Consider the following 57305-nt stretch of genomic DNA (forward strand, 5'->3'; position numbering starts at 1 on the left):
TGGATGGAGGGGGGGAGCCGCAAGATCTGTGTCGAGATGGGCTCGATCGCCTCGACCAGCAAGGCGCCGCGCACCGGGCGCGAGGTCAAGGACTGGGGCATCCACTTCACCACCACCAAGGCGATCCGAATCGGCCGCGCCGTGCAGGAGGCCAACCGTCGTCACGAGGATCCGATCACGGCGCTGCTCGAAACCGAAGGCGGCAAAAAACTGTTCACCGGCAAGATCGTCGACGTCGCCCGGCGCACCACCGAAGGCTTCCTGCGCGGCACGGCGATGGTCGACGGCAGCGATGCCGATCGCGGCGCCCGGCTCAAGCTCTCGTTCCAGAACGAATGGATCGTGGCCTGGCGCGGCGAAGAGGCCATCGCGACCTCACCCGACCTGATCTGCGTGCTCGACAGCGTCAACGGCCATGGTATCGGCACCGAGACCATCCGCTACGGCCAGCGCGTCACCGTCGTCGCCCTGCCCGCGCCTGCCGTGCTGACGAGCCCCCGCGGTCTCGACTTCGTCGGCCCGCGCGCCTTCGGCTACGACCTCGACTTCCGTTCCCTCTTCGCGCCCGCAGCAGTCGGAGCTTAAGCTATCATGAAGCGTATTGGCATCGATGTCGGCGGCACCAACACGGACGCCGTGCTGATCGTCGACGAGAAGGTCGTTCATTCCGTCAAGCGCCCGACCACGGCCGACGTGACCTCGGGCATCCTGGACGCGCTGAAAGCGCTGCGCGCCGAACCGGCCGCTGCGGTGAAGGTCGATGCGGTCGTGATCGGCACCACCCATTTCATCAACGCGGTGGTGCAGCGCCGCCACGTGCAGAAGATCGGCGCGATCCGCATCGGCATGCCCGCGAGCGCCTCGCTGCCGCCGTTCTGCGACTGGCCCATGGATCTCGCATCCCTCGTCAATGGCGAGATTTTCATGCTGGAGGGCGGCCACGATTACGACGGCCGTCCGTTCATGCCGCTCGACACCGCCGGCCTCAAGAACGCCGCGCGAAAGATCAGGGATGCGGGCCTGCGCTCGGTCGCGGTGTGCTCGAGCTTCTCCCCGCTCGATCCCTCCTGCGAGACGACGGCGCGCGAGATTCTCGCGGAGATCTGCCCCGACGTCGCGGTGACGATGTCGCACGATCTCGGCCGCATCGGACTTCTGGAACGCGAGAATGCCGCGCTGCTCAATGCCTCCCTGCACGATCTCGCCATCACCACGGTCGCGGCCTTCCGCAAGGCGATCGCCGACAGCGGCATCGACGCGCCGCTGTTCCTGACCCAGAACGACGGCACGGTGATGCAGGCCGAGATCGCCACTGCGTTCCCGGTGATGAGCTTTGCCTCGGGCGCCACCAATTCGATGCGCGGCGCCGCGCATCTGTCCGGCCTCGACGATGCCATGGTCGTGGACGTCGGCGGCACCACCAGCGACATCGGCCAGCTCAGGCACGGTTTTCCGCGCGAGGCCAATGCCGTCGTGGAAGTCGGCGGCGTGCGCACGCTGTTCCGCATGCCCGACCTGCTCTCGATCGGTCTCGGCGGCGGCAGCCATGTCGACGAGGATCCGGTTCGCGTCGGCCCGCTCAGCGTCGGCTACCGCCTGACCTCGGACGCGCTGGTATTCGGCGGCTCGCGCCTCACGGCGACCGACGTCGCGGTCGCTGCCGGCCTGATCGACATCGGCGACCGCTCCCGCGTCGCCAGTCTGCCGAAACGCCTGATCGAGGCGGCGATGCGTGATGCCTGGCGCAAGCTGGAGGAAGACATCGACCGCATGAAGACCGAGGCCGGCGACGTGCCGCTGCTCGCGGTCGGCGGCGGCGCCTTCCTGGTGCCGGATCGCCTGCCCGGCATTTCCGAGATCGTGCGCGTGCCGCATGGCGATTGCGCCAATGCGGTGGGCGCCGCGATCGCGCAGGTCAGCGGCGAAGCCGACCAGGTGTTCCGCGATCTCAGCCGCGAGGATGCGATCGCAGCGGCGCGCGATATCGCCGCCGACCGTGCGGTGCAGGCGGGCGCGGCACGCGACAGCCTCAAGACCGTCGATGTCGAGGACATGCCGATCGCCTATCTGCCCGGCAATGCGCTGCGCGTGCGCGTCCGCGTTGCAGGCGCGATCGCCGATCCGGATCTGCCGGCGGCGGCTTGACGGGGGCGGCCAAACAAAAAGCGCGAAAACAACCCCATGCACAGTAGCCGGTGATTGGAAAATCAACGGCTTACGCCGGCAGACGCGGAGACGTCCCCGCACTCGAGTGATTCCGTCTCCAGCGGCGTCGCTGTCCACTCCGGCAAGGGGAGCGAGCGCGCACCGGCATCCCCACCGTTTGACACGTCGGGCAAAACAGGGGTATGATGCTAATATTCCGAAATCGTCGCGATCGCCTCTTCCTTCTCCCCTTGCGGGAGAAGGTGGCGCGCAGCGCCGGATGAGGGGTTCTATCCGCGAGTCCAGAACGTAGGGTGGGCAAAGCGAAGCGTGCCCACGTCTTTGCCCAATGGATGCGAAGACGTGGGCACGGCGCAAGTGCGCCTTTGCCCACCCTACGTTCTGCGTTCGCGGAGAGGTACCCCTCACCCTGGTGAGTCTGCATCGACCAGTGTCGCTGCCCTCTCCCGCAAGGGGAGAGGGCGCAGCAATGGGCTGCGCGCGCCTCGAACGCGCGCCGCCCCCTACTCCCAATACCAGGTCGAGAAATCGTTCTCGTATTGCGGCACGTCCTTCCAGACACCCTTCAGCTTCTTGGCTGTGATGGTGATCAGCTGCGGCTGGTACATGTAGGCGGAGACGGCGTCGGCGGCCAGCATGCGCTGGGCGTCGCCGAGAAGCTTGGCGCGGGCCGCCTCGTCCGGCGTCGACACGATCTGCTTGTAGAGCGCGTTGTACGCCGCGTTGTTGTAGCCGAGATAGTAGTCCGGCTCGGTGATCTTGACGAGGTCGAACGGCTCGACATGGCTGATGATGGTGAGGTCGAAATTGTGCGGGCCATTGCCGGCGAACACCTGCGACAGCCATTGCGCCCATTCGACGTTCTCGATCTTGGCGACGATGCCGATCTTGGCAAGCTGGGCCGCGACGATCTCGCCGCCCTGCCGCGCATAGGGCGGCGGCGGCAGCTTCAGGGACAGTTCGAGCGGCGTGGTGACGCCGGCCTCGGCGAGGAGCTTCTTGGCCTTCGCGGGATCGTAGGGATTGATGCCGGTGGTGTCGACGAAACCGAGGGCGCCCGGCACGTAGAAGCTGCCGATCGGCCTGCCGAACCCGTCCACCGCGCCGTCGATCATCGCCTCGCGGTCGATCGCGGCGAGGATGGCCCGGCGCACGCGGACGTCATCGAGCGGTTTCTTGCGGTGATTGATGGCGACGATGGTCTTGGCGCGGGAGCCGCCAACCAGCACGGTGAAGCGCGGATCGGCCTTGAACTGTGCGATGGTGCGCTGGGCCGACACGCGCGGGAAGGCGTCGACGTCGCCCGACAGCAGCGCCGCGGTCTGCGCGGACGGATCGGAGATGAAGCGGATCGTCACCTTCGAGAGCTTGATCGCGGCGGCGTTACGGTAGTCGGCCCATTTGGTCAGGGTCATCGAGGAACCCTTGGCCCAGGCGCCGAGCTGATACGGCCCGGTGCCGACGGGCTGCGTGACGTTTGTCGGCGCGCTCTTCGGCTCAACGATCGAGGCACTCGCCTGTCCCATCAGGAACGGCAGGTTCGGCTCGGCATTTTTCAGGGTGATCACGACAGTGTCGGCATCTGGCGCGGCAACCGACTCGAAGCTCTGGAACAGGCTCCTGTCCTTGTTGGTGCTGGTCGGCGCCGCATTGCGCTCGAACGAGAACTTCACGGCGGCAGAGTCGAACGGCTCGCCATTGTGGAATTTGACGCCCTTGCGCAGCTTGAAAGTGTAGGTCTTGAGGTCGGGCGACGCGGTCCAGCTCTCGGCCAGCAGGGGCGAAACGGAGCCGTCCTCGTTGATCTTGGTCAGCGTCTCGTAGATGTTGTAGAGCGTGACCTCGGCGATCGCGGCAGCGGCCGCGTTGGTGGGATCGAGCCCCGGCGGCTCCAGCGTCATCGCCATGACGACGCTGTCCTTCTTGCTTTGGGCAAGCACCGGCAGCGGCGCCGCGACAAGCGCGGCAGTGAGTGCGACGATGGATAGTTTCCTGAACATGCGTAACTCCCCTGCCTTCTCAATTCCCAGTCTACGCCAATCCTGCGCCTGAGACTAACCCTCCGCAGCAGGCTGCGGCAACGCCATCACCGCCTCCGCCTTGTGGCAGGCGGCGAGATGCGCCCCGCCCACCTTGCGTAGCTCAGGCAGGGCCTCGCGGCAATGCTGGTCGGCGAGCGCGCAACGCGGGGCATAGGGGCACCCCGTGGTGGCCGCCGATTGCGAGGCGATTGCCTGGGCCCCGCGCCTGCGCCGTCCGCCGCCAGCGCGCGCCCGCGGCACAGCATCCAGCAGCGCCCGCGTATAGGGATGGGCACAGTGCTCGAACAGATCCTCGGGGCGGCCCTGCTCGACGATCCGGCCAAGATACATCACCGCAACCTCGTCGCAGAGATAGTCGACGACGGCGAGGTCGTGGCTGATCAGGACGTAGCTCAGCCCGAACTGCTCCTGGAGGTCCTGCATCAAATTGAGGACCTGGGCCTGCACGGAGACGTCGAGCGCGGAGACCGGCTCGTCGGCGACGATCAGCTTCGGCTGCGTGATCAGCGCGCGCGCAATCGCGATGCGCTGGCGCTGACCGCCGGAGAATTCGTGCGGATATTTGTCCATGTCGGCATCGCGCAAGCCGACCTGGCGCAGCACCGCGGCGACGCGGTCGCGGAAGGTGGTGCGGTCGGCGCCTTCCAGCACAGTGAGCGGCTCGGCCACGATGCGCGCGATGGTCTGGCGCGGATCGAGCGAGCCGTAGGGATCCTGGAACACCATCTGGAAATCGCGCCGGGCGCGGCGCAGCTCGTCGGTGGAGAGCTGGTTCAGATCGCGGCCGAGCAGCGCGACCTGCCCCGACGTCGGCCGCTCCAGCGCCATCACCACCCGGGCAAACGTCGACTTGCCCGAGCCTGACTCGCCGACGATGCCGAGGCTCTTGCCGGCCTGAACCTGCACGCTGACGCCGTTGAGCGCGCGCACCTGCCCGGGCGGGCGGAACAGGCTTTCGCGGGGCAGCGTATAGCGCTGCTCGAGATCCCTGACGTCGAGAAGAGGCGCGGTGCTCATGCGGACAACGCCCCGACATTCGCGGCCATCGAGACATCGGTGCGCACGCAGCGCACGCCATGGCCGGCGCCGACTTCGACCATCGGCGGCAGCGCCGCGCGGCACTGATCGATCACAAGCGGACATCGTGCGGAGAAGGTGCAGCCGGCCGGAAGATCCGCGAGCTCCGGCACCGTGCCCGCGATCGTCGTCAGCCGCGTCCCCTTGCGCGCACCGAGCTTCGGCCGGGCGCGGAACAGGCCCTGCGTGTAGGGATGGCCCATGCGGCGGAACACCTCGTCGGTCGGCCCGCTCTCGACCACGGTGCCACCATACATCACCATCATGCGCTGGACGTTCTCGGCGATGACGCCGAGATCGTGCGAGATCAGGATCATCGACATGCCGCGCTCCTCGACGAGATCGGCGATGAGGTCGAGGATCTGGCCCTGGATGGTGACGTCGAGCGCCGTGGTCGGCTCATCCGCAATCAGAAGATCCGGCTCACAGGCGAGCGCCATCGCGATGGTGACACGCTGGCGCTGGCCGCCGGAGAACTGGTGTGGATAGGCATCGATGCGCTTTGCCGGATCCGGCAGCCCGACACGGTCGAGCAAGGCGATCGCCTCGCGCCGCGCCTGCGCCGCCGAATATTTCTTGTGACGCCGCAAGGGTTCTGCGACCTGATGGCCGATCGTGTGCATCGGATTGAGCGCGGTCATCGGCTCCTGGAAGATCATGCTGATGCGGTTGCCGCGCAGGCGGCAGTAATCGGCATCCGCAAGCCCGGCGAGTTCGTTGCCGTCGAGCTTGATGCTGCCGGTGACGATTGCGCTGTCCGGCAACAGGCCCATCAGCGACATCGCGGTGACCGACTTGCCGCAGCCGGATTCGCCGACGAGCCCGAGCGTTTCACCGCGCTTCAAGGCGAAGCTGACGCCGCGCACGGCCTGCGCCGGCCCGCGGCTGGTGTTGAGGCGGACGCCGAGATTGCTGACTTCGATCAGCGGCATGTCGGAGCGCTCAGCCATCGTCATCGCTCCCGCGCCAGGCGGGGATCGAGCAGGTCGCGCAATCCATCACCAAGGAGATTGAGGCCGAGCACGGCGACCGCGATGGCGGCGCCGGGATAGACCGCGAGCATCGGCGACTGGAACAGCAGCGTCTGCGCGTCGTTCAGCATCCGGCCCCAGGACGGCTGCGGCGGCTGCGTGCCGAGGCCGAGATAGGACAGAGCGGCCTCCGCGAGAATGGCGAGCGCGAACTGGGTGGTGACCTGCACGATCAGGATCGACAGGATGTTGGGCAGCACGTGCTCGATGGTGATGCGGAACTTGCCCTTCCCCGAGGCCCGCGCGGCCAGCACGAATTCGCGCGCCCAGATCGCGTTGGCCGAGCCGCGCGTCAGCCGGGTCAGCGTCGGGATCTGGAAAATGCCGATCGCGACGATCGAGGTCACCATGCCGGGTCCTACGACCGCGGCGAGCATGATGGCCGAGAGCACGGCCGGAAAGGCGAAGGTGAAGTCGGAGAAGCGCATGATGATCTCTTCGGTCCAGCCGCGCCGCGCCGAGGCGATCAGGCCGAGGCAGAGGCCGAAGGTGAGACCGATGCTGACCGCGATGATTCCGACCATGATGGTGGAACGGGCGCCGGCGAGGAGCAGCGAGACGATGTCGCGGCCGAAGGAATCGGTGCCGAGCCAGTGCGCCGCCGAGGGCGGCCGCAGTTTCGAGGCGATGTCGATCTCGTAAGGCGACCACGGCGTCCAGACCAGCGACAGCAGCGCCGAGGCGAGCACCAGCAGGCTGAGCGCGCCGCCGAGGACAAAACTGCGATGGCGCAGCGCGCGGCCCCAGAAGGTTTTGGCCGGCAGACGTCGCGTCGCGACCTGCGCATCAATCGGAGTGGTCAGGGGCGCGCTCACAGGTCGTGAACCTTGATACGGGGATCGATGAAGGCATAGAGCACGTCGACCACGAAATTGACGATGACCACCATGGTCGCGAGCAGCATCACGCAATTGCGCACCACGATCAGGTCGCGGTTGGCGATCGACTGGAAGATCAGGCGGCCGAGGCCCGGCAGGTAGAACACGTTCTCGATCACGATGGTGCCGGCGAGCAGATTGGCGAATTGCAGACCCATCACCGTCATCACGGGGATCATGGCGTTGCGCAGCACATGGCGCCACAGCACCTCGCGCTTGCCGAGGCCCTTTGCGCGCGCGGTGCGGACGAAATCCTCGCGCAGCACCTCGAGCACGGCTGAGCGCGTGACGCGGGCAAGGATCGCGGCCTGCACCACCGCAAGCGAGACCGCCGGCAACAGCAGCGATTTGACCCCGAGCCAGATGCCGTCCTCCCAACCGGCGAAGCCGCCGGCGGAGAGCCATTGCAGCCTGACCGAAAACAGGAGAACGAGAAGGATCGCGAACCAGAAATTCGGCAGCGCGATGCCCACCTGGGTCAGCGACATCACGCCGACATCGCCGAGCTTGTTATGGTTGGCGGCGGTGTAGATGCCGGCCGAGAGCGCCAGCGTCACCGTGATCGACATGGCCATGATCGCGAGCGGAATGGTCAGCACCAGCCGCTCCGCGATCAGGCTGCCGACCGGCGTGCCGTAGACATAGGAATTGCCGAGATCGCCGACCAGCAGGCCCTTGATCCATTGCAAGTAGCGAACCGCCAGCGGCTGGTCGAGCCCGAGCTTGACGGTGAGCGCGCGCACCGCGTCCGCCGAGGCGTCGGCGCCCATCAGCATCTGCGCGGCATTGCCCGGAAGCGCGTCCAGCACCAGAAAAATGATCACGGACGCGCCGACCAGCGTCGCCAGCAGGGTCAACAGACGTCGGAGGACAAATACGCTCATGCGCGACCGGTCTCGGGGCTCATCCGCGGCACGAACATCATGTCCGGACGCCCAAGGCAAGCCCTTTGCGAGCGCACCTCACCGTCACCCTGAGGTGCGCGCCCTTCGGCGCATCGCGCCGCAGGGCAAGCCTCGAAGGGCGACGGCCGGGCTGCATCTCGGCCGTTCATCCTTCGAGGCTCGCTGCACGGCGCACCGCGCCGCGCGGCTCGCACCTCAGGATGACGGGAACGACAGCGAGCTAACACATCCCTCAACAATGCGGTCTCCACAAGCTGCCCCTTAGTCCGGCCAGCGCGAGAGAAGGTCGCTTGAGGCCTCGAACAGCGCGCTCACGCGCAGCAATTCGGCATCATGCCGGAAGCGGCCGACGAGCTGAAGTCCGATCGGCAGGCCGTCGCGGCCAAAGCCCGAGGGAAGGCTGACGGCGGGATGCCCGGTCATGTTGAACGGCATGGTCCAGGGGAACCAGTGCGGCCGGACGCTGTCGAAATGCGCCCCGTCGATCTCGATGGTGCCGAACAAATCCTGCTTGATCGGCAGTGCGGTGCGCGTGAGGGTCGGCATCGCCAGGAAGTGGCCGCGCGCAAGCAGGGATTGCACCCGGCGGAACAGCGCGGTGCGCGCGAACATCGCCTCCTGGTAGTCGACGCCGCTGACCTCGGTCGCGAGCGCAAGCTGCTTGAGGAAGGCCTCGCTCAGCTCGTCCTTGTGCTCGGCTGCGAGTTTTGCAAACCGCGTGCGCCAGAGGGTGTGGTTGATGGCGCGCCAGATCGGCTCGATGTCAAAACCCTCGCCGGAGAATTCCTCGAGCTCGGCGCCAAGTCCGGCCAGCCGGTCGAGGCTGGCCTTGAAGCTGGCGGCGACTTCCGCGGACACCGGCCGGCCCGGCGGCGTCAGGCAGTACAGGATCCTCTGCCCGCGCAGATCGCCGCGCGGAGCGGCGGTGCCGACGAAATCGGGCACGCCGACGCCGATCGACCAGGGATCGCAGGCATCCTCGCCGGCCATGGCCTGCATCATCAGCGCGGTGTCGGCGACGGTGCGGGTGGTCGGGGTGACATAGGTCTGGTTGCCGAACACATCCAGCGCCTGGCTGTGCGGAATGACGCCGTTGCTCTGCTTCAGTCCCACCACGCCGTTGCAGGCGGCGGGAATCCGCGTCGAGCCGCCGCCGTCGGTGGCGATCGCGAGCGGCGCGATGCCGCTGGCCACGGCGACCGCCGCGCCGCCGCTGGAGCCGCCGGAGGAGCGGCAGGCGTCCCACGCATTGCGGGTGCGGCCGAACAGCGGCGAGTCGGTCAGGCACTTGCTGCCGAATTCCGGCGTCGTGGTCTTGCCGATCAGGATCGCGCCCTCGCTGCGCAGCCGCGCCACCGCCACCGCATCCTCGTTCGGCACATTGTCCTTGTAGGGAACGGCGCCGAAGGTCGTCTTGACGCCCTTGGTGTTGACGATGTCCTTGACGGTGACGGGGATGCCGTGCAGCAGGCCGAGCGGCTCGCCGGCCATCATTTTGCGCTCGGCCTCGCGCGCAGCCGCAAGCGCCTCGTCGCCGCAGATCGTGATGAAGCAGTTCAGCTCGGGTTGGAGCGCCTCGGCGCGGGCGAGCACGGCGCGGGTGAGCTCGACGGGCGAAATCTTCCGGGCGGCGATGAGCCCGCGCAGCTCGGTTGCGGATAGCAAGCAAGGATCGCCGTTCATCGTGACATCGCTCCGGAGCGGCCGCCGTTGGCCGATAGCATTGACAGCGAGGATGACAGTTTTGTTAACTCGCCGTCCAATACGATTTTGGACAGCAACCCATACGTTTTCGGTATGCCAATGGATCTTCGCCGGCTCCGCTATTTCGTCGCCGTGGCCGAGGCGCGCAGCGTCGGCAAGGCCGCCGAACGGCTGCGGATGGCCCAGCCGCCGCTCTCGGTCCAGATCCGCAAGCTGGAGGCCGAGGTCGGCGCGCCGCTGTTCCGCCGCGGCACGCGCGGCATGGACCTGACCGAAGCGGGCCAGGCGCTGCTGGCGCGCGCGGGCGAGGCGCTGGCGCTGGCGGCCGACGGCGTCGAAGCCGCGCGCGCGGTCGCGGCCGGCAGCCGGGGGCGGCTGTCCGTCGGCTACATGTTCGTGCTGGCGAACGCGATGCTGCCCCGTCTCATCCCCGAGCTGCGGCGATCGATTCCCGGGGTCGATCTCGACTTCGCCGAGCTCAGCGCCTCGACGCGCGAGGCGCGGCTGCTCGACCGCAGCGTCACCGTCGCGCTGTGCATGCCGCCGATCCACCATCCCGAAATCCAGGTGGCCCGGATCGGCACGCAACCGTTCATGCTGGCGATGCCGAACCGTTCGCCGCTTGCGCGCCTGAGCGCGGTGCCGATGGCACGACTCCAGGGCCGTCCGCTGATCGCGCTGCCGCCTCCGGAGCAGGATCCCTCCTCCTCCGTGGTCGCGGCCCTGCTGCGGCGGCATCAGATCGTGATGCCGATCGCCGGCCGGGTGGAGACGGTGCATTCGGCAATGAGCCTGGTTCTCGCCGGTGAAGGCCTTGCGATCCTGCCCGCCTGCGCGCAGCTCGGCGCGCCGCGCGGCGTCGTGTTCCGGCCGCTGCGGGACGCCACCGATTCCTTCGACGTCGCGGTCTGCTGGCGGCGGGACTCGCACAGCCCGCTGATCCGCACCTTCCTCAAATGCGCCGAAAAGGTCGTCGCATCGCTGTGACGCGCTACAAGGGCCAGGTGACCTCGTGGCTCCAGGGCGGATCGGCGCCCGGGCGGGTGCAGGTCAGGCCGGCGCAATTGGCGGCGAAGGACAGCGCGCGGCGCAGCTCGTCGGCACTGATGGCTTTCAGCTGCGGCCGCGCAAGGCGTCCCTGCTTGTGCAGGGCGAACAGCAGCGCCGCCTGAAAACTGTCGCCGGCGCCGATGGTGTCGGCGACCTCGACCTTGGGCGCTGCAACCTCGACCTGCCCTGCTCCCGCGTGCCAGGCGATGGCGCCGCTGTTGCCGCGGGTGATGACGACGAGGCTTGTGCCTTGCGCAAGCAGCGCGGCGGCCCGCTGCGCAAAAGGCTCCTCGCCGAAGAGGTAAGCGAAGTCGACGTCCGACATCTTGATGAGGTCGGCGGTCCCCGCGAACTCCGCCATGCGCGCGAGATAGGCCGGCTTGTCCCTGACCAGATTGGGGCGGCAGTTCGGATCGAAGGAGATCGTGGTGGACGCGCGCGCGTCCGCGATCAGCGCCTTGGTCTCGGCGGCGCCCTGGTCGTTGACCAGCGTGGTCGAGCCGACGTGGAGGGCTTCGATCGTATTGAACGGAATGGACCCGCGCCGGTAGGTCCAGCTCCGCGTCGCGGTCTCGGCGTCATAGAAGGCGTAGTGCGATTCGCCCGCGACGATGCGGACGAAAGCGAGCGTGGTCTGGTGGTCGCTACGGGTGGCAAGGCCGAGTTCGACATGCGAGGCAGCCGCGTGGTCCGCGATCATGCGGCCGAACAGGTCGGTCGAAATGCCGCCGACGAAGCCGGTCGGTGCGCCCAGGCGCGCCATGCCGATCGCGACGTTGAGACAGGAGCCGCCGACCGCCGGCATCACTGCCTCGCGGCCATCCGTGTTTCGCGTCGGCACGAAATCGATCAGCGCATCGCCGCAGGATATCAGCATTCGTTCTAACCCTCGGGAACGTCGCGCATCGCGGCCCGGCTGCCGCGGTCGACCTCGCGCAGCAGCTTGTACACCTCGCGCTTGCGGGCGTGGAAGGCCGCCATGTCGGGCGCGGTCGGCTCGCTCTTGCGCCCCAGCGCCGACATCTTGGCCATGGTCTCCCCGATCGAGGCACAGGCGCCGCCGGCCACCGCCCCGAGCATCGCGGCACCCAGCAGCACCGGCTCCTTCGTCTGCGGCAGCGCGACGGTGAGGCCGGTGGTGTCGGCCATGATCTGCCGCACCAGCGGACTGCGGCTGGCGCCGCCGCCCATGATCATGATGCTGGAACGCACGCCATGGGCTGCAAAGGCTTCGATCACCTCGGCGAGCCCGTAGGCGAGCCCGCACAGGCCGGCGACGAACAGGCGTTCCATCGACGCGACGTCGGTATCGAGATCGAGCCCCGCGATCACGGCGCGGGTGTCGGGGTCGGCATAGGGCGAGCGGTTGCCGATGAATTCAGGGAGAACGTGGATGTCGCGAGCCAGCAGCGCGGCGCGGCTGGCATCGCCGGCACGCGCGATGATGCGGCGTTCGAGCAATTCGATGAGGTCGACGCCCTCGCCCCGCGCCGCTGCGCTTGCCTCGGCATGGCCCGGATGCGACTTCAGGAGATGGTCGATCGCAGCCCCCGCGGCCGACTGGCCGCCCTCGTTGAGCCAGACATCCGGTACCATGCCGGAATAATAAGGACCCCACACGCCCGGCACGAAGCACGGCTCCTTGGTCGTCGCCATGATGCAGGCCGACGTTCCCATGATGTAGGCGAGACGGTCGCTGACATCGGTCGCCCCATCCGAGCCGTCGCGGCCGCCGATCGCGCCGATGCCACCGGCATGCGCGTCGATCAGCGCGGCGCCGACCGGTGTGCCGGCCGACAGGCCGAGCTCAGCCGCAGCGTCACGCGTGAGACCGGCGCCGAGCCGCGTGCCGGGCGCGACGATCTCGGTGCCGATGCGGACGTACTTCTCGTTGACGAAGTCCGACAGGCCGATGCGCTTGAAGAACGGCGCGCTCCAGCCGCCGCCGTCATGGGCAAGGTAGTTCCATTTGCAGGTGACGGTGCAGGTCGAGCGTTGCAGCGAGCCGGTGGCGCGCCAGGTCAGGTAGTCTGCCAGATCGAAGAAATGGCCGGCGGCGTCAAAGCTCGCGCGCAGATGCCGCTTCAGCCACAGCAGTTTCGGCATCTCCATCTCGGGCGAGATCGAGCCGCCGACATAGCGCAGCACGTCGTCCCCGGTCTCGTTGATCAGCCGCGCCTCGGCGATGGCGCGATGGTCCATCCAGACGATGACGTTGCGCTGCGCCTCGCCGGAGGCGCTGACCGTGACCGGCTCGCCTTGCTTGTCGAGGACGACTAGCGAACAGGTGGCATCGAAGCCGATGCCGCCGACTTTGTCGGGCGCGATTGCGGCTTCCGCCAACGCCGCCCGCACCGATGTCACACAGGCGTCCCAGATGTCGTCCGACGACTGCTCGACGATGTCGCCGGCCTCATGCCAGATCCTGATCGGATGCCTGGCCGTCGCCAGCAAGGTGCCGGCCTCGTCAAACACCCCCGCCCGCGTGCTCGTGGTCCCCACGTCGACGCCAATATACGCTCGCGGCATTGTCGCTCCCGGAAGCTCTCGTCAGTTTTGACGTAAGCCTACCAGCAAGTGTAGCCGCCATCCACCAGCACGATGCTGCCGGTCATCAGGCTCGCGGCGTCCGAGGCAAGGAACAGCACGACGGAGGCGATCTCCTCGACCTGCCCCATCCGCGCCATCGGGGTTCCACCGATCCAGGCGTCGTACATCTTGGCGTTGCTCTTCACGAAGGCGTTGAGCGGCGTCTCGATATAGGTCGGCGCCACCGCGTTGACGCGGATGCCGCGCGCGCCCCATTCGGCGGCCAACGATTTGGTCAGATGATGCACGCCGGCCTTGGAGGCATTGTAGAAGGACTGTTCCTGCGGCTTGTTGACGATGAAGCCGGACATCGAGCCGACATTGACGATGACGCCGCTCTTGGCCTTCAGCATGTGCTTGCCGAATTCGCGGCAGCACCAGAAGGTGCCGTTGAGATTGACGTCGATGACGTTGAGCCAGTGCTCGTCGGTGACGGTCTCCGCCGGGGTCTCGCTGCGGGCGATGCCGGCATTGTTGACGAGGATGTCGACCTTGCCGTGGCGGGCGACGAGGTCGTTGGCGACTTCCGCAACGCGCTTGGTATCGGTGACGTCCATGATCGCGGTTTCGATGTCGTAGCCCTTCGCTTTCAGCTCGGCCTTGGCGCTGTCGGCGATCTTGCTGTCGCGGTCGCCGATGATCACCTTCGCGCCGGCTTCGGCCAGCGCTTCGGCGCAGCCAAGGCCGATGCCCTGCCCGCCGCCGGTGATGAACGCGGTCTTGCCGGTGAGCTTGAATTTTTCCAGGTACATTTTTGTCTTCCGTTTCTTGCCGTTTTCTTGCCGTTTCTTGTCAGCCGCGAAGCGCGTTGCCGCGCTCGTCGAAGCGGTGGATGCGCGCGGGGTCCGGCAGCAGCGACACGTGGTCGCCGGCATGCAGGCTGAGCTCGCCGATGTAGCGCGCAGTCAGCATGCCGAGCGGGCCGGCATCGACATAAAGGAACGTATCGCTGCCGAGATGCTCGGCGACCGCGATCGTGCCCTGCCAGCCGCCGCCGTCACGCTCGATCCTGAGATGCTCCGGCCGCACGCCGATGGTGGTCGCGCCCTGCTGCGCGGCGAGTTCGCCGGTGACGAAATTCATCTTGGGCGAGCCGATGAAACCGGCGACGAAGAGATTGGCGGGCTTTTCGTAGAGCTCCAGCGGCGAGCCATATTGCTCGATCTTGCCGGCGTTGAGCACGACGATCTTGTCCGCCATGGTCATGGCCTCGACCTGGTCGTGGGTGACGTAGATCGCGGTGGTGCCGAGCTGCTTCTGCAGCCGCGTCACCTCGATCCGCATCTGCACGCGCAGCGCGGCGTCCAGGTTCGACAGCGGCTCGTCGAACAGGAACCCCTTGGGCTCGCGCACGATGGCCCGCCCGATCGCGACGCGCTGGCGCTGGCCGCCGGAAAGCTCGCGCGGCTTGCGGTCGAGATAGGGCGTCAAGTTCAGCGTCGCGGCCGCGGCCTCGACCTTGCGGTTGATCTCGTCCTTGGGCAGGCCGGCCATCTTCAGGCCGAAGCCGATATTGCCGCGCACGCTCATATGCGGATAGAGAGCGTAGGACTGGAACACCATCGACAGCCCGCGCTTCGCCGGCGGCGTATCCACCACGTTCTTGCCGTCGATCAGGATCTTGCCGCCTGAGACGTCCTCGAGCCCGGCGATCAAACGCAAGAGCGTGGTCTTGCCGCAGCCGGAGGGACCAACGAACACCACGAAGGAGCCGTCGGCGATGTCGAGGTCGGCACCCTTGATGATATGCACCGGGCCGAAGGATTTTTGCACGTCCTGAAGTGTGATCTGACCCATGGCAGCCCCTTTACTTCACCGCGCCGAAAGTGAGCCCGCGCACGAGCTGTTTCTGGCTGAACCAACCGAGGACGAGAATGGGCGCGATCGCCAGCGTCGAGGCCGCCGACAGCTTTGCCCAGAACAGCCCTTCCGGGCTGGAATAGGAGGCGATGAACGTCGTCAGCGGCGCGGCGTTCGAGGTCGACAGATTGAGCGTCCAGAACGCCTCGTTCCAGGCGAGGATGAGATTGAGCAGCATGGTCGACGCCAGGCCCGGGATCGCCATCGGCGTCAGCACATAGATGAGCTCGCGGCCGATGGTGGCGCCGTCCATGCGGGCGGCCTCCAGGATGTCGCGCGGGATCTCCTTGAAATAGGTGAACAGCATCCAGACCACGATCGGCAGATTGCCGAGGCAGAGGATGAAGACGAGGCCGATGCGGGAATCGAGCAGGCCGAACGTCTTGTAGATCAGGTAGATCGGGACCAGCACGCCGACCGGCGGCATCATCTTGGTCGAGAGCATCCAGAGCAGGATGTCCTTGGTGCGCTTGGTCGGCGAGAACGCCATCGACCAGGCCGCGGGAATGGCTATCAGGAGCGCAATGAGCGTCGAGCCGCCGGCGATGATGACCGAGTTCATGGCGTGAAGGAAATAATCGCTGCGTTCCTGCACGGTCGCGTAGTTTTCCGTCGTCCAGTGGAAGAACAGGAAGGACGGCGGGATGGCAAAAGCCTCCAGCTCGGTCTTGAAGCTCGCCAGCACCATCCACAGGATCGGGAAGAAGATCAGGAAGCCGAAGAGCCACGCCCCGATCGTCGATATCACCACCTGCTGCGTCGTTGACTTGCGCGCCATGATTCAGGCTTCCAGGTTGCGGCCGACGATGCGGACGAGGAAGAAGGCGACGACGTTGGCGATCACGACGGCGACGAGGCCGCCCGCGGAGGCGCTGCCGACGTCGAACTGGATCAGCGCCTGCGAATAGATCAGGAAGGCGATGTTGGTGGTCTGCAGGCCCGGCCCGCCGCCGGTGGTGACGAAGATCTCGGCGAACACCGTCAGCAGGAAGATGGTCTCGATCAGGATCACCACCGTGATGGGCCGCGCCAGATGCGGCAGCGTGATGTAGATGAAGGTCGACACCGCGCTGGCGCCGTCCATCTCGGCCGCCTCCTTCTGCTCCTCGTCGAGCGATTGCAGCGCGGTCAGCAGAATGAGCGTCGCGAACGGCAGCCATTGCCAGGCGACGATCAGGATCACCGCGAGCAGCGGCGCGTCGGTGAACCAGTCGATCGGCGTCAGCCCGAACACCCTGGCGAGCCAGGCGAACAGGCCGGAGACCGGGTGCATCAGCAGGTTCTTCCAGACCAGCGCGCTCACCGTCGGCATCACGAAGAACGGCGCGATCACCATCAGCCGCACGATGTTGCGGCCGATCACGGGCTGGTCCATCAGCAACGCCAGGGGAATGCCGAGCAGGATCGTCAAGGCCAGCACCGAGCCGACGAGCACCAGCGTGTTCTGGAGCGAGGCGAGGAACGCGGGATCGGTGAGGAAGTAGCGGAAGTTTTCCAGCCCGACGAAGGCTTCGGAGCCGGGATCGAGCAGGCTGTAATGCAGCGTCGAGAAGTAGATCGTCAGCGCCAGCGGGACGATCATCCAGATGAACAGCAGCCCGACGGCCGGGGTCAGGAGCGCGCGCGCAAGGAATTGCGTCTGCCGGGTTGCCATCCCTGAGGTCTCCTCTGGGGAAGAAGGCGGCCATCCGTCCGGGGCTGGTGGATGGCCGCCAGTGTGAGCTCAGGAGGGAGAGCTCGGGTTCACTTGATGTAGCCGGCGCGCTTCATCTCGCGCTCGCTGACCGATTGCGCCGCGGTGAGCGCGGCATCGACCGTCATCGAGCCCGCGAGCGCCGCCGAGAACTGCTGGCCCACTTGCGTGCCGATGCCCTGGAATTCCGGGATCGCGGCGTATTGCACGCCGACGTATGGCACCGGCTTCACGGTTGGCTTGTTCGGATCGGCCGCGTCGATCGAGGCCAGCGTCAGCTTGGCGAAGGGCGCCACCTTCAGATATTCAGGGTTCTGGTAGAGCGAGGTGCGCGTGCCCGGCGGCACGTTGGCCCAGCCGTCTTTCGCCGCCACGATCTTGGTGTAGTCCTTGCTGGTTGCCCAGGCGATGAACTTCTCGGCGGCTTCGGCTTTCTTCGAGCCGGCTGGGATCGCCAGGCTCCAGGCCCACAGCCAGTTGGCGTTCTTGCCGAGGCCGGTGTTCGGCGCCATCGCAAAGCCGACCTTGTCGGCGACCTTGGATTCCTTGGGATTGCTGACGAAGGACGCCGCGACCGTCGCGTCGATCCACATCGCGCATTTGCCGGCGTTGAACAGCGCCAGATTCTCGTTGAAGCCGTTGGAGCTCGCGCCGGGAGGGCCCGCGTCTTTCATCAGGTTGACGTAGGTCGTGAGCGTCGCCTTCCACTCCGGCGTGTTGAACTGCGGCTCCCACTTCTCGTCGAACCAGCGTGCGCCGTAGGAATTGGCCATCGCCGAGAGGAACGCCATGTTCTCGCCCCAACCGGCCTTGCCGCGCAGGCAGATGCCGTAGACGCCCCCGCTCTTGTCGGTGAGCTTCTTGGCGGCGTCGATGACGAACTCCCAGGTCGGCTTTTCCGGCATCTTCAGGCCGGCCTTCTCGAACAGGTCGGTGCGGTACATCACCATCGAGCTCTCGCCGTAGAACGGCGCCGCGTAGAGCTTGCCGTCGACGGAGACCGCGTCCTTGATCTTGGGCAGCAGGTCGGCGACGTCGTAATCGGCGCCGAGATTGGCGAGCGGCACCAGCCAGCCCTTCTTGGCCCAGATCGGCACCTCATAGGTGCCGATGGTCAGCACGTCGAACTGGCCGCCCTTGGTGGCGATGTCGGTGGTGACGCGCTGGCGCAGCACGTTCTCCTCCAGCGTCACCCATTTCACTGAAATGTCGGGGTTCTTCTTGGTGAATTCACCGGTCAGCCCCTGCATGCGGATCATGTCGCCATTGTTGACGGTGGCGATCGTCAGGGTGGTTTCGGCCATCGCGGGGACGGCCAGCAGGACAGACGCGCCGCAGACGGCGCCCAGGACGTGTTTCACAGTGACCTCCCTAAGCTCGCGCTTTTGAGCATATGCCCACGCGTTGGGCGTATGTTCAATCGGGAGAGAACGGTTGTCAAGCACGCGCAAGGGTGTTTGCGCAACTTATGAGTGCTGCGGTGCGGGAGGGGTCGCCCCGCCCACACCGTCGTGCTCCGCGAAAGCGGGGCACCCAGTACGCCGTGGACGTCTATTGGTTTGCCTCAAGCGGGGCCGCGGCGTACTGGATCATCCGCCTTCGCGGATGATGACAGTGGTGTAGGTGGCGAGACCGCCCGCCTCTACCGCTCCAGGATCGCCCTCGCCGTCGCCTCGTCCGTGATCAGGCCGTTGATCAGGCCTCCGCTCAGCGCCGCCGCGATCGCCGGCACTTTGGCCGCGCCGACGGCGGCGCCGATCGTCGTGGTCTTCGCCGGCACTTCCGGCGGGATGCTGGTGAGGCGCTTGTTGGTGCCGGCCTTGAGCAGGCGTCCCCTGGAATCATAGGCCCAGCCGGTGATCTCGCCGATGGCGCCCTGCCGCATCATCTCGAACAATTCATCACGCGTGACGAAGCCATCGACATGGACCTGCGCCTTCTGGTCCATCTGGCCGATGCCGACGAGGCGCAAGTCCGCCTTGGCCGCGACCGCCTTCACCTTGGCGATCGGCTCGATCCGCACCATCTTGTTGCGCTCGTCCTCCGACGACATCAGGAACGGCAGCGGCATCGGGTAATGCCGCGCGCCGGTGCGGTCGGCGAGCCGGCCGACAGTGTCGTAGAAGCTCGCCGAACCGTCGGCGGAGATGTTGCCGACCAGCGAGACGATCTGGTGGTTGGGCCGGTCGATCGGCGTGACGCGTTCGACTGCGGCACGCACCGCCCTTCCCGTGCCGAGCGCGACGATGACCGGCGTCTCGGAGCGTAGCGTGGCATCGAGCAGGTTGGCGCAGCGTTCGGCGATGCCGGCGGTGGCCTGCGGCGCGGCAGGATCTTCCGGCACCACCTCACAATGGACGAGATCGAACCGCTCCTTCAGGCGCGCCGCCAATTCCATGCAGGCGGCGATGGGATGTTCGAGCCGGAAGGTGATGAGCCGTTCGGCGAGACACAGCGAGACCAGCCGCTGCGCCGAGGCGCGCGAGACCTGGAGCATTTTTGCGATCTCGTCCTGGGTGTGGCCGGCAATGAAATAGAGCCAGCCGGCGCGCGCGGCATCGTCGAGCCTGGATTTGTCGTTCTCGGCGGCCATGGCGGGCGTTACGCTTCCTTCCAGAAATCGCTCATCTGCGCGAAGACCCGATCGGCCCCGGCGGCGGCCAATATAGCCTGCCCGTCACGCGCGCGGTAATGGCTACCGCCGACAAATCCCCAGACAGCCATGCCGGCGGCCTTGGCGGCCTGTACGCCGCTGACGCTGTCTTCGATCACCAGGGTGCGCGCGGGTTGCGCGCCCATCTTCAAGGCGGCATAGAGAAAGAGGTCGGGTGCGGGTTTACCGTGTTTGACCATCTGTGCGGTATAGAGCCGATCCTCGAAATGCGATGAGAGACCGGTGACATCAAGCGACAATGCGACGCGGTCGATATCGCTCGACGAGGCCACGCAGTGCGGCGCTTTCAATACGGACAAGACCGAGCCTATCCCGGGGATCGGCTGAAGCGCCCCCGCAAATGTCTCGAGCACGCGCATCTTCAGCCGCGGCAGAAATTCGTCGGGCAAGACCTCGCCGCGCTCGCGAAAATACTCTCCGATCGCAGCCGAGCTGCGCCCGAGGAAAAGTTCAAGCGCCTGCTCCACACTGAGCGCGAGGCCGAACTCTGCGAGCACCTCGGACAAGCAGCGGCAGCTCAGCAACTCGCTGTCGACGAGCACGCCGTCGCAGTCGAAGATGACGAGATCTGGCCTGTCGGGAACCATCGGGGTATTCGATCATATACTCATCTGCTGGGCAATAGCTCAGGTTCGCTGGAGGTTGGGAGGCCAACGACCGCAACACCCGTCATTGCGAGGAGCTCTTGCGACGAAGCAATCCAGAATCCCTCCGCGGAGAACTCTGGATTGCTTCGCTTCCGCCTTCGCTCTTCGAGCTACGGCGGACAAGCCGCTCGCAATGACGCGGAAAGACCGTAGCCCGCATGGAGCGCAGCGGAATGCGGGGACAGTGGTCCCGGATTGCGCTGCGCTCCATCCGGGCTACGTACCGACCGCGCGCTCCGCCGTCATCCTGAGGTGCGAGCCTTGCGATGCAATCGCATCGCAAGGTGAAGCCTCGAAGGATGGGCTACGGACTCGCGGCCCATCCTTCGAGGCGCGCGAAGGGCGCGCACCTCAGGATGACGGTTGCGATCGTGGAAGGAGAGGATCGTAGTCCGTATGCAACGCAGCGGAATGCGGGGCAGCAGCGGTCCCGGATTACGCTTCGCTCCATCCGGGCCACGCAGCATCACCGCCGCTGATTGTACACGTCGATGCACACGGCCCCCAGCAGCACCAGGCCCTTGATGACCTGCTGGTAATCGATGCCGATGCCGAGGATGGACATGCCGTTGTTCATCACGCCCATGATCATGGCGCCGACCACGGCGCCGCCGACGCGCCCCACGCCGCCATAGGCGGAGGCGCCGCCGATGAAACAGGCGGCGATGACGTCGAGCTCGAAGCCGAGGCCTGCTTTTGGCGTCGCGGTGTTCAGACGCGCGGCGAAGACGAGGCCGGCGAGCGCGGCCAGCACGCCCATGTTGACGAATGTGAGGAAGGTCAGCCGCTCGGTCTTGATGCCGGACAGGCTGGCCGCCTTGGCGTTGCCGCCGACGGCGTAGATCTGGCGGCCAATCACGGTACGGCGGGTGACGAAGCCATAAAGCGCGATCAGCGCGCCCATGATCACCAGCACGTTGGGCAGGCCGCGATGCGAGGCGATCAGATAGGTGAAATAGAGGACGGCGCAGGCGAGCAGAATGCTCTTGCCGAGGAAGAACGCGTAGGGCTCGACCTCGATGCCGTGCAACTGCTCGCGCGAGCGTCCCCTGGCGCTGGCATAGACGAGACCGAGCGCGAGCACGGCGCCGATCAGCATCGAGGTCGGATGCAGCGTGCCGGCCTCGGGCAATATTTCCGGAATGAAGCCCGACGACAGCTTCTGGAACGTCGCCGGGAACGGTCCGAGCGACTGGCCCTGCAACACCGCGAGCGCCAGGCCCTTGAACACCAGCATGCCGGCCAGCGTCACGATGAAGGACGGGATCTTGAAATAGGCCACCCAATAGCCCTGCGCAGCGCCGATGGCCGCGCCGACCACGAGGCAGGCGATGAAGGCGAGGGTGTAATCGATCTTGTAGGTGACCATCAGCACGGCGGCGACCGCGCCGACGAAGCCCGCGACCGAACCCACCGAGAGGTCGATATGCCCGGTCACGATCACCAGCAGCATGCCCAGCGCCATGATGACGATGTAGCTGTTCTGGAGCACCAGGTTCGTCAGGTTGAGCGGCTGCAGCAGCGTGCCGCCGGTCATGACCTGGAAGAACAGCATGATCGCGATCAGCGACATCAGCATGCCGTAATTGCGCAAATTGTTCTTGATGAAGCTGCCGGTCCGGCGCTCCTCGGGCAGCGATACCGTCTTGTCGGTCATGGCTGCGATCCTCCCATCTCCGCGGCCTCAGGCACGCCGTTGCTTCTTTCATTGCGCATGATCGCGCGCATGATCTTTTCCTGTGTCGCCTCCTTGCCGGAAAACTCCCCGACGAAGGCGCCGTCGTTCATCACGCAGATGCGGTCGCAGATGCCGAGCAGCTCGGGCATCTCCGAGGAGATGACCACGACGCCGCGGCCGGCCTCGGCAAGCTCGTTGATGATACAGTAAATCTCGTATTTGGCACCGACGTCGATGCCCCTTGTCGGCTCGTCCAGGATCAGGACCTTCGGGTCCGTCATCAGCCATTTCGACAGCACCACCTTCTGCTGGTTGCCGCCGGAGAGCTGGCCGGTCTCCTGGTAGACATCGGAGCAGCGGATGCGCATGCGGTTGCGATAGTCGCTGGCGACCTTCAGCTCGGCGATATCATCGATCACCCGGTTCGGCGCGACCTGGTGCAGGCTCGCCAGCGTGATGTTCTTGCGGACGTCGTCGGCGAGGATCAGGCCGAGCTGCTTGCGGTCCTCGGTGACATAGGCAAGCCCGGCGTCGATCGCGGCGGCCACGCTCGGCAGCACGATCTCGCGGCCTTCAAGGCGGATGCGGCCGCTGATATCGGTGCCCCAGGAACGGCCGAACAGGCTCATGGCGAATTCGGTGCGGCCCGCGCCCATCAGCCCGGCGATGCCGACGACCTCGCCGCGCCTGACGCCGAAATTGACATTCTTGATCACCTGCCGCTCGGGATGAATGGGGTGATAGACCGACCAGTTCTCGACGGTCAGGACGGGCTCGCCGATCTTCACGTTGCGCTCGGGAAAGCGATGGGCGAGATCGCGGTTGACCATGCTACGGATGATGCGGTCTTCCTGGATCGGCTCGGCGTGGCAGTCGATGCTGTCCACGGTGCGGCCGTCGCGCAGCACGGTGATGTGGTCGGCGACCTTGGCGACCTCGTTGAGCTTGTGCGAGATCAAGATCGAGCCGATGCCCTGCGCGCGGAAGGCCGTCAGCCGTTCCAGCAGCGCGGCGCTGTCGGCTTCGTTCAGGCTCGCAGTCGGCTCGTCCAGGATCAGCATCCGCACGCGCTTGGACAGCGCCTTGGCGATCTCGACCAGCTGTTGCTTGCCGACGCCGAGATCGGTGATCAGCGTATCCGGGGATTCCTTCAGGCCGACCTGCGCCAGCAGATCGCGCGTGCGCCGGTACACCTCGTCGCGATCGATCACGCCGAGCTTCGACGGCGGATGCGACAGGAAGATGTTCTCGGCGATCGACATCAGCGGGATCAGTGCGAGTTCCTGATGGATGATGATGATGCCGAGCGCCTCGGAATCGTTGATGTCGCGGAAGCGGCGCTCCTCGCCCTCGAAGACGATGGTGCCCTCGTAGCTGCCGGCCGGATAGACGCCGCTGAGCACCTTCATCAGCGTGGATTTGCCGGCGCCGTTCTCGCCGACGAGGGCGTGGATCTGCCCGGCGTCAACCGAGAAGTTGACGTCGCGCAGCGCCTGGACGCCTGAAAAGCTCTTGCTGACGTTGCGCATCTCCAGCATGGCGGTCATGATTTTACGTCCCTCGATGGCTGCTAGTTCACCTCTCCCCGCTTGCGGGGAGAGGTCGGATCGCATCGCAAGATGCGATCCGGATGAGGGGGAGTCTCCGCGAGTCTCACTGCCACCTCCCTCGCGGAGGCTCCCCCTCACCCCGACCCTCTCCCCGCAAGCGGGGAGAGGGAGAAGACGTTCTCCCCGCACGCGGGGACAGGCAAAAGAAAGAGTCTTACTGGAACTGCGACTTCTTGTAGTAGCCGCTGTCCACCAGGGTCTTCTCCCAGTTGTCCTTGTAGACCACGACTGGCTTCAGCAGATAGGACGGCACGGTCTTGACGCCGTTCTCGTAGGTCTTGGTGTCGTTCACCGTGACCTGCTTGCCGGCGAGCGCGGCGTCGACCATGTCGGCGGTCACCTTGGCGAGGTCGCGGGTGTCCTTGAAGATGGTCGAGTACTGATCGCCGCGCAGCATCGCCTTGATCGAAGGCACCTCGGCATCCTGGCCCGAGATGACGGGCATCGGCTGATCGGCGCTGCCGTAGCCGACACCCTTCAGCGAGGAGATGATGCCGATCGAGATGCCGTCATAGGGCGACAGCACCGCATTGATCTTCTTGTTGCCGTAGTAGGCGCTGAGCAGGTTGTCCATGCGGGCCTGCGCGGTGGCGCCGTCCCAGCGCAGGGTCGCGACCTTGTCCATGCCCATCTGGCCGGAGACGACGACGAGTTTGCCGCTGTCGATATATGGCTTCAGCACGCTCATCGCACCGTTGTAGAAGAAGTAGGCGTTGTTGTCGTCGGGCGAACCGCCGAACAGCTCGATGTTGAAGGGACCCTTGCCGTCCTTGAGGCCGAGACCCTGCACGATCGATTCCGCCTGGAGCACGCCGACCTGGAAATTGTCGAAGGTGGCATAATAGTCGACGTTCGGCGTGCCGCGGATCAGGCGGTCATAGGCGATCACGGTGATGCCTTTTGCCTTCGCCTGCTTGAGCACGTCGGACAGCGTGGTGCCGTCGATCGCCGCGATCACCAGCGCTTTCGCGCCCTTGGTCACCATGTTCTCGACCTGCGAAAGCTGGTTCGGAATGTCGTCCTCGGCATATTGCAGGTCGGTGTTGTAGCCGCGCTCCTTCAGAACCTTGACCATGTTGTTGCCGTCGTCGATCCAGCGCGCCGACGATTTGGTCGGCATGGCAATGCCGACCGTCGCCTTGTCCTGGGCGGAGGCGGAGACGCCTGCGGCCATCGTTGCAGCGCCGGCCAGCGCCAGCGCGAGGAAGGTCGTCTTCAGTTTCAGCATGCTTCACTCCCTTTGGGTGTCAGACTGTTTTTTGGTTTCGTCGAGAACAGAGGTAGAGGTCGGCTTCGTATCTCCTAAGCGAGCTTGACGTCGGGCTCGGCGCGCCCGCGCGCGGAGGCCTCGAGCAGAAAGGTGCAGCCGGCTTGCGGGTCAGCCGCGCGCGCCGCCGCGTCCATATCCTGCCACGCCGAGGTGACGAGCAGGCGCGACAGGTCGGGGCCGACGAACGCCGGGCAACTGGACTGCGTTGCCGGCACGCCGAGCGAGCGCAGGCGCTCGCCTTGCGGAGAATAGACGTCGATGCGGCTCGCGCCCCAGCACGCATTCCAGATCTGTCCGTCAGCATCGCACACCGAGCCGTCGAGGCCGCCGATGCCGCTGTGGCGCAGCAGCACCTCCGGCTCGCCGCGCGGCAGGCCCGTCGCGGGGTTGAGCGGCACCGCGTACACCACCGCGCGCGCGGTGTCGGTGAAATAGCCGGTGGCGCCGTCAGGCGAGAAGCAGATCGAATTGGGAATGCTGATGCCCGGAAACAGGGTCGATATCTTGCCGCGGTGAAGCGCGTAGATCGCGCCGGCCCCCCGCTCGGCCTTCTTGCCCATGGTGCCGATCCAGAACGTGCCCGACTGGTGCACGCGGCAATCATTCGAGCGCGTCGCGGCATTGTCCGCTTCGAGCGGACAGAACAGCGTCATCGCACCGTCGGCAAGATTGCGGATGTAGAGGCCGTCCTCGGCCACGATCAACTGCCGCTCGGCATCGATGCGCCCGAGCGCACTTGCCATCCGGCCGAGCGCGTGGACGCGGATCGCGCCGCTGCCGAGATGCGCCTCGAACAGCTTTCCCTCGCGAATGTCGAACCACCACGCCGTGTCGGTGGTCACATCATAGGTCGGTCCTTCACCGAGATGACACGGCTCGACAGACAGAACCGACGTCGGCACCTGCTCGATCATGGCGCCCTCACCCCGAAGCGATAGACGGTGTGATGCCGATAGACCTGGCCGGGATCGAGGCGCGGGCTCGGGAAATCCGGCCGGTTCGGCGCGTCGGGCCACATATGCGGCTCCAGGCACATCGCGTCCGACTGCCGGATCAGCTTGCCGCCCTTGCCCGACATCGTGCCGTCGAGATAGTTGCCGGAATAGACCTGAACGCCGGGCTGATTGGTGAAGAGCTCCATGACGCGCCCCGAGCGCGGTGCTTCCAGCCGCGCCGCAAGCGCGAGCTTGCCGTCGCGGCCGAGGCAATAGGTGTGGTCGTAACCCCTGCCGTTGCGCAATTGCTCATGGCTTTCGCGGATGCGCCCGCCGACAGCATGGGCCTCGCGGAAGTCGAATGGCGTTCCGGCCACGCTGCGCGGCGGCTCCGGGAGCGGAATGGCGGTGGGGTCGATCGCGAGGAAATGCTCGGCGGCGACTGTGAGCTTGTGGTCGAGGATCGGCGTGCCTGATGTGGCGCCTTCCAGATTGAAGAAGCTGTGGTTGGTGAGGTTGATGATGGTGGGACGATCCGTCCGCGCCTCCATCATCAGCGACAATTCGCTCGGGCCGGTGACGCGATAGGTCAGGCGGACGTCGAGTTGGCCGGGATAGTTCTCCTCGCCATGCGGGCTCGTGTAGGTCAGTGTCACCGCGGGCTCGGTGCCCTCCTCGATCGCGGCAATGTCCCAGAGCTTGCGATCGAACCCGTCGAGGCCGCCATGCAGCGCGTTCGGACCGTTGTTGACGGGGAGCTGGAAGGTCTCGCCGTCAAGCGAGAATTGTCCCCTGGCGATGCGGTTGGCGTAGCGGCCGACGGTGGCGCCCAAAAACTTGCGTTCGGCGAGGTAGCCAGCGAAGGCGTCATGGCCGAGCACGACATCGTCGCAATGTCTTTTCGCGTCCGGCGCGATCAGCGCCTGGATCACGGCGCCATGGGTGATGATCCGCGCCTCGAACCCGTCCTCCCCGCGCAGCACGATACGCTCGACTTTGCGGCCGTCGGGCAGTGTTCCGAAGACGTCTTTTTCTATTTTCTTTGAGCTGGCCATGTTCAGTCCACGAAGGGTTCGACGATGGTGCGCTTGCCGAGCAGGAAGGCGTCGGCGACGAGACGCAGCGGGACCAGATCGACATCGCTCGCGCCTGACGCCGCCAGCTTGACGAAGCGGGCGTACAATTCGCGATATTCCTGATCGGGCGCCTCGGCAATGGCCTTGCCGTCAACAGCCATCCGCCGGCCCCCGCCAGACAAACTCATCCGGCCCTGATCGGCTTCCGCGACGATATCCCAGCTCTGCGGCCCGGTCTGGCGGAAGTCGAATTCGGCCGTAATCGGCAGGCCGCTGATATCGGTCAGCGCCAGGTTCGCCGCGATCGGCGCCTGGCAATTGGCGGGAAAGGCGAGTTCGGCCGCGGTGACGAACACCGGCCTCGGCAGGATGCGGGTCAGGATCGACAGGGCGTTGATGCCGGGATCGAACACGCCAAGGCCGCCCGGCTCCCAGATCCAGGCCTGGCCGGGATGCCAGACGCGGACATCCTCCTTCCAGTTGATGTGCACGGATTTGATCCGGCGCGCGGCGAGCCATTCGCGAGCCGGCTCGACCGCCGGCGCATGGCGCGAATGCCAGGTCGCAAACAGCGTACGCCCGGCTTCCGCCGCCATCGCAATCAGCGGGTCCAGCTCGGCAACGCCGGTGCCCGGCGGCTTCTCCAGCATAACATGCTTGCCGGCAGCGAGCGCGGCGGCGGCCTGCGCGCGGCGCACCTGCGGCGGCGTGCAAAGCGAGACGGCGTCGATCGGCGGCCCGTTCTCCAGCAATTCCTCGATGGTGGCAAAGTGCGGCAGGTCCGGCAGCGAGGCGTTGCGGCTCGCCACGGCCGCGAGCGTCGCGCCCGGCGTCGCGGCGATCGCGCCCACGTGCTGGTCGCGCGCGATCTTGCCGAAGCCGACGATGGCGATGCGAAGGTCTGTCACGCTCATTCTCCAGTATTCGCCGATGGCAGCGGGTCCGCCGGCGCGGTCTCGATCACGGTGCCCTCGTGACGGCGCATGCCGTTGTGAATGACATAGACCATCGCGTCCGAGGCGGTTTCCGCATCGCCGGCGGCGATGGCATCGACGATCTTCTGATGCCAGAGCAGCACGGTGTCGCGATCGTCGGGCTCGACCGGGGCGCTGAGCAGGAACGAGGCGCGAAGCGCGGCCTCGATGACATGCCCGATCGAGCGCATGAACAGATTGCCCGAGGCCCGCGCCACCGCAACATGCAGTGCAAGATCGGCATCGGCGAAGCCGACGGAATCCGAGGCTTCCCGCCGCATCCGTTCCATGCTGCGGCGCAGTTCGGCGGCATCCTCGTCCGACCGATGCGCCGCCGCGAGCGCGGCCGCGCGCGGCTCGACCGCCAGACGAATCTCGGCGAGGTCGTTGAGGAAGCGCTTGTCGATGCCGGCGTCCAGATGCCAGGCCAGCACGTCGGCGTCGAACATGTTCCAGGCCGCGCGTTCGCGCACGACGGTACCGACCCGCGCCTTGGTGGTGAGCAGGCCCTTGGCGACCAGCGTCTTCACGCTCTCGCGCAGCACCGGCCGCGAAACGCCGAACATCGCGATCATCTCGGCATCACCAGGCAGGCGCGTCCCCTCCGCGTAGCGGCCGGCGATGATGTCGACGCCGATCGAACGCGCCACTTCCGCGTGGTTGGAATGGGCCCGCCGCGTCGGGATGACGACGATGCGCGAGGTCATGTGGCGGCTCCTGCGCTCTTGGCCACGGGCCGGCGCGCCAGCGCGACCAGCCCCTGCTGAAGTGCGATGAAGGCGAACAGCAGCACGCCGGTCGCGATCTTGGTCCACCAGCTCGACAACGTGCCGTCGAAATTGATGTAGGTCTGGATCATGCCCTGGATCAGTACGCCGAGGAAGGTGCCGATCACGGAGCCCTGCCCGCCCGTCAGCAGCGTGCCGCCGATCACGACGGCGGCGATGCTGTCGAGCTCGACGCCGACGGCGGAGAGCGAGTAGCCGGCGCTGGTATAGAAAGAGAACACGATGCCGGCGATGCCGGCGAGCAGGCTCGACAGCATGTAGATTTTCACCGTCATCTTGCCGACGGCGACGCCCATCAGGCTCGCCGTGGTCCGGCTGCCGCCGAGCGCGTAGACATTGGCGCCGAACCGGGTGAGATGCAGCAGCAAGGCGCCGCCGATCACGATCACGAGCATGATGATCGCAATCGCCGTCAACCGCCCGCCCCCGGGCATGCGCAAGGCAAAGTCCGAGACGGTGGAGTAGACCGGCGCGGTGATCGGCACCGATTCCGTCGAGAGCAGGAAGCTCGCGCCGCGCGCCAGGAACATGCCGGCCAGCGTGACGATGAACGGTGGCAGATCGAAGACATGGATCACCGCCCCCATCGCGGCACCAAAGGCCGCCGAGAGAACGAGAATCAAGACAAAGGCGACCAGCGGCGGCACGCCCCAGCGCTCGATCGCGAGCGCGACGAAGACGGTGGTGAAGCCGATCACCGAGCCAACGGAGAGATCGATGCCCCCGGAGATGATGACAAAGGTCATGCCGACCGCGACGATGCCGAGGAAGGCGTTGTCGGTGAGGAGATTGCCGACCACGCGGGTAGAGGCGATGTTGGGGAACTGCACGGCGCAGAGCGCGAAGCCGAGGACGAGCACGATGGCCGTGATCAGGACGGGCGGCAGGCCTCTCATGGTTTCGCCCTCCGTAGCCGCGCCATGATGCCGGCAAAGCCGGACAGTTTCGGCGATTGCAGCAGCAGCACGGCCATCACCACCACCGCCTTGACCAGCAGGTTGAACTCCGGCGGATAGCCCGACAGCAAAATGCCGGTGTTCATGGTCTGGATGATCAGCGCACCCAGCACCGCAAGCACGAGACTGAAACGCCCGCCGAACAGCGAGGTGCCGCCGATCACCACGGCGAGGATCGCGTCGAGCTCGAGCCAGAGGCCGGCATTGTTGGCATCCGCGCCCATGATGTCGGCCGCGGCGATGACCCCGGCGAGCGCGGCACAGACGCCGCACCAGACATAGACCGACAGAATCATCGCGCGGGTGCCGACGCCGGCAAGCTCGCTGGCGCGTGCATTGCCGCCGGTCGCCTCGATCAGCAGCCCGAGCGCGGAGCCGCGCACCACTGCGCCGGTGAGGATCAGCATGCCGAGTGCGATCGCGACCGGCACCGGCAGGCCGAGGATGGAGCCATTGCCGAGCCAGACGAGACCGGGCGACGCGAAGGTCACGATCCGCCCTTCGGTGATGAGCTGGGCGATGCCGCGCCCGGCGACCATCAGGATCAAGGTCGCGACGATCGGCTGCATGCCGAGCACGGCGACGAGAAAGCCGTTCCAGAGGCCGCAGACCAGACCCGCGCCGAGTGAAGCCGCCAGCACCACCGGCAAACCATGACTATCAGCGAGGCTTGCGGCGATTGCGCCGGAGATCGCCATCACCGCGCCAACCGACAGGTCAATGCCGCGGGTCGCGATGACCAGCACCATGCCGAGCGAGAGCAACGCCACCGGCGTGCCGCGGTTGAGCACGTCGATCAGGCTGCCGAACAGCCGGCCGTCCTGGAGGCGAAGATCGAAGAATTGCGGCGACACCACGCGGTCGACCGCGAGGATGACGATCAGCGCGAGAATCTGGGCAAGGCCGCGGCGCGGCAGCAGCGCGGTCATGTGTGAGCCTCGAGCGCAACAGCGACGCTATCGGCGGCAATGGCGGCGAGAATGTTGCCGACGTCGATCGTCTCGCCGGCGAGCTCCTCGACATGGGCGCGGTCGCGCAGCACGACGACGCGGTCCGAATAGGTCACGATCTCGTCGAGCTCGGAGGAGATCACGAGCAGCGCCAGACCATCGTCGCAGAGTTCGCGGATCAGGCGGATGATCTCGGCATGCGCGCCGACATCGATGCCGCGCGTGGGTTCGTCCAGAACCAGCAGCCGCGGCGAGGTCGCAAGCCAGCGCGCCAGCAGCACCTTTTGCTGGTTGCCGCCGGAGAGCAAGCCGACAGGGCGCTCCGGATCGGGCGGACGGATATCGAGCATCCTGACGTAACGGCGCGCGATCTCGTCCTGCTCGCGGCGCGGCAGCGGCCGGTGCAGGCCACGCTTGGCCTGGAGCGCCAGCACGATATTCTCGCGGACCGTCAACTCGGCGACGATGCCGTCGGTCTTGCGCTCCTCCGGGCAATAACCAAAACCGTGACGTACGCCGTCGCGCGGCGACTGCAGCCGCACCGGCGTGCCCTCCACCCTCGCCTGCCCGCGATCGGCGCGCTCGGCGCCGAACACCAGCCGCGCCGTCTCGGTGCGGCCGGAGCCGAGAAGGCCCGCGAGGCCGACGACCTCGCGATGGCGCAGCTCGAGATTGAACGGCGCGACATAGCCTGATTTGCCGTAATTCTCGAAACTCGCGCAGACTTTTCGCGACTCATGCTCGCGTGCGGCGGCGCGGGCGCTGGTGGTTTCCGCCAATTCGCGGCCGAGCATCATCCGGATCAGCTCGATCCGTGGCAGCGAGGCGGTCTCGCGCTCGCCGACCAGGCGGCCATTGCGCAGCACGGTGATGCGGTCGGAGATCTCGTAGACCTGGTCGAGGAAATGGCTGACGAAGACGATGCCGATGCCGCGCTTTGCGAGCTGGCGCATGATGCGGAAGAGGATCTCGACCTCGTGGCGGTCGAGGCTCGCGGTCGGCTCGTCCAGGATCAGCACGCGCGCGGACAGATCGACGGCACGGGCGATCGCAGTGACGTGCTGGATCGCCACCGAATAATTGCCGAGCGGCGCTGATACATCGATGTCGAGACCGAAATCGGCAAGCAGCGCTTTCGCGCGGCGGCGCATCTCGCCTTCGCGGACGATACCGAAACGCATCGGCTGGCGGTCGAGGAACAGGTTCTGCGCCACCGAGAGGTTCGGCAGCAGGTTGACCTCCTGGTAGACGGTGGCGATGCCGGCCTGGAGCGCAGCCTTGGCCGAGCGCGGCGCGACTTCGTCGCCACCGAGCCTGACGATGCCGGCATCGCGCGGGAATACGCCGGTGACGACCTTGATCAGCGTGGACTTGCCGGCGCCGTTCTCGCCAAGCAACGCATGAATCTCGCCGGCGCGCAGCGTGAAGTCGACCTCCTGCAACGCACGCACCGCACCAAAGCTCTTGCTGATCCCGCGCACCTCCAGCAGGGAAGCGCTGTTCTCCATGGCAAATTCACTCCCACCGGCGCCCGCTTATGATGCGGACACCCAGCCTATTCGTTTGCGCAGCGGATTCGAAGGGGGTCGCCGGACCACAGGAAGCGGTCCGGCGGTGCGGCGCGCCTCAGTAACCGAGGCCCTTCTTGCTGTCGTATTCCTTCTGCGGATTATCGGTGGCGGTGAGAAGCCGGGATTCGGTCTGAATCCATTTCGGCGGAACGGTGCCCTTCTCCTTGAATGCCGCGACCGCATCTAAGGCCGGACCCGCCATGTTCGGCGTCAGCTCAACCGTGGCATTGGCTTCGCCCGCAACCATCGCCTTGAAGATGTCGGGGACCGCGTCGATCGAGACGGTGAGGATGTCCTTGCCGGGCTTGAGGCCGGCTTCCTTCATCGCCTGGATCGCGCCGACCATCATGTCGTCGTTGTGGGCGTAGACCGCGCAGATGTTCTTGCCGCCGCCTTCGGCCTTGATGAAGCTCTCCATGACTTCCTTGCCCTTGGCGCGGGTGAAGTCGCCGGTCTGGCTGCGCACCACTTTCAAATTGGCGTGCTTGGCGATGGCGGTGTCAAACCCCTTCTTGCGGTTGGCGGCGACGCTGGCGCCGACCGTGCCCTGCAATTCGACGACGTTGCAGGCCTTGGCGCCGACGGTCTTGGCCAGCCAGTCGCCGGCGACTTCGCCTTCGTGCACGCTGTCCGAGGTCACGGCGGTGAGATAGAGCTCCTTGCCGGAGGGATCGATGTCGCGGTCGAGCAGCACGACCGGGATCTTGGCCTCCTTGGCTTCCTTCAGCACCGAATCCCAGCCGGTCGAGACCACGGGGGCGAGGAAGATCGCATCGACGTTCTGCGCGATGAAGGAGCGGATCGCCTTGATCTGGTTCTCCTGCTTCTGCTGGGCGTCGGCGATCTTGAGATTGACCTTGCGCTTGGCGGCCTCCTGCTTGGAGACCGACGTCTCGGCCGCGCGCCAGCCGGATTCCGATCCGATCTGCGAGAAGCCGACGGTGAGCTCGGCGGCACTGGCCGGCAGCGCGAGCAGCAACGCGGCCATGGCGCTGGCCGCAAAGAGGGCTTTAGAGGTCATCAGGCGTGTCTCCCAAGTGTTTATCTCGGGCGCCGGTTGGTAGCATGGCACCCGAAGACGCCCTTTCCGGGCGGCGGGAGGCACTATTTCACGGAAGATGGGTTCCGTATAGTCATATTATCTGACTATTCGCGAGGAAAGGAATGATGATGTGGTTGGGCGGTTGAATGACACGCTCAACGCGATTTTGTTCCGAGGATGCAACGGGGAGATGAAGAAGAATTGCCTGTGGCGACAGCGACGGTGCGCGTCCTCGCCCCGTTCTTACGTGGAGAGGGGGCCCTCTCCACGAAAATGGTGAGAATGGGACTCACAACCTCTCCTCCTCGTCATTGCGAGCGCAGCGAAGCAATCCAGAAGCTGTCCGCGGAGGGACTCTGGATTGCTTCGCTGCGCTCGCAATGACGGTGTGGAGAGAGCTCTGCTTGTCTCGACTAAAGCGACTCGTAGAGAGCCCCCTCACCCGGCAAGCGGGGAGAGGCGAAGAACTAGATCAGCTTCCGCTGCGCCAGATTCTTCATCAGCGCACCGATGCCGAACGTCCACGGCTCGCACTCGTCGCTGGTGCGCATGCGGTTGACGAGCTTGCCGAGCTGCGGTGCGGCGATCGTGACGATGTCGTCGCGCTTATGGGTGAACCCCTGTCCTGGCGCATCGCGATCCTTGACGGGGGCGAACATGGTGCCGAGGAAGAGTACAAAACCGTCGGGATACTGATGCACCTTGCCGATGGTCTGCTCGACCAGGTCAGTCGGGTCGCGGCTGATCTTGCTGATCGAGGAATGGCCGTCGAGGACAAAACCGTCCGTGCCCTTCACATTCAGGCTGATGTCGAGTTTTCGCGCGTCGTCGAGCGTGAAGCTGTCGTCGAACAGGCGCAGCAGCGGGCCGATCGAGCAGGACGCATTGTTGTCCTTGGCCTTCGACAGCAGCAGCGCCGAGCGCCCCTCGAAGTCGCGCAAATTGACGTCGTTGCCGAGCGCGCCACCGACGATCTTGCCGCGGCTGGAGACGAACAGCACAAGCTCCGGCTCCGGATTGTTCCAGGTCGACTTCGGATGCAGGCCCGCATCCATGCCGGTGCCGACCGAGGACAAGGTCGGGGCCTTGGTGAAGACCTCGGCATCGGGGCCGATGCCGACTTCGAGATACTGGCTCCAGGCGTTCTGATCGATCAGCACCTGCTTCAGATGCATTGCCTGGTCCGAGCCCGGCTTGAGCTTTGACAGATCGTCGCCGATCAGCCGCGTCACCTCCGTGCGGATGGCTTCGGCCGAAGCCGGATTGCCTTTGGCGCGCTCCTCGATGACGCGCTCCAGCATCGAGATGGCAAAGGTGACGCCGGCGGCCTTCAGGGTCTGGAGATCGACTGGCGCAAGCAGCCACGGCTTTTTGGGATCGCGTCCATCGGGGGCCGTATTGGCCACGATCGCGTCGAGATCGCCGATGCGCTCGCCCTTGACCGCAGCGAGCGCCTTGGCGGGATTGTCTTCCTCGCAGAGCGCGCTGACGGTCGGAAATTTGGCGGTGACGTCAAAGACGCCGTCGGCGCGCACGGCGACCACGGCCGGGCCGTTCGCCTGCGGCAGCCAGACGCGGCCGACCAGCGTCCCCTTCGTTCCATCTTCGGGGAGAAGGTCTTTAACGGACAGTGTCGTCATGGCCGGCGTCCTCGCTGTTTTTCGGACCGGCCGCTTTCACAGCAGCCGATCCCATTGGCGAAGACCAATAAACGTCTGGCGGGGGAAGTCCAGACCGGCAGCGAAGACCCGCTATGCCCCTGCCCGCGCCTCTTATGCGCCTGCGCGCGCCTTGCGGGCCGCGATCTGCTGCAGCGCCCAGCGTGCGTTCTTGCGGACATCGGGATCGGCATCGTCGGCGATGACGGCCAGGAACGCCTCGCCGTCGGGATGGGCAATCTCGCCGAGCGCGGCGGCCGCCTCCTTCCGCAGATTGGCCTGATCGTGATTGATGCAATTGCCGATCGGCCGCACCGCCCGCTCGATCTTCATCTTGCCGAGGCTGCGGATCGCCTTCAGCCGCACCTGCCAGAATTCGTCGGAAAGGCAGGCGACGAGCTGGTCGGCGGCGAGCGAACCATTGACGTTGAGGCCCAGCGTTTCCGCGGCCATTTCGCGGACCATCCAGTCGGAATCCTTCAGCGCACGCGTGATCGTCTCCGCCGCGGGCTTCAGCTGCGAGAACGCCAGCGCGCTCACCGCAGCGCGGCGCACATGGGCATCGGGATCGTTGATCAGGGCGGTCAGCGCCGGGATGGACTCTTCAAGCTTGAGGAAGCCGATCACGCCGATCGCCTGCACGCGCACGGCTGCATCGACATCCTGGAGCGCTTCCAGCGCCGGCTTCAGCGTGTCCTTGGACCGCAATTCCTTCAGCGCGCGCAAAGCACCCATGCGGACAAAGGCGTGGGCGTGCTTGACCAGCGGCAGGATGATCCCCGCGCAGGCCGGGTCCTTGAACTCGGCCATGCTGTCGGCCGCAGCCGACGCCACGATCCTTTCAGGGTCCACCAGCAGCTTGACCAGCGCGCTCGCAGCCTCCGGTCCGTCGAACTCGCCGAGCGCCATCGCGACCTGCTGGCGCACGCCGGCATCGGGATCGGCGACCATATTGGCGAGATGGCCGACCGCTGCGGGATCGCCGGAATGACCGAGCGCGATGATGGCGACGCGGCGCTCGGCGGGGTCGGCCGCCTGCAGACGCTCGTCGGCATCTTCGAGATCGTCGTAGGATTCGAACGGGCTCGACATGATCACCTCAACAGGTAGGGAATGTTGACGGTGACGGCACCGGTCGGGCAATCTGCCTCGCAGGGCATGCAGTACCAGCACTCGTCATAGGCCATGTAGGCCTTGCCGGTCATGTCGCTGATGCGCAAGACGTCGAGCGGACAGACGTCGACGCAGACGGTGCAGCCCTTGTCGGCGATGCACTTGGCGTCGTCGACGACCACCGGAACCGATGTCTGATAGGACGCGAGAGGCATGTGATGTCTCCTGTTGTTCTGTTTCGGTGATCAGGCGGTCGCGCGGATGCGCTGCTTGTCGTAGAGGTCCTTCTCGTCGTCGGCGATCGGCACGACGTAGGGCTCCACCGCGCGCTTCTCGCTGGTCATCTTGCCGTCCTGCTTGGACAGCAGCGTGTGGCAGAACCAGTTCTCGTTGTCCTTCTCCGGGAAATCCGTGCGCCAGTGATAGAGGCCCCAGCGGCTCTCCTCGCGGTAGAGCGAGGCATGCACCGCCATGTCGGCGCAATCCATGATCGACTGCACTTCGAGCGCGCGGAGCAGCTCGTGCGCGTTGCGCGCGATCATGTGCTCCTGCATGTCCTGCCGCGTCTCGGCGAGACGGCGCATCCCGAGCTCGTATTTGCGCGTGACCTTCGGCGGCTGGAGATAGTCGTTCACCAGACGACGCGTCTTGTACTCGACCTGGTTCGGCGGAATGCCGTCCTCGCGTTTGGTCGGCGCCAGCACGCGGTCGCGCTCCTTCGCGACATCGGCCGCATCGAACGCCGCAAAGTCGTGGCTATCGGCAAATTCCATGGCGTCTGTGCCGGCGACCGCACCATTGGTGAAGGCACCGAGCATGTAGTTATGCGGCACACTCGCCATGTCGCCGGCGGCATAGAGGCCGGGCACGGTGGTGCGGGCGTTGTCGTCGACGAACACGCCGGAGGCGCTGTGGCCGGAGCAGAAGCCGATCTCGGAGATGTGCATCTCGATCGAGTCGTTGCGGTAGTCGACGCCGCGTCCCTGCTGGAACAAGCCGCGCGTCGGACGCTCGACCTTGTGCAACGTGGACTCGATCTCGGAGATGGTGTCGGGATGGAGATGCTTGAGCTGGAGGAACACCGGACCCTTGCCGGACAACAGCTCGTTGTAGAACTCCAGCATCATCTGGCCGGACCAGTAGTCGCATTCGATGAAGCGCGAGCCCTCGTTGTTGGCGGTGAAGGCGCCGAATGGGCCGGCGACATAGGCGCAGGCCGGGCCGTTATAGTCCTTGATCAGCGGATTGATCTGGTAGCATTCGAGGTTCGCGAGCGCCGCGCCGGCGTGATAGGCCATCGCATAGCCGTCGCCGGAATTGGCTGCATTCTCGTAGGTGCCGAACATGTAGCCGGAGGTCGGCAGGCCGAGGCGGCCGGCGGCGCCCATGCAGAGGATCACGGCCTTGGCCTTGATGACGAGGATCTCGGCGGTGCGGGTGTTGACGCTGATCGCGCCGGCAATGCGGCCGTCGGACGATTTGAGCAGCCGTGTCGCCATGTAGCGGTTGGAGATCAGGATTCGGGCGCGGCGGAGCTGCCGGTACAGCGCCTTCTTCACGGTCTCGCCGTTCGGCATCGGCAGAACGTAGGTGCCGATGTGGTGCACCTTCTTGACGGCGTAGTCGCCGTTCTCGTTCTTCAGAAAGCGGATGCCGAAGCTGTCGAGCTCTTCGATGATCTTGTAGCAGTTCTGGGCGTATTTATAGACCGCCTTCTGATCGACGATGCCGTCATTGGCGATGGTGATTTCCTTGGTGTACTGCTCCGGCGTCGCATAGCCGGGGATGACGGCGTTGTTCAGCCCGTCCATGCCCATCGAGATCGCGCCGGAGCGCTTGACGTTGGCCTTTTCGAGCAGGACGACATTGGCCTTCGGGTTCTTCAGCTTCGCCTTCAGTGCCGCCATCGGGCCGGCCGTGCCGCCGCCGATCACCAGCACGTCGCAGGAAACCTCCGAAAGTCCGTCGACGATCTGATCTAGTGCCATCGCTTGCTCCTGGTTCGCCGATACCCGGCGCCTTTGCGTCAGACTTGTTCAGGGGGCGTTCCGGCGATAGCAATTAGTTGTCGCCGGGCCCCGATTTGCGCCTCAGCGCTCGACAAAAGCCTTTTCGATGACGAAATGGCCGGGCTGGCTGTGATTGCCCTCGACAAAGCCGCGCGCGGCAAACATCGCGGGGAGTTCCTCGAGCATCGCCGGGCTGCCGCACAGCATGATGCGGTCGGTCTCGATATCGAGGCCGGATTGCCCGATGTCCTCGAACAGCTGGTTGGATGAGATGAGGTCGGTGATGCGGCCGCGATTTCTGAACGGCTCGCGGGTGACGGTCGGGTAGTAGACGAGCTTGTCGCGGATCAAGGGTCCGAAGAATTCATGGCTGCGCAGGCCGTCGACGAGGTGCTCGCCATAAGAGAGTTCCGAAACCTGGCGGCAGCCATGGGCGAGCACGATGGTCTCGTAATTCTCGTAGACATCAGGATCCTTGATCAGGCTGGCGAAGGGCGCAAGGCCCGTGCCGGTCGAGAGCAGCAGCAGGCGTTTTCCCGGGATGAGATTGCCCGTGATCAGCGTGCCCGTCGCCTTGCGGCCGACCAGGATGATGTCGCCTTCCCGGATCTTCTGCAGGCGCGAGGTCAGCGGGCCGTCCTGGACCTTGATCGAGAAGAACTCGAGCGCTTCCTCGTGATTGGCGCTCGCCATGCTGTAGGCCCGCATCAACGGCTTGCCCTCGACCTCGAGGCCAATCATCGCGAACTGGCCGTTCTGGAAGCGGAAGCCGGGATCGCGCGTCGCGGTGAAGCTGAACAGGGACTCGGTCCAGTGACGGACCGACAACACCGTTTCCTTTTGAAATGCGCTCATGGTCTCTCCTTCGATTGGGCACAGGTTCTCGGAGAGAGCAGAGTCCGGCAATTCGGAAGTGAAATTCCCGGTCGATTAGTTTCACATTTCGCGTTCGGTGATTGAAGAGGAGGCAGACGACAGGCCGGCGCTGGCAATTAGTTGCTATTCGCGCGAAGCCGCGCTGACGTAGACAAGAGCCGGAGGTTCGTCATGACCATGACCCTGGTGGCACCGACCGTGGCCGACTATGAAGCCAGCGCCGATCTCGCGGCGCTCCTCGTCCGCACCACGCAGGACGACGCGCTCAGCGTGCCCGCCGAAAAGCTCCGCCTCTCCTGCAAATGCGCCCACTGCACCCGCGCCCGTTTCGACGGCCGCTTCCCCGAAGCGTTTCCGGGGATTGCGATCACCGAGATCGGCGATCTCGGTTACGGGCTGAATATCTCGTTTTCGGATGGGCATAATCGCGGGATTTACCCCAAGCCGTACCTGCTGAGTTTGGCGGGGCCGTAGGCCTCGATCTCGCCGCACACACCGCTGTCATTCCCCGCGAAGGCGGGAAATCCAGTACGCCGCAGCTTCTCCGTATCCCATTGACGTCTCTGGAATACTGGGTCCCCCGGTCAAGCCGGGCGACGACAGCGGCGTAAAGCTGGCACGGACATTGCTCCTCTTTAGAACGATTTCAACGTTCCGGAGGCGGCTCATGTTGCAGGCGGCGAATGCGGTTCGCGGGGCTGTTCCCCCGGCAGTCCGGCCTGCGGGTGGTTCCTCGCTGCTGCTCACCGAGAACCAGCAATGGATCGGCGGGCCGCCGGCGCTGATGGACAAGCTGACGCCGCGCGAGCGGGAGCTGGTGCTGAAGCAGGGCCGGCGCAAGGTGCTCAATCGCGGCCAGACGCTGTTCAGCCAGGGCGGCAAGCATGACGGTATCTGGCTGATCGAGAGCGGGCGTATCCGGGTGTTCTACACCTCGCCGCTCGGACGCGAGATCACGCTCGCCTATTGGCATGTCGGCAATTTCGTCGGCGGACCCGAAGTGTTCGAAGGCACCGTGCATCAATGGTCCGGCGTTGCATCCAGCAATTGCAGCGTGGTGCACCTGCCCGGAAAGGAGCTGCGGTCGCTGGCCCTGGAGATCCCGAACCTCGCGATCGGTCTCATCGAAGGCCTCACCTTCAAGGGCAAATGCTACTCCGCGCTGGCCCAGATGCTTGGAACGCGCTCGATCACGCAGCGCCTCGCGCACCTGCTGCTGCACCTCGTCGAGCTCTACGGCGTCGAGGATGCCGACGGCCGGGTGATTGCGGCGGCCTTCACCCATGCCGACATCGCCCACATGGTCGGCGCGACCAGGCAATGGGTCACGATCAGCCTGAAGCGCATGCAGGAGAAGGGAATCGTCGTGACCAAGCGCTCGCAGATCGTGGTCTGCCGGCCCGACGTGCTGGAGGAGATGCGCGGTCAGGGCGCCGACTAACGCGGGTGCACAGGCAAGCGGCTTTATAGTGCAGGACTGCCCAAGGAGTATGCAATCAGCTTTTCCCGGCAACTAATCGACTGCGGTGCTCATTCCGGATTTGCCCTGCCCGAGCCCTCACCCAATCATGGCAACCACAGCACATCCAACCGAATGAGGATGAGAATGGCCCGCCATCTTCCCACGCTCTCGATCGCGATGTCGGTGACGTCGCTGGCGCTGGTTCTCGCGCAGCCGGCATTGGCGGAAACCGTCACGCTCGGCATCGGAACGCAGGACACCACGACCAACACCGTGACCGCCGGCGTCGTGATCCGCCAACTCAAGCTCCTCGAAAAGTATCTGCCGAAGGACGGCAAGTACGCCAACATCAAGTTCGAGATGGAATGGCAGAATTTCACCTCCGGCCCGCCCGTCACCAATGCGATGATGGCGAACAAGCTGCAGATCGGCATGATGGGCGACTATCCGCTGATCGTGAACGGCTTCACCTTCGACAGCAATCCGGAGAGCAAGAGCCGGCTGATCGGCATCGCCGCCTACAGCCTGTCCGGCTCCGGCAACGGCCTCGTCGTCCACAAGGACTCGCCCTATTACGATCTCGCCGATCTCAAAGGCAAGCTCGTCAGCGTGCCCTTCGGCTCCGCCGCGCACGGCATGGTGCTCAAGGCGATGCAGGATCGCGGCTACGCAGCAGATTTCTTCCAGCTCGTCAGCCAGAGCCCGGAGGTCGGCTCGACCAATCTCCAGGAAAAGAAGATCGACGCGCATGCCGACTTCGTTCCCTTCGCCGAGCTGCTGCCCTTCCGCGGCTTCGCGCGCAAGATCTTCGACGGCGTCGAGACCAATCTGCCGACCTTCCACGGCATCGTCGTCCGCACCGATTTCGCGGAAAAATATCCGGAGGTCGTCGTCGCCTATTTCAAGGCGCTGATCGCCGCCAACCAGTGGCTGCGCGACGATCCCAAGCTTGCCGCCGAGAAGATCCAGGAATGGACAGGGATCAACAAGGAGGTCGTCTACATCTTCTTAGGCCCCAGCGGCAACATGACGACCGATCCCACGATCAAGCCGGCGCTGATCGACGCAGCCGCGACCGACGTCAAGGTGCTCCAGAACCTCGGCCGCATGAAGGAGTTCGACCCGAAGAAGTGGGTCGACGACAGCTACATCCGCAAGGCTTATGCCGAGATGAAGCTCGACTATGACGCGCAGCTTGCGAGCACGAAGAACTACGAAATCACAGGCGAGGATTCCTTCTGCAAGAAGCCGATCGCCGATCCGCGCAAGGCCGGCGAGGTCTGGGTCGATGAAGCCGGCATCCTGCCCTTCTCATCCGCCAGCTGCACGCTCGGGGCCTATGCCGACTTCAAGGCCAAGGGCAAGAAGATCAACGTCGCCTACGTGTTCGACACCACCCGCGGCATCAAGCTGTTTGCCGACCAGGCCTTCTTCGCGGTCGGCAATGGCGAGGTCGCACCCTTCCTGCTGAAGAAGGACGCCGAAGCCTACGCCGCCAAGATCAGCGGCAAGGTGCTCGGCTTCGACGACGCGGTGAAGGCATCGGTCGGCGGAGGCAAGACGTGAGCAGTCCCGCCCTCGTCAGACATTCCGAGGACAGCATGCCGGCCATTGCAGAGGCGGGCCCCGCGCCCGCCGTCACGCCTCCCGCAACTCCGCCCTCGTTCGGCACGTTCGCGCTGCGCTGGTACCGGCTCAATCGGGCGGGCTTGCGCGCGATTGCGATCGGCATCATCTCGCTGCTCGCCTTCCTGCTGGTCTGGCACCTGCTCACGACCTATCGCGTCGTGTTCTTCGTCCGCTTCACCAACGTGCCCTCGCCGCTCGCGGTCTATGCGAGCTTCACCAAGGCGATCCACGACCCCAAATTCCTGATGCACATTCTGCTGAGCTGCCGGCGCATCCTCATGGGCTTCTCACTCGCCGCGATCGTCGGCGTGCCGCTTGGCCTGATCATGGGCCGCTTCAAGCTGGTGCACGAGATCATCTTCCCCGTGGCGGAGGTGCTGCGACCGATCCCGGCGATCGCCTGGGTGCCGATGGCGATCATGCTGTGGCCGACCAACGAGCAGAGCATCGTCTTCATCACCTTCCTCGGCTCGTTCTTCCCGATCCTGGTCAACACCCTGCACGGCATGACGCTGGTCGATCCCGTGCTGGTGCGTGCCGCGCAATGTCTTGGCGCACGCGAGCGCTCGATCTTCCGCGAAGTCTATTTCCCGGCGTCGCTGCCGCACATCTTCACCGGCCTCACCGTCGGCATGGGCGTGGCCTGGGTGTCGCTGATCGCGGCCGAGATGATCTCCGGCCAGTACGGCATCGGTTACTTTACGTGGGAAGCCTATTCGCTGGTGCAATATGCCGACATCGCACTCGGCATGATCGCGATCGGCGTGCTCGGCCTCGGATCGAGCCTGCTGATCCGCGGTGCCGGGCAATTGGTAATGCCGTGGAGGTCAAGATGAACGAGATCCTCACCAAGGCGCCGCAGGGCCATATCGAGGTCAGGAACTTCTCACTGAGCTATGACAGCATCGAGGGACCGGTCCAGGCCGTCACCGATACGCAGATCCACGTGAAGCCCGGCGAGTTCGTCTCGATCGTCGGCCCCTCCGGCTGCGGAAAATCGACGCTGCTCAATGCCGTCGCCGGCTTCCTCAAGCCAACGACGGGCGTGGTGACGGTCGATGGCGAGCCCGTCAATGGCCCCAGCGCTGAACGCGGCATGGTGTTCCAGCAATATTCGCTGTTTCCCTGGAAGACAGTGCGGGAGAACGTCGAGTTCGGTCTCAAGATGCGCGGCATGCCGCGCTCGCAGCGCGAGCGCGCCGCGCGCACGCTGCTCGGGCTCGCCGGTCTCGAGGCGTTCGAGAAGCATTATCCGGACAAGCTCTCGGGCGGCATGAAGCAGCGCGTCGGCATCGTGCGGGCGCTCGCGACGGGCCCGAAAGTGCTGCTGCTGGACGAGCCCTTCGGCGCGCTCGACGCGCAGACGCGCGTCATCATGCAGCAGATTCTCACCAACATGTGGCAGCGGCTGAAGATCTCGGTGCTGTTCGTCACCCACGACATCGACGAGGCGATCTTCCTGTCTGACCGCGTCTATTGCATGACCGCGCGCCCCGGCTCGATCAAGGCGGAGATCCCGATCCCGCTGGAGCGGCCGCGGCAGCAGGCGATGATGATGTCGTCGGAGTTTCTGGCGCTGCGCCGCGGACTGATGTCGCTGATCCGCGAGGAGAGCCTCAAGGCGATGGGCGGCGAGATCAGCGATATGGGCCTGCAGGGGCTGAACATCGAGCTGCACGGGCATTCGCTGGCGGATGTGATTTAGCGATCTGCCTTCCCTTCTCCCCTTGCGGGAGAAGGTGGCGCGAAGCGCCGGATGAGGGGTATCTCTCCTCACGCAAACTGCAACAGATTCACGTCCAGAGAGATACCCCTCACCCGTCTCGCCGCTACGCGGCGAGCCACCCTCTCCCGCAAGGGGAGAGGGTGCACCGTCCTCGCGGCACGATCACTTGAACCAGTGCACCAGCGCGATGCTGATCCCCAGCAGCAGCATCAGCGACAGCGTCACCGCGGCCGTTACCCTGCCGCCGACATTGGCAAGCACCTTCACGTCGACGCCGAGGCCGAGCGCGGCCATCGACACGACGGTGAGGAATCCCGTGATCCGCGTGATCGGAGCCACCACGGTGCCCGGCACGAGCTCCAGCGAGCGCAGCGTCGCCAGCGCAAGGAAGCCGAGGATGAACCACGGCACCAGGCGGAAGAAGCCGACATTGGTCTTCCTGGCGTCGGTCTGCCAGCGCGAGGCGACCAGGGAGAGGCCGACGACGACCGGCCCGAGCATCAGCACGCGCATCAGCTTCACCAGCGTGCCGATCTGCGTCGAGATGAGCCCGGCCGGCACCGTCGCGGCCAGCACCTGCGGCACGGCATAGACCGTGAGGCCTGCGAGAATGCCGTACTGCGTGGCGGACAGCTGCAACAGCGGGATCAGCAGCGGCAAGCCGAGCACCATCATCACGCCGAGGATCGCGGTGAAGGAGATCGAGGATGCGATCTCGTCGCTGGTGGCGCCGATGATCGGCGCGACGGCGGCGATCGCCGAATTGCCGCAGATCGAGTTGCCGCAGGCGATCAGGATCGACAGCCGGGTCGAGAGCCCCAGCAGACGGCTGATACCGAAGGAGACGCAGAGCGCGATGACGACGATCGCGGCGATCGAGGCCAGCAGCGCGATGCCCGAGGCCGCGATCGCGGCGAAGCTGATCGAGGCCCCCAGCAGCATGACGGCGACCTCGAGCAGCTGCTTGGCGCTGAAGGCGATGCCGGCCTGCCAGCGCGGCGCGGGCTTCCAGAAGCTGCGCAGCGCCATGCCGAGCAGAATCGCCATCACCAGCGCCTCGACATAGGGGTGCTCGAACACACCCAGTTCAAGGTGCTCGAGCAGGGCCGAAACGCCGGCTACGGCGATGCAGAGGAGAATGCCGGGAATCAGCGCGACGACGCGGCTAATGGCAGTGGTCGGCTTGGCGTCGGCCGGGCTGGATGCTTGATTCTGCGACACAAATCTCTCCCAGAGGAGAAAGATTTATACGCACGACGCTTCCATTGGGGAATAAGTTTTCGGCATATCAGGGCCGAGAGAAGTCCTGTCCTCAGCCGGAATAAACGGCCCCAGAAGATCAGGCGAGCCCTAGAAGATCAGGCTCTTGGCGAGCGAGGCGACCCGGCTGAAGCCGTCATAGACGCCCGGCTCGAAGAAGGCGGCGCGCGCCAGCACGATGCCCGCAACCAGGGACCAGAACACCGTGGTGCCGGCCCGCAGCAGGACTTTTGAGGCGCGCGACTGCGGCTGGGCGTCCGTTGCGGATGCCATCTGCTCGCCAAAGGGTTCGAAACCGGTGCGTTCCATAGCTTGCGCCAATCCATCAAATTCTGAACGGAATGTCGTCGTTTCGGCCCCAAACGGCAATGGAAGCGATTGGCGTATTTGCCCCCCGAAGGGGAAACTCCTTCCGTCTGGCGGTCCCGAGGCAATAGTTTTCTTCTTTTGGCCTATTTGGACACCGGCGGCCCGGCTACAGGGCCAGATAACGGCGCCGGATCGCCTCGTTGGCCTTCAACTCGTCGATTCCGGCGGCATAGACGATCTGGCCCTTGTCGATGATTGTGGCGTGGCTCGCCAGCCCCAGGCAGAAATGCATGTTCTGCTCGGCGATCAGCACGGTCGAGCCGATGCTGCGGAGCTGCCGCAGCAGCTCGCCGATCCGCTGCACGATGATCGGCGCGAGCCCCTCGCTCGGCTCGTCCAGAAGCAGCAGCGCCGGATTGCCCATCAGCGTACGCGCGATCGCGAGCATCTGCTGCTCGCCGCCCGACAAGCGCCCGGCGATGCGGTGGCGCAGCGGCTCCAGCAGCGGGAAGACTTCATAGATGCGCTTGATCGGCCATTCGTCCTGGCCCTCCGGCCCCTTCTTGCGACCGATGACGAGATTGTCCTCGACGCTGTGCTCCGGAAAGATCTGGCGGTCCTCCGGCACGAAGCCGAGGCCGGCGCGCGCGATCGTGTGCGGCTTGCGGCCCGATATCACCGCGCCGCGCAGGCTCACCCTGCCCCGCCGCGGCGGCGCCAGGCCCATGATCGCCTTCATGGTCGTCGACTTGCCGGCGCCGTTGCGGCCGAGCAGGGCCATGGTCTCGCCCTGCCGTACCGAGAGAGCGACGCCGAACAGGATCTGGCTGGTGCCGTAATAGACGTCGAGGTCGGCGACCTCGATGATGGCTGCGCTCATGCGGCGGCTCCCGCATGTTCGGTGCCGAGATAGGCCTCGATCACCGCATTGTTGTTGCGGATCTCGTCGGGCGTGCCGGTCGCGAGGATGCGACCGTAGCAGAGCACGACGATTTTCGGCGCGATCTTGAACACGATATCCATGTCATGTTCGATGAAGACAACGGTGATTTTTTGCGTCTCCCAGAGCTCGCGCACCTTGTCGATCATGCGCCAGCGCTCTTCCGGCCCCATGCCGGCGGTCGGCTCGTCCAGCAGCAGCACTTTTGGTTCGAGCACCAGCGCCAGCGCGATGTCGAGCAGTTTCTGGTCGCCATGCGACAGCGTCGCTGCGGTCCGGTTGCGCTTGCCGGCGAGACCCAGCAGCTCCATCACGTGTTCGGCGCGGTCGCGCGTCTCCGGCAGCGGGAAGCGCTTATGCAATACCGCGGATGAGCGCTGGTCGGCGCTGACGGCGGCGAGCATGGTCTCCTGCACCGTCAGCGATTTGAAGATGCTGGCGACCTGGAAGGCACGGCCGATGCCGTGGCGCACGATCTCCGGCGGCGAGCGGCCGGCGAGATCGACGCCGTCGAGCAGCACCTGCCCGGAATCCGGTCGCAAGGCGCCGGTGATCAGGTTGAAGAAGGTGCTCTTGCCGGCGCCGTTCGGGCCGATCACCGCGGTGAGCGAGCCGTCGGGGAAATCGAGCGTGACGTCGTTGGTCGCCTTCACGCCACCGAAGGACTTTGCGAGGTTGCGGATTTCAAGCATGGCTAGCGCCCCTCGCCCGCGTCGCGCCGGTGCGAAAACCATTCGGTGACGAAATCGAGCAGGCCTTTGCGCAGGCCCAGCGCGAAGAACAGGATGACCACGCCGAGCACGATGCCGTGATACTCGGTGAACCGCGTCACAGTGTCGTTGAGCAGCAGCAGCAACACGGTGCCGACCATCGGCCCCAAAAATGTCGAGACGCCGCCGAGCATGTTGATGAAGATGGCCTCGCCCGAGATGGTCCAATAGGCGAATTCCGGATAGGCGCCGGAGACGAACAGCGCCATCACCATGCCGCCCATCGACGCGAACAGCGCCGCCAGCACGAACACGGTGAGCTTGGCGCGCCAGACGTCGATCCCAAGGAAGCTCGCCCGCGCGGCGTTGTCGCGGATCATGCGGAGCGTGTAGCCGAACGGCGACTGCGCAATCTGGCGCATCGCGAGCAGGCCGAGGATCAGCAGAGCGCAGCTCGCGATATAAAGATGGACGTGGTTGGCGAGATTAATGCCAAAGAATGCAGGGCGCGGAATGCCGCCGCGCAGACCCTGGTCGCCGCCGGTGAAGGAGGCCCAGGACAGAATGGTCGAGTGGATCAGCATCTGGAACGCCAGCGTGACGAAGGCGAAGTAGATCTCCTTCAATCGCACGCAGATCGCGCCGATCACCGCGGCGATGATCGCCGTGATCACCAGCGTCGCGACGAAGGCGACGGGAATCGGCAAGCCGAGCTTCTGCATGATCAGGCCAAAGCTGTAGGCACCGAGGCCGAAGAACATGCCGTGGCCGAACGAGGTCAGGCCGGTATAGCCGACCAAGAGATTGAGCGAGGACGCAAACAGTCCGTAAGCCGAACAGCGGATGACGAAGTCGAGCAGCGCCTTGCTGCCGGTGAAGAGCGGCAGGCTCGCCAGCACGGCGAAGGCGATCAGCGCAATCAGGACGTCGCGATAGCGGTGCAACGCCGCACTGCCGCGCACCGGCGCCAACGTCTCGGCGCGTCCGGCCTCGAGCTCGGTCATGCCGCCTCCTTGCCGAACAGGCCGGTGGGCTTTGAGACCAGCACGATCACCATGAACAGGTACATCAGGCCTTCCGTGAACAGGGGAAAGCCGAGTGAGCCAAACGACCTGATCAGGCCAAGCAGCAGCGCGCCAACCAGCGCGCCGACAATCGAGCCCATGCCGCCGATCACGGTGACGATGAAGGATTCGATCAGCACCGAGAATCCCATGCCGGGGGTCAGCGAGCGCACCGGCGCGGCCAGCGCACCGGCAAGGCCGGCCAGCATGCCGCCGAGCGCGAACACGCCGCCATAGATCAGGCCGGTGTTGATGCCGAGCGCCGACACCATGCCGGGATTATGCGCGGCGGCGCGGATCACCTTGCCGATGCGGCTGCGCGATAGGCCGATGCCGAGCACGATGGCCGCGACGAGCGCGACGCCGATCAGCAGCAGATAATAAGGCGGCACCACGCCGCCTGCGATGAACAGCGGCATCACCTGGAATGCCGCCGGCATGCCCATCGACTTGAATTCCGGCCCCCAGATGATGCGCACGACGTCGTCGAAGATCAGCACGAAGGCATAGCAGACGAGCAGCTGCATCAGCACGTCAGCGCCATAGACGCGGCTCATGAACACGCGCTCGAAGATCAGGCCGAGGATCGCGGTGCCCGCCGCGCCGGCCAGCATGGCGAGCGCAAAGCTCCCGGTGAGATGATAGGCCGTCATCGCAAAATAGGCGCCGAACATGTAGAAGGCGCCGTGGCTGAAATTGACCACCTTGAGCACGCCGAAGATCAGCGTCAGCCCGACCGCGACCAGGAACAGCAGCATGCCGATGATGAGGCCGCTGGTGGTTTGCGTCACCAGGCAGGCGGAGCTGGAGAGGCAGCCGGTGAGCGCGTCGAGATCCACGGGAGCACTTTCATTGCAGCGCGCCCGACGGGGCGCGAGAAGCCAAACGAAGGCGGCGGAGAGGGTCACCCGTCTCCGCCGCGCATCGGATCAGGTGTAGCCCTTGCTCTTCTTCCACTCGGCCTCGAGCTCGAAGATGGTCTTCCAGTCGCCGGCCTTGACCTCGGGCACATAGGGCTCCTGCGGGATCGTGGTGCCCCAGCCGATGGCGTAGCCGACCAGCGTATGGTCGTCGCCGCGCATGGTCACGGTGCCGTCGGCGCCGAACGGGCACTTGATGGTGAGGCCCTTCAGCACTTCCGCGATCTTCTTGCCGTCTGTGGAGTTCGCCTTCTTGGCGGCCTCGGCGAGGAACATCACCGCGGTCGCGTTCTGCCACGACCAGTTGGTCGGATACTCGTTGTACTTGGCCTTGTAGGCATCGCCCCACGCGGCGTTCTCCGGCGTGGTCGGGAACGTCTTGATGTAGCGGTTGCCGGAGTGGATGCCCTTGGGCAGGTTCTTCACCACGGTCAGAGCGGTGTAGTCGGCCATGTTGACCGCAAACACCTCCATCTGGCTAAACATCGCGTAGATGTTGGCCTGGTCGATGTAGGAGGTGAGATCGCCGCCCCACAGGCAGGAATACAGCGCCTGCGGCTTGGCCTGCAAAATCTTCGTCACTACCTCGGTGTAGTCGGGCTGAAACAGCTTTGGCCAGGACTCGCTGATCACTTCGACGTCGGGCGCGAAGCGCTTCAGGTACAGCGTGAACTCGCCGGTGGTGTCGCGGCCATAGGCATAATCGGGCGAGCAGGTCGCCCATTTCTTCAGACCCTTGGCCTTGGAGATCGCAGCCGCGTAACTGCCGCCGACGATGGAATCGTGGATGCCCTGGCGCACGCAGCGGAACGCATTCGGGATGTGCTGCTTGGGATCGGCGGTAAGCGAGGACGCTTCCGAGCAGGTATGAATGCAGAGCACGCCGAGATCGCGCGCGACCTCATGCACAGCGAATGATCCGGACGACGCCTCGCCGTCGAGCAATAGTTCGCAGCCGTCGGTATTGACGAGTTCGCGCGCGACGCGGGCCGCTTCCTGCGGCTGGCCCTTGGAATCGCGGACCACCATCTCGATCTGCCGACCGGCAAGGCCGCCCGCGGCATTGACCTTGTCGACCTCGAGCATCACCGCATTGCGCGATGACGTGCCGAGCTGCGCGACGCGGCCCGACAGGATCGTCGGCATGCCGATCTTGATGGTCTTGGCCTGTGCGCGCGCTACCCAAGGCGCGGCAACACTCATCGCACCGGCGCCCATCAGCGCCAATGTTGAACGGCGGCTGATGCCCGGCCTGCGGGGTCTCGTCATTTTTCCCTCCCTCTGTCGGGTCGGCGTTTCCAAATCCCTGTCGGAGATCGTCTCGTCTCCGTGTTCCCAACAATTTCAGAGGCAGGGGGTGACGTCAAGACAAACATGAATTATGAGTCATTATTCATCGAGGGAGGACGCGAGGCCGGCAATCGGCCCGAAACCGCAGAATGATCAACCTTTCGAGCTTCATCGCCTTCCATGCCCGGCGGACGCCGGACCGGCCCGCGCTGAAATACCGCGGCGAGGAGATCGCCTATGCCGTGTTCGACGCGCGTATCCGGCGCGTGGCCGGCTGGCTTGCCGCGCAGGGTATCGGCGCCGGCGATGTCGTGGCTGTGCTGATGAAGAACAGCGCGGCATTCCTGGAGCTGGTGTTCGCGACCAGCCATCTCGGCGCGGTGTTTCTGCCGATCAATTTTCGTCTTTCGCGCGATGAGGTTGGCTACATCGCGGGCAATGCCGGCGCTCGGCTGTTGATCGCCGATGAGGAACTGGCCGCGAACGCAGCAGGCGCGAAGATCGTCGTGCTGAACGAAGCCGCGCAGCAGAGCGTCACGCGCCTCGCGGGCGACGCGCCGCACGCCCCGATGCATGTCCGCCAGCCATCCGACCTGATGCGGCTGATGTACACCTCGGGTACGACCGACCGTCCCAAGGGCGTGATGCTCACTTACGATAATTTCTACTGGAAGTCGGCGGACCAGACCATCGCGCTTGGCTTGAGCGCCGAGACACGCCTGCTCGTCGTTGGCCCGCTCTATCACGTCGGCGCGCTCGACCTGCCCGGCATCGCCGTGCTCTGGCATGGCGGCTTCATCCGCATCGAGCGCAATTTCGAGCCGGAGACCGCGCTTGGCGCGATCGCCGAGGACCAGCTCAACGCGGCATGGTTCGCGCCTGTGATGACCACCGCGATGCTGACCTGCCCCACGCGCGAGCGTTACGACGTCTCCAGCTTGAAATGGGCGATTGGCGGCGGCGAGAAGACGCCGGAGCTGCGCATCCGCGCCTTCTCGAACTGCTTCCGCAATGCGCGCTATATCGACGCCTATGGCCTCACTGAGACCGTCGGTGGCGACACTTTCATGGACGCCGGCCGCGAGATCGAGAAGATCGGCTCGACCGGGCGTGCCATCGCCCATGTCCAGATCGAGATCCGCGACGAGGACGGCAAGGCGCTGCCGCCGAACGTCAACGGCGAGATCTGCCTGCGCGGTCCCAAGATCACGCGCGGCTACTGGAAGGATCCGGACAAGACAGCGGCCGCCTTCTTCGGCGACTGGTTCCGCAGCGGCGACGTCGGCTATCTCGACGACGAGGGCTTTCTGTACCTGACCGACCGCAAGAAGGACATGATCATCTCCGGCGGCGAGAACATCGCCTCCTCCGAGGTCGAGCGCGTCATCTACGATCTGCCTGGAGTGCGCGAGGTCGCCGTGATCGGCCTGCGCGATGCGCGCTGGGGCGAGCGGCCGGTCGCCATCGTCGTGCTGGCCGAAGGCGCGCGCCTCGAGCTGCCTGCCCTCACAAAACACTGCCGCGCGCGGCTGGCGAGTTTCAAGGTTCCGAGAGAGCTGATCATTCGCGACAGCCTGCCGCGTAATCCGAGTGGAAAAATTCTCAAGCGCGTGCTGCGCGCCGAGCTGGAGACGTCTGAATGACGCAAGCCAATGCCAAGGTCACGAAACTCAACCGCGTCGAGCGCAACGCCTGGACCAAGCAGAAGATTTTTGACGCCGCCACCAAGGTCGTTGGCAAGCATGGTTATGCCGAAGCCTCCGTCGCCCGCATCACCGAAGAGGCCGGCGTCGCGCAAGGCACGTTCTACAATCATTTCGAAAACCGCCAGGAGCTGCTCGACCAGTTGTTGCCGAAGATCGGCCTCGACATGGTCGAGTTCATCCGCGCCCGCACCGGCACGGCGGATGCGGCACGGCAGGAGATCGCGCGCTTCTCGGCCTTCTTCGACTTCATCCGCGAGGTGCCGGAATTCCTGCGCATCCTCAACGAGGCCGAATTCTTTGCGCCGAACGGCTACCAGAAGCATCTCGACAACATCTCGGTCGCCTATGTCCGCATCTTGCGTCGCGCGCGCCGTTCGGGCGCGATCGCGGATTACAGCGACGAGGAATTCGAGGCCATCGTCCACATGCTGATGGGCTCGCGCGGCTATCTCAGCCGCCGCTACTCCTATTCGGAAGGCGGCGTCACCGCCGTTCCCGACCACGTCATCTCCGCCTATCGCAAGCTGATGACGCGCGGCCTCTTCAATGCCTCCGGAGATCAGGATACGCCATGAACATCGCATCTCCACACCTGCCGCTCGACCTCACGTCTGCGATCGCCGAGGGCGATATCCGCTGCCTGTTGATGGTGCTCGTGCACATGACGGGCGACGCGAAATGGCTGGAGCCGCCCTACCTGCCCAAGCGCGACATCCGCCTCATCCCCGATCCCGAGGCCGGGGTACCGAAGGAGGTTCAGGACGAAATCCGCGCCGCCGTCGTCAAGCTGTTTGCCAACGGCGCGCCGAAGCCAGTCATCAGCGATCCCGGCGACGAACTGCTGTTGAAGATGATGCGTGCCTGCCTCGGCGAGAACGTCGCGCCGGAATACGCGCCCCTGATGCGGGAGGAAATGGGTTTTGTGGCGCGCGAGCCGCAATGGACCAAGCGTCCCTCCGACGAGAAGCTTGCCGGCCAGCACGTGCTGATCGTCGGCGCCGGCGTCTGCGCCATTGCGCTCGGCGTCGCCCTCGGCCATCTCGGCATCCCCTACACCATCGTCGAGAAGAACGAGGAGCTCGGCGGTACCTGGTGGATCAACCGATATCCCGGCTGCGGCGTCGACACGCCGAACCATTCCTATTCCTATTCGTTCGGCTCGGGCAACGCATGGACGCGCTATTTCTGCCAGCGCGAGGAACTGCTCGGCTATTTGCTGAAGGTGGCCGACGAATACGGCATCCGCAAGCATCTGCGCGTCAACACCGAGCTGACCTCGTCGCGTTGGGACGAGAGCAGGCGGCGCTGGATCTCGACGCTCAAGACGAAAGACGGCGAAGAGACCTTCGAATCCACCGCGCTGGTCTCGGCCATCGGCCAGCTCAACGATCCCTCGCGCGCGCACTTCAAGGGCGAGGAGAGCTTCAAGGGCACGATCCTGCATTCGGCGCTGTGGACGAGTGACCTCAATCTCGACGGCAAGCATGTCGCCGTGATCGGCACCGGCGCGACATCGATGCAGCTGGTGCCGGCGATTGCCGGCCGCGTCGCCTCCGTCACGGTCTATCAGCGCAGCGCGCAATGGGCGCGGCCGGTGAAGGGCTATGCCGATCCGATCAGCGAGGGCGCGCGCTGGCTGCTGGCGCATCTGCCGTTCTATGTGCAGTGGTACCGCTTCAACATGTTCTGGCGTTACGGTGATGGGCTCTTGCCGTTCCTGCGCAAGGACCCGGCCTGGCCGCATCCCGAGCGCGCCGTCAACAAGGGCAACGACCGGCATCGCCAGGAGCTGACCAATTTCGTCCTCACCGAGTTGAAGGACCGGCCGGACCTGATCGAAAAATGCGTGCCGACCTATCCGCCCTACGGCAAGCGCATCCTGCTCGACAACAACTGGTTCAAGACGCTCACGCGGGACAATGTCGAGCTCGTCACCGACGCGATCGACCGTTTCGACCGCGACGGCATCATCACCGCGGACGGCGAGCATCGCCCCGCCGACATCGTCGTGGTCGCCACCGGCTTCAAGGTGACGGAGATGGCGGCGCGCCTCAATATCAGCGGCCGCGGCGGCAAGGATTTGCGCGAGGCATGGGGTCACGACAATCCGACCGCATTCCTCGGCCTCACCGTGCCTGACTTCCCCAATTTCTTCTGCATGCTCGGTCCCAATTCCGGCCCGGCGCATGGCGGCAGCGTCATCTTCCAGTCGGAATGCCAGAGCCGCTACATCTCCGCGTGCCTTGCCGGCATGATCGAGCACGACATCGCCGCGATCGATGTCCGCCCGGACGTGCTCGACGATTACATTCGCAAGGTCGATGCCGAGCATGAGGGCATGATCTGGACTCATCCGGGCATGAGCACCTATTATCGCAATTCGAGCGGCCGCGTGTTCTCGGCGATGCCATGGCGGTTCGTGGATTACTGGCGCATGACGCACGATCCGGATCTGGGGCAGTATCGGCTGACGAAAGCGGAAGCTTAGAGAGGCTCACGATGCCCAAGCCGATCGTCCGCATCTACACCGACTACAAGAGCCCCTACGCGTTCGTCGCCAACAAGCGTCTGTTCGAGCTCGAACAGACGCACGGCGTCGAACTGGAATGGCTACCCTACACGCTCCGCATCGCCGAGTTCATGGGGAAGGTCGAGGAGCGCACGCCGCACTTCTGGCGCAAGGTGCGCTACGCCTATATGGACGCGCGGCGCTATGCCAATGCGCAGGGGCTCGTCATGAAGGGGCCGCGACGGATCTACGATGCCTTCCACGCCAGCGTCGGCATGCTGTTCGCCCAACGGCACGGCTTCTTCCGCCCCTACCACGACACCGTGTTCCGCAAATTCTGGAGCCATGAGCTGGAGATCGACGATCTCGCCGCAATCACCGACATCATCACGTCGTGCGACGGCTCGGCCAGCGCGTTCGAGGCCTATGTCCACGGCCCCGCCCGCGCCGAGCATGACCGCATCATCGATGAGGCCGAAGCACTCGGCGTGTTCGGCGTACCCACCATGGTGTTCAATGGCGAGCTGTTCTGGGGCGGCGACCGCATCGACATGCTGATCGAGCGGATCGAGAAGCCCGAGACGATCGAGGCCGCTCTCGGCAGCCGGCACCGCAAGCCGGCGTAAACGCTACGCCGCCAGCCCGCTCCCGACGGGCGCAAATTCCAGCCCGAGGCTTTCGGCCACCGCCTTGTTGGTGATGCGGCCGCGATGCACGTTCAGCCCGTTGCGCAGGTGCGGATTTTCCAGCACCGCGGCAAAACCCTTGTTCGCCAGCATCAGGCCGAACGGCAGCGTCGCGTTGTTCAGCGCCTGGCTGGACGTCACCGGCACCGCACCGGGCATGTTGGCGACGCAATAATGCACGACGCCGTCGACCTCGTAGGTCGGATCGGTGTGCGTGGTCGCATGCGAGGTCTCGAAGCAGCCGCCCTGGTCGATCGCGACGTCAACCAGCACCGCTCCCGGCCGCATCGATTTGAGCATCGCTCGCGTGACGAGCTTTGGCGCGCTGGCGCCCGGCACCAGCACAGCGCCAATCACGACGTCGGCGGCGAACACCTCCTCCTCGACCAACTCGATGGTCGAAAAGCGGGTGCGCACGCGTCCGGCAAAGAGATCGTCCAGTTCGCGCAAGCGGGGAATGGAGCGGTCGATCACGGTGACTTCCGCGCCGAGGCCCGCCGCCATGCGCGCGGCCTGTGTTCCCACCACGCCGCCGCCGAGCACGACGACCCGCGCCGGCTGCACGCCGGGGACGCCACCGAGCAGCAGCCCGCGGCCGCCGGCAGATCGCTTGAGCGCGGCGCCGGCTGCCTCGATGGCGAGGCGGCCGGCGACTTCGCTCATCGGCGCAAGCAGGGGGAGGTGACCGGCCGCGTCGGTGACGGTTTCATAGGCGATCGCAGTGCAACCGGAGGCGAGCAGGCCCTTGGCCTGCTCGGGATCCGGTGCGAGATGCAGGTAAGTAAACAGGATCTGGCTTTCGCGGAGCTGGGCCCACTCGCTTGCCTGCGGCTCCTTCACCTTCACGATCATGTCGGACCTGGCAAAGATGTCGCGCGCGCTGTCGGCAATCGCGGCCCCTGCCCGCCGATACACCTCGTCGGACGCGCCGATGCCGCTGCCCGCGCCGGTCTCGACCGTCACCTGGTGGCCGGCCGCGACATACTCACGGGCAGCGCCCGGGGTGAGCCCGACGCGATATTCCTGCACCTTGATCTCCCTGGGCACACCGACACGCATCCTGAGCTCCTTCGCATTGATTCCGGCGCTGATCGTAGCGAGAGCGCCGGTTTGGTTTCGTGCAAATATCCGCTAGGTTCGTCCCCACCGCGCCGGTTTCGAGCGCGGATGTGCCCTTTTGCGCCGGAAACGAAACATTGGCCCTCGACCGGAAAGATCTCGCCATCCTCGCGGAACTCACAACCAATGCGCGGGCGAGCCATACCGAGCTTGCCACCAAGGTCGGGCTGTCGAGCACGGCGCTGGCGCGGCGGCAGAAGGTGCTGGAGGACGACGGCTACATCCAGGCCTATCAGGCCGCGCTGGACCTCTCCCAGTTCGGCCTCACAACGACGGTGCTGGTCCGCATCGCGCTGGAGAGCCAGAGCGACGAGGCGCTGAAGGCGTTCGAGGCGGAGGTGGTGAAATGCCCCTCCGTCGTGCGCTGCTTCCTGATGTCGGGGACCGACGACTACATCCTGATCGTGCTCGCCCGCGACATCCAGGATTTCGAGCGCATCCACCGCACCGAGCTGTCGCGCCTGCCGCGCGTCGCACGCGTGCAATCGAGCTTCGCTCTGCGCGAGGTGGTCAACCGCGCCGTGCCGACGGTCGTGTTCGGCGAGGCGAAGCGGTAGCCGAGTCGCTCGTCGTCCGGACTGCGCTGTCAAGCGCACCGCTTCACAACACGTTTCATTCCATCATCAAGGATAATTGAGCTGCCATCTCAACCCAATGGTTGACGCAGAACGGGCCCGTTCATCCGACCCAGAAGATGGGACGCGAGGCACAGCAGGTCTCGCGGTCCCTTCATACAACCATCAGATTTTTGGGGCCTTCGATGTTCAAATCCAGCCGTCGTGTCTTCATTCAATCCGTTGCATTCGGTGCTGGCGTCCTCGGCGCCGCCAAATCCGCGCTCGCAGCGCCGGACGGACATGCCGCCGGCTACGACGTTGCTCCCGCATCCGACTTCCTGAAGACGATCCCGCGAAAATCCGGCGATCCCGTGGTGTTCACCGCCTCTCTCGACAAGGGACCGATCAAGGCCACCTCCGGCGGCTGGGCGCGCGAAGTCACGACCCGCACCCTGCCGCTCGCGACCGGCATTGCCGGCGCGCATCTTTTCGTCAACGCGGGCGGCGCCCGGGAAATGCATTGGCACAATTCGGCCGAATGGGCCTATGTCGTCGACGGCCATTGCCAGGTGACGGTGGTCGATCCCGAGGGCCAA

Annotated in this window: 53 protein-coding genes (1 of these 53 running past the window's edge); 14 read left to right on the plus strand and 39 right to left on the minus strand. The window is 65.3% G+C overall.

Features of this window, described 5'->3' with window-relative positions; genetic code table 11:
- Together PMI42_RS28945 and PMI42_RS28950 are read left to right on the plus strand one after the other, a co-directional pair.
- A partial coding sequence (locus PMI42_RS28945; protein WP_008141038.1) for an S-methyl thiohydantoin desulfurase family protein occupies positions 1-585 on the plus strand: 585 nt, incomplete at its 5' end.
- A gap of 6 nt (positions 586-591) precedes the next feature.
- Positions 592-2145: a hydantoinase/oxoprolinase N-terminal domain-containing protein gene (locus tag PMI42_RS28950; protein ID WP_008141040.1), complete on the plus strand. Its 1554-nt coding sequence runs from the start codon at positions 592-594 to the stop codon at positions 2143-2145.
- A 524-nt stretch (positions 2146-2669) separates the two neighbouring features.
- On the opposite strand, the gene PMI42_RS28955 is transcribed toward PMI42_RS28950, so the two are convergent.
- The 6 genes from PMI42_RS28955 to PMI42_RS28980 all read right to left on the minus strand — a co-directional run bounded on the left by PMI42_RS28955 (position 2670) and on the right by PMI42_RS28980 (position 9782).
- A complete protein-coding gene (locus tag PMI42_RS28955) occupies positions 2670-4166 on the minus strand; it encodes an ABC transporter substrate-binding protein (protein ID WP_008141042.1) in 1497 nt (498 codons plus the stop codon).
- Positions 4167-4220: 54 nt separating this feature from the next.
- Positions 4221-5225 carry an ABC transporter ATP-binding protein gene (locus tag PMI42_RS28960; protein WP_008141044.1) on the minus strand — a complete coding sequence of 335 codons (1005 nt, stop codon included), beginning with the start codon at positions 5223-5225 and terminating at the stop codon, positions 4221-4223.
- Complete coding sequence (locus tag PMI42_RS28965; RefSeq protein WP_008141046.1) at positions 5222-6235, minus strand: ABC transporter ATP-binding protein; 1014 nt, start codon at positions 6233-6235, stop codon at positions 5222-5224. The genes PMI42_RS28960 and PMI42_RS28965 overlap by 4 nt, the downstream gene beginning before the upstream one ends.
- Positions 6236-6237: 2 nt before the next feature.
- Positions 6238-7131, minus strand: coding sequence for an ABC transporter permease (locus tag PMI42_RS28970; protein ID WP_008141048.1), 894 nt, complete (start codon positions 7129-7131; stop codon positions 6238-6240).
- Positions 7128-8078: an ABC transporter permease gene (locus PMI42_RS28975; RefSeq protein ID WP_008141049.1), complete on the minus strand. Its 951-nt coding sequence runs from the start codon at positions 8076-8078 to the stop codon at positions 7128-7130. The genes PMI42_RS28970 and PMI42_RS28975 overlap by 4 nt, the downstream gene beginning before the upstream one ends.
- Positions 8079-8360: 282 nt before the next feature.
- Positions 8361-9782 carry an amidase gene (locus tag PMI42_RS28980; RefSeq protein WP_008141051.1) on the minus strand — a complete coding sequence of 474 codons (1422 nt, stop codon included), beginning with the start codon at positions 9780-9782 and terminating at the stop codon, positions 8361-8363.
- 120 nt (positions 9783-9902) lie between these two features.
- Between PMI42_RS28980 and PMI42_RS28985 the strand changes: the two genes are divergently transcribed.
- Complete coding sequence (locus tag PMI42_RS28985; RefSeq protein WP_035966966.1) at positions 9903-10790, plus strand: LysR family transcriptional regulator; 888 nt, start codon at positions 9903-9905, stop codon at positions 10788-10790.
- A gap of 4 nt (positions 10791-10794) precedes the next feature.
- On the opposite strand, the gene PMI42_RS28990 is transcribed toward PMI42_RS28985, so the two are convergent.
- The 25 genes from PMI42_RS28990 to PMI42_RS29110 all read right to left on the minus strand — a co-directional run bounded on the left by PMI42_RS28990 (position 10795) and on the right by PMI42_RS29110 (position 38801).
- On the minus strand, positions 10795-11730 hold the full coding sequence (locus PMI42_RS28990) for a carbohydrate kinase family protein (RefSeq protein ID WP_008141055.1): 936 nt from the start codon (positions 11728-11730) through the stop codon (positions 10795-10797).
- 5 nt (positions 11731-11735) lie between these two features.
- Positions 11736-13382, minus strand: a complete 1647-nt coding sequence (locus PMI42_RS28995; protein WP_008141058.1) for an FGGY-family carbohydrate kinase — start codon at positions 13380-13382, stop codon at positions 11736-11738.
- A 38-nt stretch (positions 13383-13420) separates the two neighbouring features.
- Positions 13421-14194 carry an SDR family NAD(P)-dependent oxidoreductase gene (locus PMI42_RS29000; protein ID WP_008141059.1) on the minus strand — a complete coding sequence of 258 codons (774 nt, stop codon included), beginning with the start codon at positions 14192-14194 and terminating at the stop codon, positions 13421-13423.
- A gap of 40 nt (positions 14195-14234) precedes the next feature.
- Positions 14235-15239, minus strand: a complete 1005-nt coding sequence (locus PMI42_RS29005) for an ABC transporter ATP-binding protein (RefSeq protein ID WP_008141060.1) — start codon at positions 15237-15239, stop codon at positions 14235-14237.
- A gap of 10 nt (positions 15240-15249) precedes the next feature.
- Positions 15250-16080: a carbohydrate ABC transporter permease gene (locus PMI42_RS29010; RefSeq protein WP_008141061.1), complete on the minus strand. Its 831-nt coding sequence runs from the start codon at positions 16078-16080 to the stop codon at positions 15250-15252.
- A 3-nt stretch (positions 16081-16083) separates the two neighbouring features.
- On the minus strand, positions 16084-16956 hold the full coding sequence (locus PMI42_RS29015) for a carbohydrate ABC transporter permease (protein WP_008141062.1): 873 nt from the start codon (positions 16954-16956) through the stop codon (positions 16084-16086).
- Between the two features lie 89 nt (positions 16957-17045).
- Positions 17046-18299, minus strand: coding sequence for an ABC transporter substrate-binding protein (locus PMI42_RS29020; RefSeq protein ID WP_240535296.1), 1254 nt, complete (start codon positions 18297-18299; stop codon positions 17046-17048).
- Between the two features lie 338 nt (positions 18300-18637).
- Positions 18638-19588, minus strand: coding sequence for a sugar-binding transcriptional regulator (locus PMI42_RS29025; RefSeq protein ID WP_008141064.1), 951 nt, complete (start codon positions 19586-19588; stop codon positions 18638-18640).
- A gap of 8 nt (positions 19589-19596) precedes the next feature.
- Positions 19597-20256 carry an HAD family hydrolase gene (locus PMI42_RS29030; RefSeq protein ID WP_008141065.1) on the minus strand — a complete coding sequence of 220 codons (660 nt, stop codon included), beginning with the start codon at positions 20254-20256 and terminating at the stop codon, positions 19597-19599.
- A 526-nt stretch (positions 20257-20782) separates the two neighbouring features.
- Entirely contained in the window at positions 20783-21973 is a 1191-nt protein-coding gene (mmsB, locus tag PMI42_RS29035) for a multiple monosaccharide ABC transporter permease (RefSeq protein ID WP_008141066.1), read from the minus strand.
- On the minus strand, positions 21970-23541 hold the full coding sequence (gene mmsA / locus PMI42_RS29040) for a multiple monosaccharide ABC transporter ATP-binding protein (RefSeq protein WP_008141067.1): 1572 nt from the start codon (positions 23539-23541) through the stop codon (positions 21970-21972). The genes mmsB and mmsA overlap by 4 nt, the downstream gene beginning before the upstream one ends.
- A 217-nt stretch (positions 23542-23758) precedes the next feature.
- Positions 23759-24832, minus strand: coding sequence for a multiple monosaccharide ABC transporter substrate-binding protein (gene chvE / locus PMI42_RS29045; RefSeq protein WP_008141068.1), 1074 nt, complete (start codon positions 24830-24832; stop codon positions 23759-23761).
- A gap of 74 nt (positions 24833-24906) precedes the next feature.
- Positions 24907-25788 carry an SMP-30/gluconolactonase/LRE family protein gene (locus PMI42_RS29050; RefSeq protein ID WP_008141069.1) on the minus strand — a complete coding sequence of 294 codons (882 nt, stop codon included), beginning with the start codon at positions 25786-25788 and terminating at the stop codon, positions 24907-24909.
- Positions 25785-26864 carry an aldose epimerase family protein gene (locus PMI42_RS29055; RefSeq protein ID WP_008141070.1) on the minus strand — a complete coding sequence of 360 codons (1080 nt, stop codon included), beginning with the start codon at positions 26862-26864 and terminating at the stop codon, positions 25785-25787. Before PMI42_RS29055 ends, PMI42_RS29050 begins: the two co-directional genes overlap by 4 nt.
- Positions 26865-26866: 2 nt before the next feature.
- Entirely contained in the window at positions 26867-27793 is a 927-nt protein-coding gene (locus PMI42_RS29060) for a Gfo/Idh/MocA family protein (protein WP_035966975.1), read from the minus strand.
- A gap of 2 nt (positions 27794-27795) precedes the next feature.
- Positions 27796-28566 carry a FadR/GntR family transcriptional regulator gene (locus PMI42_RS29065; RefSeq protein WP_008141072.1) on the minus strand — a complete coding sequence of 257 codons (771 nt, stop codon included), beginning with the start codon at positions 28564-28566 and terminating at the stop codon, positions 27796-27798.
- Complete coding sequence (gene yjfF / locus PMI42_RS29070) at positions 28563-29543, minus strand: galactofuranose ABC transporter, permease protein YjfF (RefSeq protein WP_008141073.1); 981 nt, start codon at positions 29541-29543, stop codon at positions 28563-28565. Before yjfF ends, PMI42_RS29065 begins: the two co-directional genes overlap by 4 nt.
- Positions 29540-30532 carry an ABC transporter permease gene (locus tag PMI42_RS29075; RefSeq protein ID WP_008141074.1) on the minus strand — a complete coding sequence of 331 codons (993 nt, stop codon included), beginning with the start codon at positions 30530-30532 and terminating at the stop codon, positions 29540-29542. The genes yjfF and PMI42_RS29075 overlap by 4 nt, the downstream gene beginning before the upstream one ends.
- Positions 30529-32061 (minus strand): sugar ABC transporter ATP-binding protein, encoded by a 1533-nt coding sequence (locus tag PMI42_RS29080; RefSeq protein ID WP_008141075.1) that lies wholly within the window; start codon positions 32059-32061, stop codon positions 30529-30531. Before PMI42_RS29080 ends, PMI42_RS29075 begins: the two co-directional genes overlap by 4 nt.
- Before the next feature lie 118 nt (positions 32062-32179).
- Positions 32180-33145: a galactofuranose ABC transporter, galactofuranose-binding protein YtfQ gene (gene ytfQ, locus PMI42_RS29085; protein WP_008141076.1), complete on the minus strand. Its 966-nt coding sequence runs from the start codon at positions 33143-33145 to the stop codon at positions 32180-32182.
- A gap of 488 nt (positions 33146-33633) precedes the next feature.
- Positions 33634-34806 (minus strand): fumarylacetoacetate hydrolase family protein, encoded by a 1173-nt coding sequence (locus PMI42_RS29090; RefSeq protein ID WP_008141077.1) that lies wholly within the window; start codon positions 34804-34806, stop codon positions 33634-33636.
- A 132-nt stretch (positions 34807-34938) separates the two neighbouring features.
- Positions 34939-35916, minus strand: coding sequence for a HEAT repeat domain-containing protein (locus PMI42_RS29095; RefSeq protein WP_008141078.1), 978 nt, complete (start codon positions 35914-35916; stop codon positions 34939-34941).
- A gap of 2 nt (positions 35917-35918) precedes the next feature.
- The gene (locus PMI42_RS29100) at positions 35919-36152 is read right to left on the minus strand and encodes a 4Fe-4S dicluster domain-containing protein (RefSeq protein WP_008141081.1); all 234 of its coding nucleotides are present in this window, start codon (positions 36150-36152) and stop codon (positions 35919-35921) included.
- A gap of 30 nt (positions 36153-36182) precedes the next feature.
- Positions 36183-37925, minus strand: a complete 1743-nt coding sequence (locus tag PMI42_RS29105; protein WP_008141084.1) for a fumarate reductase/succinate dehydrogenase flavoprotein subunit — start codon at positions 37923-37925, stop codon at positions 36183-36185.
- Positions 37926-38027: 102 nt separating this feature from the next.
- Positions 38028-38801 carry a ferredoxin--NADP reductase gene (locus PMI42_RS29110; RefSeq protein ID WP_008141087.1) on the minus strand — a complete coding sequence of 258 codons (774 nt, stop codon included), beginning with the start codon at positions 38799-38801 and terminating at the stop codon, positions 38028-38030.
- 198 nt (positions 38802-38999) lie between these two features.
- Here PMI42_RS29110 and PMI42_RS29115 point away from each other — a divergent pair, with 198 nt between their 5' ends.
- The 5 genes from PMI42_RS29115 to PMI42_RS29135 all read left to right on the plus strand — a co-directional run bounded on the left by PMI42_RS29115 (position 39000) and on the right by PMI42_RS29135 (position 43618).
- Positions 39000-39296, plus strand: coding sequence for a gamma-butyrobetaine hydroxylase-like domain-containing protein (locus PMI42_RS29115; RefSeq protein WP_035966977.1), 297 nt, complete (start codon positions 39000-39002; stop codon positions 39294-39296).
- A gap of 193 nt (positions 39297-39489) precedes the next feature.
- The gene (locus PMI42_RS29120) at positions 39490-40263 is read left to right on the plus strand and encodes a Crp/Fnr family transcriptional regulator (RefSeq protein WP_008141091.1); all 774 of its coding nucleotides are present in this window, start codon (positions 39490-39492) and stop codon (positions 40261-40263) included.
- Positions 40264-40428: 165 nt separating this feature from the next.
- The gene (locus PMI42_RS29125; RefSeq protein ID WP_008141094.1) at positions 40429-41850 is read left to right on the plus strand and encodes an ABC transporter substrate-binding protein; all 1422 of its coding nucleotides are present in this window, start codon (positions 40429-40431) and stop codon (positions 41848-41850) included.
- Positions 41847-42749, plus strand: a complete 903-nt coding sequence (locus tag PMI42_RS29130; protein WP_008141095.1) for an ABC transporter permease — start codon at positions 41847-41849, stop codon at positions 42747-42749. Before PMI42_RS29125 ends, PMI42_RS29130 begins: the two co-directional genes overlap by 4 nt.
- The gene (locus tag PMI42_RS29135; protein ID WP_008141097.1) at positions 42746-43618 is read left to right on the plus strand and encodes an ABC transporter ATP-binding protein; all 873 of its coding nucleotides are present in this window, start codon (positions 42746-42748) and stop codon (positions 43616-43618) included. The genes PMI42_RS29130 and PMI42_RS29135 overlap by 4 nt, the downstream gene beginning before the upstream one ends.
- A 183-nt stretch (positions 43619-43801) precedes the next feature.
- Here PMI42_RS29135 and PMI42_RS29140 read toward each other — a convergent pair whose 3' ends face one another.
- The 7 genes from PMI42_RS29140 to PMI42_RS29170 form a co-directional block, all read right to left on the minus strand.
- Entirely contained in the window at positions 43802-44860 is a 1059-nt protein-coding gene (locus tag PMI42_RS29140) for a YeiH family protein (RefSeq protein ID WP_008141100.1), read from the minus strand.
- 129 nt (positions 44861-44989) lie between these two features.
- Positions 44990-45172 carry a hypothetical protein gene (locus tag PMI42_RS39780; protein ID WP_240535295.1) on the minus strand — a complete coding sequence of 61 codons (183 nt, stop codon included), beginning with the start codon at positions 45170-45172 and terminating at the stop codon, positions 44990-44992.
- 202 nt (positions 45173-45374) lie between these two features.
- A complete protein-coding gene (locus tag PMI42_RS29150) occupies positions 45375-46088 on the minus strand; it encodes an ABC transporter ATP-binding protein (protein ID WP_008141104.1) in 714 nt (237 codons plus the stop codon).
- Positions 46085-46840, minus strand: a complete 756-nt coding sequence (locus PMI42_RS29155) for an ABC transporter ATP-binding protein (protein ID WP_008141105.1) — start codon at positions 46838-46840, stop codon at positions 46085-46087. Before PMI42_RS29155 ends, PMI42_RS29150 begins: the two co-directional genes overlap by 4 nt.
- A gap of 2 nt (positions 46841-46842) precedes the next feature.
- Positions 46843-47862, minus strand: a complete 1020-nt coding sequence (locus PMI42_RS29160) for a branched-chain amino acid ABC transporter permease (RefSeq protein WP_008141107.1) — start codon at positions 47860-47862, stop codon at positions 46843-46845.
- On the minus strand, positions 47859-48761 hold the full coding sequence (locus tag PMI42_RS29165) for a branched-chain amino acid ABC transporter permease (RefSeq protein WP_035966968.1): 903 nt from the start codon (positions 48759-48761) through the stop codon (positions 47859-47861). Before PMI42_RS29165 ends, PMI42_RS29160 begins: the two co-directional genes overlap by 4 nt.
- Before the next feature lie 90 nt (positions 48762-48851).
- Complete coding sequence (locus PMI42_RS29170; RefSeq protein ID WP_008141111.1) at positions 48852-50111, minus strand: ABC transporter substrate-binding protein; 1260 nt, start codon at positions 50109-50111, stop codon at positions 48852-48854.
- A 170-nt stretch (positions 50112-50281) separates the two neighbouring features.
- Between PMI42_RS29170 and PMI42_RS29175 the strand changes: the two genes are divergently transcribed.
- From PMI42_RS29175 to PMI42_RS29190, 4 genes are read left to right on the plus strand one after another with little or no spacing between them, the layout of a single operon-like run.
- On the plus strand, positions 50282-51775 hold the full coding sequence (locus tag PMI42_RS29175; protein ID WP_008141114.1) for an AMP-binding protein: 1494 nt from the start codon (positions 50282-50284) through the stop codon (positions 51773-51775).
- Positions 51772-52413, plus strand: a complete 642-nt coding sequence (locus PMI42_RS29180) for a TetR/AcrR family transcriptional regulator (RefSeq protein WP_008141116.1) — start codon at positions 51772-51774, stop codon at positions 52411-52413. The genes PMI42_RS29175 and PMI42_RS29180 overlap by 4 nt, the downstream gene beginning before the upstream one ends.
- Positions 52410-54326: a flavin-containing monooxygenase gene (locus PMI42_RS29185; protein ID WP_008141118.1), complete on the plus strand. Its 1917-nt coding sequence runs from the start codon at positions 52410-52412 to the stop codon at positions 54324-54326. Before PMI42_RS29180 ends, PMI42_RS29185 begins: the two co-directional genes overlap by 4 nt.
- Positions 54327-54337: 11 nt before the next feature.
- A complete protein-coding gene (locus PMI42_RS29190; RefSeq protein WP_008141121.1) occupies positions 54338-54973 on the plus strand; it encodes a 2-hydroxychromene-2-carboxylate isomerase in 636 nt (211 codons plus the stop codon).
- A 3-nt stretch (positions 54974-54976) separates the two neighbouring features.
- Here PMI42_RS29190 and ald read toward each other — a convergent pair whose 3' ends face one another.
- Positions 54977-56092, minus strand: coding sequence for an alanine dehydrogenase (gene ald / locus PMI42_RS29195; RefSeq protein ID WP_008141123.1), 1116 nt, complete (start codon positions 56090-56092; stop codon positions 54977-54979).
- Between the two features lie 137 nt (positions 56093-56229).
- Between ald and PMI42_RS29200 the strand changes: the two genes are divergently transcribed.
- Together PMI42_RS29200 and PMI42_RS29205 are read left to right on the plus strand one after the other, a co-directional pair.
- Positions 56230-56709, plus strand: a complete 480-nt coding sequence (locus PMI42_RS29200; protein ID WP_035966970.1) for an Lrp/AsnC family transcriptional regulator — start codon at positions 56230-56232, stop codon at positions 56707-56709.
- 203 nt (positions 56710-56912) lie between these two features.
- A protein-coding gene (locus PMI42_RS29205) for a cupin domain-containing protein (RefSeq protein ID WP_008141128.1) crosses the window boundary here: on the plus strand, positions 56913-57305 show its start. 795 nt of this gene lie beyond the right edge of the window; 393 of the gene's 1188 nt are visible here — the first part of the coding sequence; it begins with the start codon at positions 56913-56915; its stop codon lies off the right edge, out of view.

It is taken from the genome of Bradyrhizobium sp. YR681 (assembly GCF_000282615.1).
In the GTDB taxonomy this organism is placed as follows: domain Bacteria; phylum Pseudomonadota; class Alphaproteobacteria; order Rhizobiales; family Xanthobacteraceae; genus Bradyrhizobium.

Bases quoted from the DNA above. Each gene is read 5' to 3' on its own strand.
- PMI42_RS29185 (WP_008141118.1), top strand. From the start codon at position 52,410: ATGAACATCGCATCTCCACACCTGCCGCTCGACCTCACGTCTGCGATC.
- PMI42_RS29050 (WP_008141069.1), bottom strand. From the start codon at position 25,788: ATGATCGAGCAGGTGCCGACGTCGGTTCTGTCTGTCGAGCCGTGTCAT.
- PMI42_RS29100 (WP_008141081.1), bottom strand. From the start codon at position 36,152: ATGCCTCTCGCGTCCTATCAGACATCGGTTCCGGTGGTCGTCGACGAC.
- PMI42_RS29190 (WP_008141121.1), top strand. From the start codon at position 54,338: ATGCCCAAGCCGATCGTCCGCATCTACACCGACTACAAGAGCCCCTAC.
- PMI42_RS29170 (WP_008141111.1), bottom strand. From the start codon at position 50,111: ATGACGAGACCCCGCAGGCCGGGCATCAGCCGCCGTTCAACATTGGCG.
- PMI42_RS29000 (WP_008141059.1), bottom strand. From the start codon at position 14,194: ATGTACCTGGAAAAATTCAAGCTCACCGGCAAGACCGCGTTCATCACC.
- PMI42_RS29015 (WP_008141062.1), bottom strand. From the start codon at position 16,956: ATGGCAACCCGGCAGACGCAATTCCTTGCGCGCGCGCTCCTGACCCCG.
- mmsB (WP_008141066.1), bottom strand. From the start codon at position 21,973: ATGACCGACAAGACGGTATCGCTGCCCGAGGAGCGCCGGACCGGCAGC.
- PMI42_RS28960 (WP_008141044.1), bottom strand. From the start codon at position 5,225: ATGAGCACCGCGCCTCTTCTCGACGTCAGGGATCTCGAGCAGCGCTAT.
- PMI42_RS29055 (WP_008141070.1), bottom strand. From the start codon at position 26,864: ATGGCCAGCTCAAAGAAAATAGAAAAAGACGTCTTCGGAACACTGCCC.
- PMI42_RS29075 (WP_008141074.1), bottom strand. From the start codon at position 30,532: ATGACCGCGCTGCTGCCGCGCCGCGGCCTTGCCCAGATTCTCGCGCTG.
- PMI42_RS29080 (WP_008141075.1), bottom strand. From the start codon at position 32,061: ATGGAGAACAGCGCTTCCCTGCTGGAGGTGCGCGGGATCAGCAAGAGC.
- PMI42_RS39780 (WP_240535295.1), bottom strand. From the start codon at position 45,172: ATGGCATCCGCAACGGACGCCCAGCCGCAGTCGCGCGCCTCAAAAGTC.
- PMI42_RS29135 (WP_008141097.1), top strand. From the start codon at position 42,746: ATGAACGAGATCCTCACCAAGGCGCCGCAGGGCCATATCGAGGTCAGG.
- PMI42_RS29115 (WP_035966977.1), top strand. From the start codon at position 39,000: ATGACCCTGGTGGCACCGACCGTGGCCGACTATGAAGCCAGCGCCGAT.
- PMI42_RS29125 (WP_008141094.1), top strand. From the start codon at position 40,429: ATGGCCCGCCATCTTCCCACGCTCTCGATCGCGATGTCGGTGACGTCG.
- PMI42_RS29180 (WP_008141116.1), top strand. From the start codon at position 51,772: ATGACGCAAGCCAATGCCAAGGTCACGAAACTCAACCGCGTCGAGCGC.
- ytfQ (WP_008141076.1), bottom strand. From the start codon at position 33,145: ATGACCTCTAAAGCCCTCTTTGCGGCCAGCGCCATGGCCGCGTTGCTG.
- PMI42_RS28955 (WP_008141042.1), bottom strand. From the start codon at position 4,166: ATGTTCAGGAAACTATCCATCGTCGCACTCACTGCCGCGCTTGTCGCG.
- PMI42_RS28975 (WP_008141049.1), bottom strand. From the start codon at position 8,078: ATGAGCGTATTTGTCCTCCGACGTCTGTTGACCCTGCTGGCGACGCTG.
- PMI42_RS28965 (WP_008141046.1), bottom strand. From the start codon at position 6,235: ATGGCTGAGCGCTCCGACATGCCGCTGATCGAAGTCAGCAATCTCGGC.
- PMI42_RS29025 (WP_008141064.1), bottom strand. From the start codon at position 19,588: ATGGCCGCCGAGAACGACAAATCCAGGCTCGACGATGCCGCGCGCGCC.
- PMI42_RS29020 (WP_240535296.1), bottom strand. From the start codon at position 18,299: ATGGCCGAAACCACCCTGACGATCGCCACCGTCAACAATGGCGACATG.
- PMI42_RS29030 (WP_008141065.1), bottom strand. From the start codon at position 20,256: ATGGTTCCCGACAGGCCAGATCTCGTCATCTTCGACTGCGACGGCGTG.
- PMI42_RS28980 (WP_008141051.1), bottom strand. From the start codon at position 9,782: ATGAACGGCGATCCTTGCTTGCTATCCGCAACCGAGCTGCGCGGGCTC.
- PMI42_RS29175 (WP_008141114.1), top strand. From the start codon at position 50,282: ATGATCAACCTTTCGAGCTTCATCGCCTTCCATGCCCGGCGGACGCCG.
- PMI42_RS29120 (WP_008141091.1), top strand. From the start codon at position 39,490: ATGTTGCAGGCGGCGAATGCGGTTCGCGGGGCTGTTCCCCCGGCAGTC.
- PMI42_RS29065 (WP_008141072.1), bottom strand. From the start codon at position 28,566: ATGACCTCGCGCATCGTCGTCATCCCGACGCGGCGGGCCCATTCCAAC.
- PMI42_RS28985 (WP_035966966.1), top strand. From the start codon at position 9,903: ATGGATCTTCGCCGGCTCCGCTATTTCGTCGCCGTGGCCGAGGCGCGC.
- PMI42_RS29105 (WP_008141084.1), bottom strand. From the start codon at position 37,925: ATGGCACTAGATCAGATCGTCGACGGACTTTCGGAGGTTTCCTGCGAC.
- chvE (WP_008141068.1), bottom strand. From the start codon at position 24,832: ATGCTGAAACTGAAGACGACCTTCCTCGCGCTGGCGCTGGCCGGCGCT.
- PMI42_RS29110 (WP_008141087.1), bottom strand. From the start codon at position 38,801: ATGAGCGCATTTCAAAAGGAAACGGTGTTGTCGGTCCGTCACTGGACC.
- PMI42_RS29090 (WP_008141077.1), bottom strand. From the start codon at position 34,806: ATGACGACACTGTCCGTTAAAGACCTTCTCCCCGAAGATGGAACGAAG.
- PMI42_RS29160 (WP_008141107.1), bottom strand. From the start codon at position 47,862: ATGACCGAGCTCGAGGCCGGACGCGCCGAGACGTTGGCGCCGGTGCGC.
- mmsA (WP_008141067.1), bottom strand. From the start codon at position 23,541: ATGACCGCCATGCTGGAGATGCGCAACGTCAGCAAGAGCTTTTCAGGC.
- PMI42_RS28995 (WP_008141058.1), bottom strand. From the start codon at position 13,382: ATGCCGCGAGCGTATATTGGCGTCGACGTGGGGACCACGAGCACGCGG.
- PMI42_RS28990 (WP_008141055.1), bottom strand. From the start codon at position 11,730: ATGCTGATATCCTGCGGCGATGCGCTGATCGATTTCGTGCCGACGCGA.
- yjfF (WP_008141073.1), bottom strand. From the start codon at position 29,543: ATGAGAGGCCTGCCGCCCGTCCTGATCACGGCCATCGTGCTCGTCCTC.
- PMI42_RS29005 (WP_008141060.1), bottom strand. From the start codon at position 15,239: ATGGGTCAGATCACACTTCAGGACGTGCAAAAATCCTTCGGCCCGGTG.
- PMI42_RS29010 (WP_008141061.1), bottom strand. From the start codon at position 16,080: ATGGCGCGCAAGTCAACGACGCAGCAGGTGGTGATATCGACGATCGGG.
- PMI42_RS28950 (WP_008141040.1), top strand. From the start codon at position 592: ATGAAGCGTATTGGCATCGATGTCGGCGGCACCAACACGGACGCCGTG.
- PMI42_RS29155 (WP_008141105.1), bottom strand. From the start codon at position 46,840: ATGCTTGAAATCCGCAACCTCGCAAAGTCCTTCGGTGGCGTGAAGGCG.
- PMI42_RS29095 (WP_008141078.1), bottom strand. From the start codon at position 35,916: ATGTCGAGCCCGTTCGAATCCTACGACGATCTCGAAGATGCCGACGAG.
- ald (WP_008141123.1), bottom strand. From the start codon at position 56,092: ATGCGTGTCGGTGTGCCCAGGGAGATCAAGGTGCAGGAATATCGCGTC.
- PMI42_RS29150 (WP_008141104.1), bottom strand. From the start codon at position 46,088: ATGAGCGCAGCCATCATCGAGGTCGCCGACCTCGACGTCTATTACGGC.